Below are 57,671 nucleotides of genomic sequence, written 5' to 3'. Positions count from 1 at the left end.
GTGAGGAAGTCGGTCCACGAGCCGGTGTTCTTCGGCGGTGCCGCACCGCCCAGGTCGAGGGTGACGCCCTTGCCCGGGTTGGTGAGCACGCCGAGGCCGATGCCGATGCTCACCGCGATCAGCGCGGTGATGCCGAACCACATGAGGGTCTTGAGGGCGAGCCGGGCGGCGTTGGCGACACCGCGCAGGCTGACCACGCTGACCACGATGGCGGTGAAGACCAGTGGCGGCACGGCCAGCTTGAGCAGCTGGACGAAGAGGCTACCGACGGTGTGCAGGGTGCTGGTCAGCCAGCTCAGGTCGTTGGTGCGGGCCAGGAAGCCCAGCGCGACGCCGAGCACGAGGCCGAGCAGGATCTGCACGGAGAAGGGAATTTTGCGCAGGCTGAAGGGCATGGGGAGAGATCCAATTGTCCGGTCCGATCGGGGCAGGCGTAGAACGCGGCTAGCCCGGACAGATGCCACTGGCCTGCAGTCGGAGATCGACATACAGGCGGACAGTGAGGCCCCAGACGTTGGTCATCGTTCGCCGACGATACGCCGATTCCCGCTCATCGGAAGGACCAGGCGGCGTGAGGCTCCTTACAGAGGGCCAGGGCGGTGGCGGTGCTCAGGCCCCACAGCACCGCCAGGGCGAGGATCAGCCGCTCCAGCACCCCCACCACCGGGCCTCGGCCGATCACGAGCATCGCCAGCCCCACCGTGGCGCAGAGCGGCAGGGACAGCGCGGCGGCGACGCCGGCCAGTCGACGCACCGTCGGACCGGCCGGCCCGGAGACGGCAAGCGTGATCATGGCGAAGACCACCGCCGCGGTCGCCGCGATGCTCGCGCCGCCGTGCACCAGGTCGGCCGTCGTCGCGCGCTCGAACGGCGGCAGCGGGCAGCCATCGGAACAGGTCACCGCCCCGGAAACGGCGGTGAACACGGCCCCGGTGGCGAGCAGCGCCGGGGCCGCCGCCCACACCCCGGGGGGCAGTGCCGCGCCGATCAGCAGCAACGCGCCGGCGAGGGCCAGGATCCCGATCCGGTACGTCGCGGCATGGGCGCTGCCGGCGATGCCCGCCTCGCTGACGTACCCGGTGAGCCCGGGACCGGGACCGGTGACCACGGCGAGCGTCACCGCCGCCGCGCCGGCCAGGGTGCAGCCGGCCGCGGCGGACCCGGCGACCCGGCGGGCGACGTCGCCGCGCGCCCTCGGCACGGTCGGAGCGGCCGGCCGACCCGGCTCAGCCACGCCCGTGCGGCGTGCGCCAGCCGGACTCGTCCGGCCCGAGTGGCACGATGCCGCTGGGGTTGATCTCCCGGTGCGTGCCGTAGTAGTGCCGCTTGATGTGGTCGAAGTCCACCGTCTCGCCGAAACCCGGCGTCTGGAACAGGTCCCGGGCGTACGCCCAGAGCACCGGGATCTCGGTCAGCTTGTTGCGGTTGCACTTGAAGTGCCCGTGGTACGCGGCGTCGAAGCGGACCAACGTGGTGAACAGCCGTACGTCGGCCTCGGTGATCGCGTCACCCATCAGGTAGCGCTGCCCGGCCAACCGCTCGGAGAGCGCGTCCAGCCGGGCGAAGAGCGCCCGGAACGCCTCGTCGTACGCCTCCTGGGAGGTGGCGAACCCGCACCGGTAGACGCCGTTGTTCACGTCGGTGTGGATCTCCGCCATCAGCGCGTCCATCTCGGGGCGCAACTCGACCGGGTACAGATCCGGCGCGTCGGGCGCGTGCAGCGACCGCCACTCGGTGGAGAAATCGAGGGTGAGCTGCGGATAGTCGTTGGTAACCACCCGGCCGGTCAGGGTGTCGACGAGCGCCGGCACGGTCACCCGGCCGGTGTAGTCCGGGTCGGTGGCCAGGTACGCCTCGGAGAGGAAACTCACGCCGAGGACCGGGTCGAAGCCGTCCGGGTCGAGGGCGAACGCCCAGCCCCGCTCGTCCCGGATCGGGTCGACGGTGCCCAGCGAGATCGCGTCGTCCAGCCCGAGCAGGCCACGCACGATCCTCGCCCGGTGCGCCCACGGGCAGGCGCGGCACCAGATCAGCCGGTAGCGGCCGGCCTCCAGGGGCCAGCGGTCCTGCTCGTCCGGGCCGCCGCCGGGTGGGGAGGTCGAGTCGGCGGTGACCCGACCGGTGAACCTGTTCGGCTGGCGGACGAACGCGCCACCGCCGCTGGTCTCTGCGCTGAACTGGGCCCGGGCCATGCCGTCAACCTATCCGCTGCCGGCGCGGATATCCTGGCGGCCGGCAGCCCTCGCGACCCGGTGGGCGTGCCCCACCCCCGCCGTCTGCACCCCCTAAGGACTCGCGATGACCGTGGCATACCTGGTGGCCGGTGTCCGCACCCCGATCGGCCGGTACGCGGGCGCGCTGGCCGGCGTCCGCCCCGACGACCTGGCCGCGCACGTGATCCGTGAGCTGGTCGCCCGCCACCCGTCGGTGGACTGGGCCCGGGTGGACGACGTCGTGCTCGGCTGCGCCAACCAGGCCGGCGAGGACAACCGCAACGTGGCCCGGATGGCGGCGCTGCTGGCCGGCCTCCCCGAGGAGGTGCCGGGCAGCACGGTCAACCGGCTCTGCGGCTCCGGCCTGGACGCGCTCGCCACCGCCGCCCGATCCATCGTCGCCGGGGACGCGGAGCTGGTGGTCGCCGGCGGGGTGGAGAGCATGAGCCGGGCGCCGTTCGTCATGCCGAAGGCGACGTCGGCGTACTCCCGTTCGGCCGAGGTGTACGACACCACCCTCGGCTGGCGGTTGGTGAACCCGTTGATGCGCGACGGGTGGGGGGTCGACTCGATGCCGGAGACGGCGGAGAACGTGGCCGCCGAGTACGGCATCAGCCGGGCCGAGCAGGACGCCTTCGCGTACCGCTCGCAGCAGCGCGCGGCCAAGGCGCAGGCCGACGGCCGCTTCGCCGAGGAGATCGTGGCGGTGTCCGTGCCGGCCGGTCGACGGGAGACCCGACTGGTCGAGGTCGACGAGCACCCCCGGGAGACCTCTCTGGAGAAGTTGGCCGCGCTGCCCACCCCGTTCCGCGACGGCGGCACGGTGACCGCCGGCAACTCCTCGGGCGTCAACGACGGCGCGGTCGCGCTGCTGGTGGCCAGCGAGGCGGCGGTCTCCCGGTACGGCTTGACCCCGCTGGCCCGGATCGTGGGCGCGGCGGCGGCCGGTGTGCCGCCCCGGATCATGGGGATCGGCCCGGTGCCGGCCACCCGCAAGCTGCTCGACCGCGTCGGCGTCGAGGTGAACGCGGTGGACGTGGTGGAGCTGAACGAGGCGTTCGCCGCGCAGTCCGTGGCGGTGCTGCGCGAGCTGGGGCTGCCCGTGGACGCCGACCACGTCAACCCGAACGGTGGGGCCATCGCGCTCGGGCACCCGCTCGGTGCCAGCGGCGCGCGGCTGGCGTTGACCGCCGCCCTGGAACTGCGCCGTCGCGGAGGGCGCCGGGCCCTGGCCACCATGTGCATCGGCGTTGGTCAAGGCATCTCGCTGTTGCTGGAGTCAGCCGCCTAGAGTGGTCCACACCACACGACCCGCGGGGTCGACCGGTGCCCACGCGTGCCCGCGGCACGCCCCGACGCCGGTGCTGTCCCGCGCCGCGGCGACGAACTGGGGAGCACGCTGATGCCGGACGGACTGCCGACCGAGATCGATCTGACCAGGCCGAGCGCGGCCCGGGTGTACGACTACTTTCTGGGTGGGGCGCACAACTTCGAGATCGACCGGAAGCTGGCCGAGCAGATCGCCAGCATGACCCCGAATCTCGCCGCCACCATGCGTTCCGGCCGGGACTTCCTGCGCCGGGCCGTCCGGGTGCTGCTCGACGCCGGCATCGACCAGTTCCTCGACATCGGCTCCGGAATTCCCACCGTGGGCAACGTGCACGAGGTGGCGCAGGGGGTGAACCCCAAGGCCCGCGTGGTGTACGTCGACATCGACCCGGTGGCCGTCGCGCACAGCCGTGAGCTGCTCGCCGGCAACGAGCTGACCGGGGTCATCCACGCCGACCTGCGTGAGCCGGAGCGGATCCTGGCCGAGACCCGACAGCTCGGGCTGATCGACTTCACTCGGCCGATGGGCATCCTGCTGGCCGGGGTGGTGCACTTCATCCCGGACGCCGACCGACCCGAGGCGATCCTGGCCACCCTGCGGGACGTCGCCGCGCCGGGCAGCTTCCTGGTCATCTCGCACTCCACCTTCGAGGACCAGCCGCAGGAGATGCTGGACGCCCAGCGCCTCTCCGCCCGGACCGACACCGAGATCACCCTGCGTTCCCGCGCACAGGTCACCGGCTTCTTCGGCGACTGGACCGTACTGGAACCGGGCGTGGTGCACATGCCGCTCTGGCGTCCCGACTCACCGTCCGACGTGGACGATCGGCCGGAGCGGTTCGGCGCCTTCGGGGGCGTCGCCCGGTACGACCAGCCCGCCGGCTGATCCCGTGGCCGCCGTCCCGGACCCCGCCGGGGTCGCCGCCGGCCGGGCCGACCCCCAGGGGTACGCCGCCGACTGGGCCCGCGAGGTGCGCCGCCTCGGTTTCGTGCCGCTGAGCCTGGCGGAGACCGAGCGGCTGCTGCTGGTGCACACGATCCGGCTGGCCCAGGCGGTACGGGCGGAGCCGTTCACCGTCCGCCCGGCCGAGGAGGTCGGGCGGGCCCTGGTGGAGGCGCACCTCACCGAGCCGCAGGCCCTGGAGTGGACGCTGCACGCGCTCGGTGCCACCTTCGGGCGGCGGGTCCTGGGCGACGGCGACCGGCCGGCGGACCTCGCCGACCGGATCGCGGCGGTGCAGGGCGGCCTGGCCGCCGGGTTCGCCCGCGCGCTGCGCGACCGCACCTTCACTCAGCAGGAGCGGATCGCCCGGTCGGCCTGGCAGGCGCGCGACGAGGTCGAGCAGGCGCTGCGCGAGAGCGAGGCGCGGTTCCGGGCGGTGTTCACCGGTGCCGCGATCGGGATTGGGATCGCCGGTGTGGACGGCCGGATCATCGACGTCAACCAGGCCTTCGCCGACATGCTGGGCTACTCGATCGAGGAGTTGCGCGAGATCAACGTCGCGGCGCTGTTCCACGCCGACGACGCCGCCGGGATGTGGGAGCTCTACCAGGAGCTGATCGAGGGCAAGCACGAGGCGGCCCGGGTGGAGAAGCGCTACCACCGCAAGGACGGCAGCGTGGTCTGGACGGACCTGGCTGTCTCGCTGATCCGGCACGAGGGCCGGCCGCGATTCACGGTCGCGATGATCGAGGACATCACCGAGCGGTACGAGCTCCAGCAGCGGCTGCGCTTCCAGGCGCTGCACGACCCGCTGACCGGGCTGCCCAACCGGACGTTGTTCTTCGAGACGTTGGGACGGGTGCTCGACACCGCGGGCGTCGGGCAGCGGGTCGGGGTGTGTTTCCTCGACCTGGACGGCTTCAAGGCGATAAACGACAGTCTCGGCCACGACCTCGGTGACCGGCTGCTCGTGATGATCGGCCGGAGGCTGGCCGCGTGCGTGGCCGACCACGGCCACCTGGTCGCCCGGATGGGCGGCGACGAGTTCGTGATCCTCGTCGACGGAGGGGACGACACCGACGACGTGGTCGCCGTCGCGGAGGCCGCGCTGGCGGCCGTCGCGGCCCCGGTCCACGTCGGTGAGCACCAGCTGGCCGTCTCGGCCAGTGTGGGCATCGTGCAGTGCCCCGCCTCGGAGACCACCGCGTCGGAGCTGATGAAGGCCGCGGACACCACGCTCTACTGGGCCAAGGCGGCGGGCCGGGGCCGGTGGGCGGTCTACGACCCCGAGCGCGGCGCCCGGGACATCGCCCGCTCGGCGCTTGTCGCCGGGCTGCCCGCCGCACTGGACCGGGGCGAGTTCGTGCTGCACTACCAGCCGATCGTGTCGCTGCTGGAGGGCACCATGCTCGCGGTGGAGGCGTTGGTCCGTTGGGAGCACCCGGAGCTGGGCCTGATCGGGCCGGACCGGTTCATCGGCCTGGCCGAGGAGACCGGCCTGATCGTCCGGCTCGGCGAGTGGGTGCTGCGGCAGGCCTGCGCGGACGCCGAACGGTGGTGGCGGGAGTTCCCGGACGCCCGGCTGGTGGTCAGCGTCAACCTGGCCGCGCGGCAGGCCGACGAACCGGCCATCGTGGACACCGTCGCCGACGCGTTGCAGACCAGCGGGCTGCCCGCCGAGCTGCTCCAACTGGAGCTGACCGAGAGCGCCGTGATGGGCAGCGCCGGTGAACCCCTGCGCAGCCTGCACCGGCTCGCCGCGCTCGGCGTCCGGCTGGCCGTGGACGACTTCGGCACCGGGTACTCCAACCTGGCGTACCTGCGCCGGTTGCCGATCCACTGCCTGAAGCTCGCCGGCCCGTTCGTCGAGGGCATCCGCGCGGACGGGGCCGACGTGGCCGCCGACCACCGCGACGAACGGATCGTCGACGCGTTGGTCCGGTTGGCGCACGCGTTGGAGCTGTGGGTCACGGCCGAGGCGGTGGAGACCGGCGTGCAGGCGGAACGGCTGCGGGCGCTGCGCTGCGACACCGGGCAGGGCCGCTACTTCGGCTCGCCGGCCCCGGCCGATGCCATCACCGCCCGGCTGCACAACGGCGGAGCGCTGGCGTGAACGAGCGCGGCGGCGAGGTGGCGGTGTGAGCGAGCACGGCGGCGAGGTAGCGGCGTGAGCGAGCACGGCGAGCGAACCGGTAGGCGGGGCGCGAAGCGGAGTGCTGGCGTGAGTGGGGGACCGTTCCGGTCCGGATGGTGGCGACGGAGGGTGGCGGCGTGGACCTGACGGACTCGCAGCCGGCGGTGACCGTGGTGGCCGGGCTGGCCATCCTGGCCGGGTTGGCCGGTGTGGTGGTGCCCGGTCTGCCGGCGCTGCCGCTGTGCTGGGGCGGCGTGCTGGTCTGGGCGGTCTTCGGCGGCGCCGGCCCGGGTGGCTGGGCGGTATTCGCCGCGGCCACCCTGGTCGCCGCGGGTGGCACCGTGATCAAGTACGCGTGGCCGGGCCGGAACCTGAAGCGCACCGGTGTGCCGACGTCCACGCTGCTCGCCGGGGGAGTGCTCGGCATCATCGGGTTCTTCGTGGTGCCGGTCGTCGGGCTGGTGCTCGGCTTCGTGGCCGGGGTGTGGGCGGCGGAACGCCTCCGGCTGGGCAGCAACCAGCTGGCCTGGCCGTCCACCGTGCAGGCCCTCAAGGCCGCCGGCCTGTCGATGCTCGTGGAATTCCTGGCCGGCCTGCTGGTCGCAGCCCTCTGGGTAACCGGTCTCCTCCTAACCTGACCCACGCCCCTTTCCGTCTCCGTGTTCCGGCCCCGGCCCTTCCCCGCGATCTTGCACTTGCTGCGCCGGCATATGGGGCATCCCGCCGATATCGACGACCGAAACTGCAAGATCGGCGCGGTGGGGGCGGGGGAGGCGAGGGGGAGTGGGGCGCGGGGCACTTTTTGGGTACGGCGGATTGCCCGTACGTGAGAGAGAGGCGTGCCCCGCGCCACCGTGGTCGGGCGGTCCGAGCGCCCGGGTGGGCCCTGATCGGGCCTGGTCACCGGTCCAGGATGCGGGCCGGGACGGCCGGACGGCAACGCAATTAGCCCGACGGCGGTGAGATTCCCACCGACTACGTATTGACCGCCTTGATCGGCCGGGACGACACTTTGCCCACTCGCACGCGGAACCACCTCAGGGAGGTGTGCAGTGGCCACGACGCCCGTGCCGACCGCCGAGCAACCAATGGACGAGGATGCCCGACGGCTCGCTGAACTCGGCTACAAACAGGAGTTGCGCCGCAAGTGGAGTGGCTTCTCCAACTTCGCCATCTCCTTCTCGATCATCTCGATCCTGGCCGGCTGCTTCACCACCTTCGGTCAGGCGTGGAACAACGGCGGGCCGGTCGCCATCTCCTGGGGCTGGCCGCTGATCTCGCTGTTCATCCTGATCATCGGTTTCTGCATGGCGGAGTTGGTGTCGGCGTACCCGACCGCGGGCGGGATCTACTGGTGGGCGGCCACCATGGGCCGCCCGGTGCACGGCTGGTTCACCGGCTGGCTGAACCTGATCGGTCTGGTGGCGGTCACCGCCTCGGTCGACTACGGCTGCGCGACGTTCCTCAACCTCACCCTGTCGGCGCTCTTCGACGGTTGGGCCGGGACGCTGCGGCAGGCGTTCATGCTCTTCGTGATCATCCTGGTGCTGCACGGGCTGATCAACATCTTCGGGCACCGGATCATCGACGTACTCCAGAACGTCTCGGTCTGGTGGCACGTGGCCGGCGCGGCCGTGGTGGTGGCCATCCTGGTCTTCGTGCCCGACAACCACCAGAGCTTCCAGTTCGTGTTCACCGAGCGGTTCAACAACTCCGGCTTCGGGAACGGGGACATCGGCGGGCTGACGTTCTGGTTCTACGTGCTGCCGCTGGGTTTCCTGCTGACCCAGTACACGATCACCGGCTTCGACGCCTGCGCGCACGTCTCCGAGGAGACCCGGGGCGCCTCACAGGCCGCGGCCCGCGGACTCTGGCAGTCGATCTTCTATTCGGCGGTCGGCGGCTGGATCCTGCTGCTGGCGTTCCTCTTCGCGGCCACCGACGTCGAGGCGGTCAACGCCGCGGGCGGCTTCTCCGGCGCCATCTTCGAGTCGGCGCTGACCCCGGTCTTCTTCAAGATCGTCATCATCATCTCCACCATCGGGCAGTTCTTCTGCGGCATGAGCTGCGTGACCTCGATGAGCCGGATGGCGTACGCGTTCAGCCGGGACCGGGCCGTACCCGGATGGCGGTTGTGGTCGAGGGTCGACCGCAACGGCACCCCGGTCAACGCGATCATCGGCGCCACCCTGGCCGGTCTGGTGCTGACCCTGCCGGCGCTCTACGAGAGCTCCGCCGGTATCCCGATCGCCTTCTACGCGGTCGTCTCCGTCGCGGTGCTCGGGCTCTATCTGTCGTTCCTCATCCCGATCGCGCTCCGGCTGCGGATGGGCGACCGGTTCGTTCCCGGGCCGTGGACGCTGGGCCGCAAGTACAAGCTGTTCGGCTGGGTCGCGGTGATCGAGATCGCGATCATCGCCGTCTACTTCGTGCTGCCGATCGTGCCCGCCGGGGTGCCCGGCAACGACGGGTTCACCTGGTCGGCGGTGAACTACGCGCCGCTCGCCGTCGGCGGGGTGCTGCTGGTGGTCGCCGTCTGGTGGTACGCCTCGGCCCGAAAGTGGTTCACCGGCCCGGTCCGTACCGTCGAGGAACCCGCGGTGGCGGCAGACCCGGCGCCGGCCGACGGCCCGGCCTGACCCGCGCCCGGCGGGACGGGCGGTGCTGCCGTCCCGCCGGGTTTGCCGCACCTGCCGCCGGGGGCATTGACGGTGATCCGGTTTGCCAGTAGACCTTGGTGATGGAGGCCCGCGAATGAGGAAAGCTCCGCTCACGCTGGAACAACTGCGGGTCGCCATCAACGATGGCGAGATCGACACGGTGGTGCTGGCCCTCGTCGACATGCAGGGCCGCTTGCAGGGCAAGCGGTTCCACGCGCCCTACTTCCTCGACCAGGTGGTGGCCAACGGCAGCGAGGGCTGCAACTACCTGCTCGCCGTGGACGTCGACATGAACACCGTCGACGGGTACGCGATGTCGAGTTGGGAACGCGGCTACGGCGACTTCGCGATGGTGCCGGACTTCGCCACCCTGCGCCGGGTGCCCTGGCAGCCCGGCTCCGCCCTCCTGCTGGCCGACCTGACCTGGCTCGACGGCTCGGGTGACGTGGTCGCCTCGCCCCGGCAGATCCTGCGCCGGCAACTGGACCGGCTGGCCGAGCACGGGCTGACCGCGTACGCCGGCACCGAGCTGGAGTTCGTGCTGTTCCGCGACTCGTACGAGGACGCCTGGCAGCGTGGCTACCGCGACCTGACCCCGGCCAACCAGTACAACGTCGACTACTCGTTGCTCGGCACCGCCCGGGTGGAGCCGCTGCTGCGCCGCATCCGCACCGAGATGGCCGGCGCCGGGCTCACCCCGGAGAGCGCCAAGGGCGAGTGCAACCTCGGCCAACACGAGATCGCCTTCCGGTACGACGAGGCGGTGGCCTGCGCGGACCACCACGTGATCTACAAGAACGGCGCCAAGGAGATCGCCGCCCAGGAGGGGATGGCGATCACCTTCATGGCCAAGCCGAACGAGCGGGAGGGCAACTCCTGCCACATCCACTTCTCGCTACGGGACTCGTCCGGCTCGTCGGCGATGCTCGGCGACGGGCCGGCGCACCTGTCGCAGACCGGCCAGCGGGTGCTCGCCGGGCTGCTGGCCACCATGCGCGAGTTCAGCCTGCTCTTCGCCCCGAACATCAACTCCTACAAGCGCTACCAGCCGGGGTCGTTCGCCCCGACCGCGCTGCGCTGGGGCGTCGACAACCGCACCTGCGCGCTGCGGGTGGTCGGGCACGGACAGGGCATGCGGGTGGAGAACCGGGTGCCCGGCGCCGACGTCAACCCGTACCTGGCGATCGCCGGGCTCGTCGCCGGGGCGCTGCACGGCATCGACGGTGAGTTGGAGTTGGGCGCCGAGTGCACCGGCAACGCGTACGACGACCCGGAGGCCGAGCGGGTCCCCGGCACCCTGCGCGACGCCCTGGCCCTGTGGGAGGGCTCGACGGTGGCCCGGGAGGCGTTCGGCCCCGAGGTGGTGGCCCACTACGCCAACCAGGCGAGGGTCGAGTTGGCGGCCTTCGACGCGGCGGTGACGGACTGGGAGTTGACCCGTGGCTTCGAACGCCTCTGACCACGGCGCCTGCCGCAGCGACTCTCGCGATCTTGCACTTTGTGTCGGTGATTCGTGGCGATTCACGGCTCTTGTCGGAGCAGTAACTGCAAGATCGCGCAAGGGGGTGAGGGTGTGACGGTCTTGGTGGATCCGGCTCACGGGGTGGGGTTTCGGGAGGTTGCTGCGGCCTCTGTGGACGAGGTTGACGCGGCCATCTCGCGTGCGGCTGCCGCGTTCGAGACGTGGCGTCGGGTGGGGGCGGGGGATCGGGCTCGGTTGTTGCGACGGTTCGCCGCCGTCGTCGATGCCCATCTCGACGAGTTGGCCGCGCTGGAGGTGCGCAACTCCGGTCACACCATCGGCAACGCCCGGTGGGAGGCGGGCAACGTCCGCGACGTCCTGGACTACTACGCCGGCGCGCCCGAGCGGCTGACCGGGCGGCAGATCCCGGTGCCCGGCGGGTTGGACGTCACCTTCCACGAGCCACTCGGTGTGGTCGGCGTGATCGTGCCCTGGAACTTCCCGATGCCCATCGCCGCCTGGGGGTTCGTTCCGGCGCTCGCCGCCGGCAACACCGTGGTGCTCAAGCCCGCCGAGTTGACCCCGCTCACCGCGCTGCGCCTGGCCGAGCTGGCCCGCGAGGCGGGCCTGCCCGACGGCGTCTTCACCGTCATCCCGGGCCAGGGCTCGGTGGTGGGGGAGCGGTTCGTGAGCCACCCGGCCGTTCGCAAGATCTGCTTCACCGGCTCCACCGAGGTCGGCACCCGGATCATGGCCGGCTGCGCCGCCCAGGTGAAGCGACTCACCCTGGAGTTGGGCGGCAAGAGCGCGAACATCGTGTTCGCCGACGCGGACCTGGAACGCGCCGCCGCGACCGCGCCGGGCGCGGTCTTCGACAACGCCGGCCAGGACTGCTGCGCACGGTCGCGGATCCTCATCCAGCGTTCGGTGTACGACCGGTTCCTGGAGCTGCTCGAACCGGCGGTACGCGCGGTACGCGTCGAGGACCCGTCCCGGGACACCGCCGAGATGGGTCCGCTGATCTCCGCCGCCCAACGGGATCGGGTCGCCGGTTACCTCGCCGGGGCGACTGTCGCCTTCACCGGCTCCTGCCCCGACGGCCCCGGGTTCTGGCACGCGCCCACTGTGCTGCTGGCCGACTCGCCGGCCGACCGGCACTGGCGGGAGGAGATCTTCGGCCCGGTCGTCTCGGTGCTGCCGTTCGACGACGAGGCGGACGCGGTCCGGCTCGCCAACGACACCGAGTACGGCCTCTCCGGCTCGATCTGGACCCGGGACGTCGGTCGGGCCCTGCGCCTGGCCCGTGCCGTCGACTCGGGCAACCTCAGCGTCAACTCGCACTCCTCGGTGCGCTACTGGACCCCGTTCGGTGGGATGAAGCGCTCCGGGCTCGGCCGTGAGCTGGGCCCGGACGCGCTGCACTCCTTCACCGACGTCAAGAACGTGTTCATCGCGACAGAGGAGTGACGCCAGTGCAGGGTCGGTTGCAGGACCGGGTGGCCGTGGTCACCGGAGCGGGCAGCGGCATCGGGTTGGCCACCGTGCGGCGGTTCGCCGCCGAGGGGGCCCGGGTGGTCTGCGTGGACATCGACGCGGCGGCCGGTACGAAGGCCGCCGAGGAGTGCGGCGGCGAGTTTGTGGCCGCCGACGTGGCCGACGAGTCGGCGGTACGCGACCTGTTCGACGGGGTGGCCGACCGGCACGGCCGGGTGGACATCGCCTTCAACAACGCCGGCATCTCTCCGCCGGACGACGACTCCATCCTGGACACCGGCCTGGACGCGTGGGAGCGGGTGTTGCGGGTCAACACCACGAGCGTCTACCTGTGCTGCAAGTACGCCATTCCGCACATGCGTCGACAGGGCAAGGGGTCGATCATCAACACCGCCTCGTTCGTGGCGTTGATGGGTGCGGCGACGTCGCAGATCGCGTACACCGCGAGCAAGGGCGGGGTGCTCGCGATGACCCGGGAGTTGGGAGTGCAGTTCGCCCGCGAGGGCATCCGGGTCAACGCGCTCTGCCCCGGCCCGGTGGCCACTCCGTTGCTGCTGGAGCTCTTCGCCGCCGACCCGGAGCGGGCCGCCCGTCGGCTGGTGCACGTGCCGATGGGTCGCTTCGGGCAACCGGAGGAGATCGCCGCCGCGGTGGCGTTCCTGGCCAGCGACGACGCCTCGTTCATGACCGCCGCGCAGTTCGTGGTCGACGGTGGGATCACGGGCGCCTACGTCACCCCGCTGTGAGCGCGAGGAGTGAGCCGGGTTTGCGAGCCCCGCAGTCGCGAACCGTGCCAGCCCTGAGGAGGCCCCTGATCGGGGTCAGCGCGTACGTCGAACCGGCCGACTGGGCCGTCTGGCGGGGGGTGCGGGCGGTGCTGGTGCCGGAGGCGTACTCGCTCGCGGTGACGGCCGCGGGCGGCCGGGCGGTGGTCCTGCCGCCGGACGACGTGGACGCGGACGTGGTGGCCGTCCTCGACGGGTTGTTGTTGGCCGGTGGCGCGGACGTCGGCCCGGCTCGGTACGGCCAGCCGCCCGACCCGCGTACCGAGGACCGGCCGGACCGGGACGCGGGTGAGCTGGCCCTGTTGGCCGCCGCGCTCGCCGCCGGGCTGCCGGTGCTGGGCGTGTGTCGGGGGATGCAGCTGCTCGCGGTCGCGTACGGCGGCACGCTGCACCAGCACCTGCCCGACGTGGTGGGTCACGAGGCGCACCGCCCGGCGCCCGCCGTCTACGGGGCCCACGCGGTGCGGTTCGCGCCGGGGAGCTTGGCCGCCTCGGTGTTGGAGGGGGTCGACCAGGTCAACTCGTACCACCACCAGGCGGTAGCCGATCCGGGCCGGCTCACGGTGACCGGCTGGGCGGAAGACGGTGTGGTCGAGGCGGTCGAGGACCAGACCCGACCGTTCGTGCTCGGGGTGCAGTGGCATCCGGAGAACGAGGCGGATCCCCGCCCGATCACCGCCCTGGTGCGGGCGGCTGACCGGAGGGTGTGACTGAGATCGCCCCCGCCCGTCGACGAGACCGATGGGAGGATCGGCGCATGGGCAAGGTGTATCCGGAGATCGACGGTCGGCTGCGTGACTTCATCGTGGCCCAGCCGCTCTTCTTCGTGGCGACCGCCCCGTCCGGGGTCGAGGGGCACGTCAACGTGTCGCCGAAGGGCATGCGGGGCACGTTCGTGATCCTCGGCCCGCACCGGGTGGCCTACCTCGACTATCACGGCAGTGGGGCGGAGACCATCGCCCACCTGCGGGACAACGGCCGGATCACGCTGATGTTCTGCGCCTTCGACGGCCCGCCGAAGATCGTCCGGTTGCACGGTCGGGGCAGCAGCGTCGCGGTGACCGAGGAGGCCTTCGCCGACCGGCTGGCCGAGTTTCCGGCACCGCCGGACGTGCACGCCGTCCGGGCGGTCATCACGGTCGAGGTGGAGCGGGTCAGTGACTCCTGCGGATATGCGGTGCCACTGATGGACTTCCGGGCCGAACGCGATCTGTTACTCACCTCACACTCCCGCCGTAGCGCCGATGATCTGGTCGCCTACCGGGCCACCAAGAACGCGGCGAGCATCGACGGACTGCCGGTCTTCTGACTCGTCAAAGCGTTCCGGCCACCGCCGTTGCGACGCCGCCGTCCACCCGCACTGTCCGGTGCCTGACGGCTCAGGCGTACGTAACCAGCGTCCATCGCTGGTAATGCGTTACGTTGCTGGTCCGCTTGGGTACAAGTCGGAGCACGGCGGGTGAAGATCAACGGTCGAGGGGTACGGCCGGAGCGGGAGGCTGCATGAGCTCGGCCCAGGGGGGCGCGGACATCGGGCATGCCGCCCTGTCCGGCCGTGAGACCCCACCGATGCTGGCGGCCGCGTTCGCGGCCGGCGGCGAGATGGGCGAGCGGCTCGCCTCCTTCGACTGGTCCTCCGGCCCGCTGGGTGAGCCCGGTCAGTGGCCCCCGGCGCTCTCCAACGCGGTCGGGATGATGCTCGCCTCCAGCTCGCCGATCGTCATGTTCTGGGGCGACGAGCAGTTCGCCTTCTACAACGACGCCTACCGGCCGACCATCGGTGCCAAACACCCGGACGTGATCGGCCAGCCGGCCCGCTCGTACTGGGCTGAGACCTGGGCGGTACTCGGCCCGCTGCTCGACAGCGTCCGGAGCACCGGACGCTCGTACCGGGGCGAGGACCACCCCTTTCTGCTGGACCGTTACGGCTTCGTCGAGCAGACCTACTTCAACGTCTCGTACGACCCGATCCGAGGTGACGACGGCTCGGTCAGCGGCGTCTACTGCATCGTCAGCGAGACCACCGGGCGGGTGCTCGGCGAGCGCCGGCTGCGGGCGCTGTCCGAACTGGGTGCCGAGCTGACCGACATCGGCAGCGCCGCGGAACTGGGCCGGACCGCCGCCGAGGTGCTCGGCCGGCACCGGGCGGACGTCCCGTTCGCCCTGATCTACCTGGCTGACGACAGCGACCAGCTCACCCTGGCCGGCTGCGCCGGCACCACCCCGCCCACCATCGACGTCCCGTCGGAGCTGCTGGCCCGGTTGACCGCCGATGGCGCGCCCGTCACGGTCGAGGTGGCCGCTCGGCTCGACGTCCTGCCGGTCGACGCCGCCGACCAGGCCCTCGTGCTGCCGCTCACGGCGACCAACCAGACGGTCGGCGCGCTGGTCGTCGGCGTGGCCCGCCAGTTGCCGCTCGGCGACGACTACCGCGACTTCCTCGGCCTGGTCGCCGCCCAGATCTCCCGGGCGGTCGGCACCCAGCGGGCGTACGAGCAGGAACGGGCCCGCGCCGCCGAGCTTGCCGCGTTGGACCGGGCGAAGACCAACTTCTTCGCCAACGTCAGCCACGAGTTCCGCACCCCGCTGACCCTGGTGCTCGGCCCGCTGGAGGACATGCTGGCCGACCCGGAGCTGCCGGCCAGCGAAACCGACCGGCTCACCATGATGCACCGCAACGCGCTGCGTCTGCTCAAGCTGGTCAACACCGTGCTGGACTTCTCCCGACTGGAGTCCGGCCGGCTCGCCGCCCGCTACCAGCCCACCGACCTCGCCGGTTACACCGCCCGGCTGGCCAGCACCTTCCGCTCGGCCACCGCTCGGGCCGGGTTGCGACTGGTGGTGGACTGTCCGCCGCTGCCGATGCCGGTCTTCGTCGACCGGGACATGTGGGAGAAGATCGTTCTCAACCTGGTGTCGAACGCGGTCAAGTTCACCTTCGACGGCGAGATCCGGGTGCGGATCCGGGCCGTGGAGGGCGCGGCCCGGCTGGAGGTGACGGACACCGGCGTCGGCATCGTGCCGGACGAGCTGCCACACGTCTTCGAACGGTTCCACCGGGTGCCCGGGGTGCGGGCACGCACCCACGAAGGCACCGGCATCGGGCTCGCGCTGGTCCGGGAGCTGGTCGAGATGCACGGCGGTGCGGTCGGGTTGACCAGCCAGGTCGACGAGGGCAGCACCTTCACGGTGACCGTCCCGTTCGGTTCGGCGCACCTGCCGGCGGACCGGGTGGCGGCGTTCGACCCGCTGCCCGTGGGTGAGCCCGAGCAGGCCCGTCTCTTCGTGGCGGAGACCGCGCTGTGGGCCGGTGTCGCGCCGACGTCCGAGTTCGACCGTCAGCCGGCGAAGGGCACCTCGGCCGGCCGGATCCTTGTCGTCGACGACAACGCCGACCTGCAGGAGCACGTCAGTCGGCTTCTCTCCCCGACCTGGGACGTGGTCACCGCGAACGACGGGCTCGATGCCCTGCCGCTGGCCCGCGAGGGCGGGTTCGACCTGGTGCTCAGCGACGTGATGATGCCCCGGCTGGACGGGTTCGGGCTGGTGAGCGCACTGCGCGCGGACCCGCGTACCCGGCATGTGCCGATCGTGCTGCTCTCCGCCCGCGCCGGCTCCGCGGAGGCCGTCGCCGGTCTCGCCGTCGGCGCCGACGACTACCTCACCAAGCCGTTCTCCGCGCAGGAGCTGATCGCCCGGGTGCGGGCCAACGTGGAGCTGGGCCAGCTGCGCGGGCAGATCATCCGCCGGCTCCGGGCGCTGGCCGACGCGGCGGTGGCGGTGAACACCGCCCGGTCGACCGCCGACGTGCTCCAGGTCGCCGCCCGGCACGCGTTGAGCCTCGCCGAGGCGGCACGGGTGGTGGTCACCGCTGCCGAGGCGCGCTTCGAGGCGGACGGCGGCGGCACCACCGCCGCCGACCCGTCCTTCGTGGCCGAGTTGACCGGCACCACCGGCAAGCAGCTCGGTGACCTGCAGGTCTGGCGGGCCGATGGCGACGAGGCGCAGGCCGACGACGCCGCGCTGACCCAACTGGCCCGGCTCGTCGGGGTGCGACTGGAGAACGCCCAGCTCTACGAAGCCGAACACCGCATTGCCACCACCCTGCAGCACAGCCTGCTGCCCCGGTCGCTGCCCCAACTGCCCGGCGCGGTGGTGGCCAGCCGCTACCTGCCCGGCAGCGCCGACGTCGAGGTCGGCGGCGACTGGTACGACGCGATCGCGCTGAACGGCGACGAGCTGGTGCTGGTCATCGGCGACGTGGTCGGTAAGGGCGTCCGGGCCGCCGCGGCGATGGGGCAGCTGCGCAACGCGCTGCGCGCGTACGTGCTGGAGGGCTTCGACCCGGGTGAGTCGCTGACCCGGCTCAACCGGCTGGTCGGCTCCACCGAGGGCCGCTCCTTCGCGACGGTGGTCTGCCTGCTGTTCAACCCCCGCACCGGTCGGCTGCGGTACGCGAGCGCCGGTCACCCGTCCCCACTGTTGATCACCGGAGGCGACGTGGCGTTCCTGCACGACCGAGCGCTCGGTCCACCGGTCGGCGCTCTCCCCGGCGCGACGTACGAGTCGGTCGAGGGCGAGCTGGCGGCCAGCAGTCGACTGCTGCTCTACACCGACGGGCTGATCGAGGACCGTCAGCTCGGCATCGATGCCTCACTGGCCCAGCTCCGCATCGACGCGGCCACCCCGAGTGAGCACGTGGTCGACCTGATCGACGCGGTCGTCGAGCGGGTCACCGGCCGACCGCGCCGTGACGACGTGGCGGTCCTCGCCCTGGAGGCGGCGGAGCTGAACCGCTTCACGCTGCGGCTACCGGCCGACCCGACCCGGCTCAGCGTGCTGCGAAAGCGGCTGGAGGACTTCCTGGTCGCGCACTCGGTCGGCGAGACCGACCTGTTCGACCTGACCGTCGCCGTCTCCGAGGCCGCCGCCAACGCCATCGAGCACCCGATCCACCCCGCCGAGGCCATGATCAGTGTGGAGGTGGCCATCGAGGGTCGGACGGTGACCGCCACGGTGCGCGACAGCGGGCAGTGGCGGGAGTCGACCGGCTCCGGCTTCCGGGGCCGCGGCCTGGCCCTGATCAAGGCCCTGGGTGACCTGTCGGTACGGCGTACCGATGAGGGCACCGAGGTGACGCTGCGCCGGCAGTTGCAGGACTGACCGCGCGCCCGGCGGGCGCCGGCAGGCCTTGAGGGCCTGGCCTCCGCTGGACTCGACGCCGGCCCTAGGCCGGGTCGAGCCAGCTCTGCCCGCCGAGGCCGGAGATCTCCAGCACGCGACGGACCTGCCGGGACGGACGGACGGTGAGCGTGCCCGGAAACTGCTGGGCGAGCCGGACCAGGGCGTGGATGGCGGCCGAGTCGAAGAAGGTGACCAAGCTCAGGTCGAGTGTGATCTTCCTGGCGGGCTCGCGCAGCGCCGTCTGGAGCATCGTGTCCGCGGTCGCCATGTCGACCTCGCCGGCCACCACGACGTGGAGGTGGTCACCGTCGATCTCAGCGCTGGCGGAGAAGACGGGCGGTGCTCCCCCTTGATCCACGCAGACACCATGGCACAGCCACCCTGGCAGGGCAACAACCTCCACCGGACGGCCGTGGCGCGGGTCACCAGCGGTCCCGGCGATAGGCTTGCGGCATGACCGTCCGTCCGCCGCTGACACCAGGCACGCTCACCCCGATGCGACCGGTGCCATCCCAGATCGCCCGACCGGAGTACGTGGGCAAGAAGCGCCCACAGGAGTGGCGTGGCTCGCACGTGCAGACGCCGGAGACCATCGAGAAGATGCGGATCGCCAGCCGGCTCGCCGCCCAGGCGACCCAGCTCGCCGGCGAGCACTGCAAGCCCGGCGTGACCACCGACGAGATCGACAAGGTGGTGCACGAGTTCCTCTGCGACCACGGGGCGTACCCGTCGACGCTGGGCTACAAGGGCTTCCCGAAGTCCTGCTGCACCAGCCTCAACGAGGTCATCTGCCACGGCATCCCGGACTCCACGGTCCTGCAGGACGGCGACATCATCAACGTCGACGTGACCGCGTACATCGGTGGGGTGCACGGTGACACCGACGCCACCTTCTGCGTCGGCGAGGTCAGCGAGGAGGCCCGGCTGCTGGTCGAGCGGACCCACGAGGCGATGATGCGCGGCATCCGCGCCGTCGCGCCGGGTCGCCAGATCAACGTGGTGGGCCGCGTCATCGAGTCGTACGCCAAGCGGTTCGGCTACGGCGTGGTCCGCGACTTCACCGGCCACGGCATCGGCGAGGCCTTCCACAGCGGCCTCTACGTGCCGCACTACGACAGCCCGCGCCCCACGGACATCATGGAGCCGGGCATGACGTTCACCATCGAGCCGATGATCACCCTCGGCACCTACCAGTACGACATGTGGGACGACGGGTGGACCGTGGTCACCAAGGACCGGAAGTGGACGGCGCAGTTCGAGCACACCATCGTGGTGACCGACGACGGCCACGAGATCCTGACCCTTCCGTGAGCGCGAGGAACGCAGCGAAGCGAAGTCCCGCAGTCGCGAACGAAGGGCAAGCGCCGTGAGCGCGAGGAACGCAGCGAAGCGGAGTCCCGCAGTCGCGAACGAAGGGCAGGCGCCGTGACCGACACCCCAGCGGCGCTGCGCGAGGCGCACCACGCGGACGTCTCCGGCGGCTGGCTACGCCCGGCCGTCTTCGGCGCGATGGACGGCCTGGTCACCAACATCGCCCTGATCGCCGGCGTCGGCGGGGGCGGGGTGTCGGCGCGCAGCATCGTGCTCACCGGCAGCGCCGGCCTGGTGGCCGGGGCGATCTCGATGGGGCTCGGCGAGTACACCAGCGTGCGCTCCGCCAACGAGCAGGTCGCCAACGAGGTGGCCAAGGAGCGACGGGAGCTGGAACGGCACCCCGAGGCCGAGGCCCGGGAGCTGGCCGACGCGTGGGTGGCCCGGGGCCTGCCCCGGGACCTCGCCACCCAGGTCGCCGAGGCGGTGCGGCGCGACCCGGAGGAGGCGCTGCGGGTGCACGTCCGCGAGGAGTTGGGCGTCGACCCCGACGACCAGCCCAGCCCGTGGGCCGCGGCGATCTCGTCGTTCCTGTTCTTCTCGGTCGGCGCGCTGGTCCCGCTGTTGCCGTACCTGCTCGGCGCCACCGAACTGTGGCTGGCGCTCGCCGTCGGCGGGCTCGGCCTGTTCGCCGCCGGTGCCGTGGTGGCCCGCTTCACCAACCGTCCCTGGTGGACCAGCGGGCTGCGCCAGCTGCTGCTGGGCGCCGCCGCGGCCGGCGCCACCTACCTGATCGGCTCGCTGATCGGCGTACCGGGCGGGCTGTGACGCACCTCAGGTGCTGAGCAGCTCGTCGATCGTGCCGTCGACCGCACGACCACGGGCGGCCAACTCCTCGGCCTGCCGGGCCAGCACCACACCCACCTCGGTCATGTCCGCCCCGGCCAACCCGGTGCGTCGCACCGCGTCCCCCGGGTCACGGAAGTAGGTGCGACTCAGCAGGCCCGTCACCGTGGCCGCCGCCAGCCGGGCCTCACCGAGCATCAGCAGAGCCTGATCGGTCTCGTACCACTCGGCGAGCCGGGCCGCCCGGGAGTGCGCCGCGCTGCCCCGGTACCACGCCTGCCGGGCCGCGGTGCTGAACTCCGCCGGCCGGGCCCGGGCCAACCGGCCCAGATGCTCGTCGCGCAAAGTCCGCAACCAGCCCGTCGGATCGTGCAACGCCTGCGTGGTGACGTACCGGTCGGCGGTCAGCGGCCATAGCGGGGAGAGCACCCGGGCCTGAGCCAGGTAGTCCTCGGCGGCGGCCACTGTCAGGTCGACGAGCACCCCGTCCACCCGCCGGGTCGCCGGGGGCGGCCCGGTCCCGGGTCGATAGGTGACCACCAGCATTCCCGCCTCGCGGTCCCCACCACCGTCGTCGTCCCCGTGCGCCAGGGGCCCGTGCACGGCGACCGCGAGCACCTCGGCCGGGAACCGCCGCCGGACCGCCTCGGCGACCCGCTCCGCGACCGTCCACCGTCGATCCTCGAGGCCCCGGTCGACACCGGCCCGCTCACTCACCGGACCAGCTCTGCTCGCGGCTGCGCGGCTCGCAACCCCGGCGCAACCCTGGCTCACTCCTCGCGCTCACGGGACCGCCTTTGCTCGCGGCTGCGGGGCTCGCAACCCCGGCTCACTCCTCGCGCTCACGGGACCGCCTTTGCTCGCGGCTGCGGGGCTCGCAACCCCGGCTCACTCCTCGCGCTCACGGGACCACCTCGCCTTGGCTACCGAGCGCCAGCCTAGCCAGCCGACGGCGGAGCGTCGGGCGCGCCGCGCCCGGTCGGGGCCAGCCGGAAGATGTGGATCTCCCGGCCGCCGGCCCGCTGCACGTACGTGCGGTACGCGGGCCACTCGGTGACCAGCAGCTCCCACAACCGGTCCCGTTCGGCGCCGGACGCCCGCTCGGCCCGCACCGCGACCCGCCGCCCCTTCACGTCCACCTCCGCGGCGGGATCGGCGAGCAGGTTCATCGCCCAACCGGGGTGCTGGGTCTGCCCCCAGTTGGAGCCGATCACCACGTACGCGTCGCGGTCGGGCACGAAGACCAGCGGATTGCTGCGGGGCTTACCGGAACGGCGGCCGGTCGTGGTGATCACCAGGGACGGGACCAGGCCCAGCGCGACCACCCGGCCACGGGTGAGGCGACCGACCACCCGGTCGGCGGGAACCAACAGACGCGCCGCCGCGCCGAACCAACGATGATGACCGAGCCGACGGGTGACTCTTCCCAGCACTGACACGCCGATCAGTCTGCCGGCTGCCCGGCCCGGCGGCACCCCCGCGCTGCCCGCGTTCGGCGGATCGGTCAGTCCAGCCGCCGTTCGATCGGCAACCGGGCCCGGGTGAACAGGCCCGCCCCGAGCATCGCCACCACCGGCACCAGCACCAGGACCCCGAGCGCGGGCCACGGCACCAGAAAGGGGTACGGATCGGGTACCGGCCAGGCGCTGGCGTACTGCCGGTTCACCGAGACCAGCACGATCGCGGCGGTGCCGAGGCCGGCCACGATGCCGAGCACCGAACCGAGACCGGCGATGACCCCGGCCTGGCAGATCGCCAGCCACCGGCGTACCGCCGGGGCCGCGCCAACGGCCGCGAGGGTGGTCAGCTCGGCGCGCCCCTCGGCGGCGGCGAGCGCGGTCGCGATCCCGGCCGCCCCCACCGTGATCAGTCCGGCAGCCGCCGCGAGCAGCAGGAGTAACGGTGAGTCGTCGCGTGGGCCGCCGCCGTTTTCCACCGTCAGCGAGAGCGTCCCGAAGGGCCGCAGGACGGCGGCGAACCGTGCCTGTTGCTCCTCGTCGGGCGGGGTCGTGGTGCCGATCACCCAGCCGGTCTGAGACCAGCTCAGGCCGAGTTGCCGGGCGGCGGCGGTGGACAGCAGTAGACGGGACTGACCGGTCGCCCGGGGCAGCGCGTACCCCGGAAGATCGTGGGCGGTGACCGGCACGTCCGGCCCGGCCTCCACCTCGGTGACCCGGACCGTCACCAGGCCGTCGTGCAGGTAGCGCGGGTCGGTCACCACCACGCCACCGGCGCGCAGCACGGCCGTGGCCGCGGCGGTCGTCGCCGGGTCCACGCCGGTGAGCAGGGGAAGTGCGGTCCCGTCGTCGACTCCGGGTTCCACGTAGCCGCCGAAGTAGTCCGCCTCCCGGATCTGGCAGCGGGGATCGGCGCGGGCCTGCTGGCGCTGCGCCGCGGGAAGGTGAACGCCGGGCTGCCAGGGGCAGGCCCGGTTCAGCGGGAGTACCGGCGCGATGTCGCAGTAGCCGGTGCGCCCCGCCCCGCAGCTCGGTGTCCGCACCGGGGCGACAGCGCCGACCCCGAGTTGGTTCCGGGCCGCGTCGGTGATCTGGGCCAGTGTGGGCTGCCGGGTCGAGTCGTTCGGGTTGACCAGTACGTGGCCGACCGGCAGCGCCGGCCGGTAGGCGCGCGCGTCGCGGGCGCCGTCACTGGCCAGGTATCCGCCGAGGGCCACACTGCTGGCGACGGCGGCCATCACGGCGCAGATGGCCGGTGCCGCGGCGGCCCGGTTGCGGCTGGCGTCGCGCAGCGCGATCCGTGGTGCCAGCGGCAACACCCGGCCAAGTCGGGCCAGCGCCCCGAGCAGCGTGGGCGTGCAGCACACCAGGCCCAACTCACCGAGGATCAACCCGGTGAGGATCACCGCCGGGGAGGTCCGGGTGGCCCCGAACGCCGCCAGCCCGGCCCCGCCGACCACCAGCGCCAGCCCGAGGGCCAACCACCGGCCCCGGGACGCCGCGGGGGTGCGTCGCCCGGCCAGCCCGGCGCTGACGTCCTGCCGGGCGGCGGTCCAGGCCGGTGTCAGCGCGGCGAGCACCCCGGCCAGCACCGCGACGCCACCGAGCAGGACCAGCGCGGTCGGCCAGCAGCGGTAGCCGCCGAAGCGGGCGCTGAAGACGTACTGCTCCATCAGCGGGCGACCGGCGAACGCCGCGCCGACGCCGACCAGCAGGCCGGCGGCGGCCCCCAACACACCCAGCACCACACCGTCGGCCAGCACGACCCGGCGGAGCTGGGCGGCGTCCCCGCCCGCCACCGCGACCAACGCCAGGTCCCGCCGCCGCCGACGGACACCGACGGCGAAGGCCGGCCCGACCAGCAGGACGACCTCCAGCAGCCCGAGGCCGGCGATGAGGACACCGGTGCTCAGGTCGTTGGCGCCGTCCCGCGTGATCGACCCGAACCACGTCCGGTTCGTCGCGGTCCCGGAGCCGCTCGGGTGTCGGCTGGTGACCACCACCCCCCGGTCGTTGAGTCGGGACACCAGCGCGGCGTCCACCGCTCCGGGCAGGTCCGCCAGCCAGACGCTGTCCGGCTCCGGACCGCTCGCCGGCGCGGCCCCCGGGTGCAGCGCCACCACCGGCCCGAGATCGTCGGGAAACTCGACCACCCCCACCACGGTGTACGCCCTGCTCCCGTCAGCGGTGGCCACGGCGTGGCCGAGGCGCAGGTCGAGGCGGCGCAGCGCCGCCGGACTGACCGCGACCTCACCGGGTTGCTGCGGCGCTCGGCCGGCTCGGAACCGCACCAGCCCGCGGGCCAGCGGGTCGGTGAGGTCCAGCACCCGACCGTTCACGACCTCGTCGCGGCGCGGGCCGCGCAGCGTCAGCGGGACGCGCGGACGCAGCTCGGTGACCCGGCTGCCCGGCCCCAGCAGTGCGGTCAGCTGGGCCGCGGTGACCTTCCCGGGGAGCTCGCCGTCGCGGGTGTACCAGCCCTCACCCCACTCGTCCTGCCCCACCGGGGCGTTGGCGATCCACTGCAGCTGCGCGTCGGCCACGCCGAGCCGGCGGTCGACGCGTTCCGCCGGGGTCAGCTCGGCCATGTCGTAGCTCGTCGCCAGGAAGGCCAGCGCCGCGACCGGCATGGCGATCATCGCGAGCACCAGGGCGGTCCGCCGTCGGGACCGGCGTGACTCCCGCCGGGCGATCCGCAGCGCCGCCCGCCAGGAGCCGGTCAGCTCGGCGAACCGCCGTCGGCCGGCCGGGGCGGGCGACGTGACCGGCCGCGGCGTCGCCGTGTCGGCCCGAGCGGCGGCCCGCGTCAGGCGGCGGATGGTCACCGGTCGCTGCCGGACAGCAACTGCTCGACACTGCCCAACGGTGCCGTCGTGTCGACCAGCACGCCGTCGCGGAGGAACACCACCCGGTCGGCCCAGCCCGCGTGCCGCGCCTCGTGGGTGACAAGCACTCCGGCGGCACCCGCGTCGATCCGGCGGCGCAGCAGGTGCAGCACCGCCTCACCGGTCTGGGAGTCCAGCGCCCCGGTGGGCTCGTCGGCGAGGACCAGCCGGCGTTCGCCCACCAGCGCGCGGGCGATCGCCACCCGCTGCTGCTGCCCACCGGAGAGCTGGTCCGGGAAGCGGTCACCCAACGCGGGCAGGCCCACCTCGGTGAGCGCGGCCATGGCCAGTGCGCGGGCCCGACGTCCGCTGGTCCCGTCGAGTTCCAGGGGGAGCGCCACGTTCTCCAGTGCGCTCAGACTGCCCAACAGGTTGAGCTGCTGGAAGATGTAGCCGATCCGGCGGCGGCGCAGCTGGGCCAGCCCGCGGCGGTCCAACGCCCCCAGCGGTTGCCCCTCGACCCGGACCTCGCCGCCGGTCGGGCGGTCCAACCCACCGGCGAGAGCCAGCAGGGTCGACTTACCGGAGCCGGACGGCCCCATCACGGCGACCAACTCGCCTGGCCGTACGACCAGGCTGACGCCGCGTAGCGCGTGTACCGCCGCCGGCCCGGCGCCGTGGGTGCGGTGGACGGCGCGTAGGTCCAGCACCGCGTCGTCCGACCCGCTCACCGTCGCGCCTCCTCGCCGGCCCATCGAGCCGCGTCCCGCGCGTCGTCGTCACCGGATCGGGGAGCGGGAGGCGCCGGGCCGCTGGGTTGGTGCCGGACCAGACTGGTCTCGCAGTGGTCCAGCCAGCGCACCTCGGCCTCGGCCTGGAACACCATCGAGTCCAGCACCAGGCGCCAGGGGAGGTCCTCCGGCCGGTTGCTGCCGTACTTCAACCGGGTCAGCTCCTGCAGGGCCCGCATCGTCGCGCTGCGTTGGGCCTGCACCACCGACCGGACGTCGACCCCGGGGGTGGTCAGCGCCAGCGCCAGCTTGATCGCCAGCTCGTCGCGGGGTCGGTCGGTACGGCTGATCGGGGTGGCGAACCACAGCGCCAGGTCCGCCCGGCCGGCGTCGGTGATCTCGTACGGGCGCTGCCCGGCCTCGCTCTCCGGCAGCGGGCGCACCAGACCGTCCCGTTCCAGCCGGGACAGCGTGGTGTAGACCTGCCCGATGTTCAGCGGCCAGGTCGAGCCGGTCGACTCCTCGAACGCGGCGCGCAGCTGGTAGCCGTACATCTGGCCGCGTTCGAGCAGAGCGAGCAACCCGTGACGGATGGACATGGCAACGGAGTATGCATACCTGGTATGCGCACCGCAACCGCAGCGGACCGGTTCAGGCCGGTCGACCGGGAAACGCGACAGTCAGCGGGGTCAGCCCGGCGGTCTTGCGCCACCGGGTGGCCCGCACGGCGTACTCGACCAGGGCGGCCAGCGCCTGGTCCCGGTCGGCGCCGGTGGTGGACGCCAGGGCGGCCCGCCAGTGCGCGGCCGTGCGCTCCTCCACCTCGGCGGCGAGCCGCAGGGCGCTCGCCCGGTCGGTGACCGGGAACGGCAGGGCGTAGCCGGCGCGGTCCGGCGGGACGACGCCGCCGGCCGTGGTGAGCTGCACCACGAGCGCGTCACGTCGGCGTCGGTGCGCGGCCTCCGCCTGGCGTGCCGCGTCCCGCGCCGCTCCGGTGAGCCGGACGCCGATTCGTCCGTAGGCGTAGATGGCCGCGTACTCGGCGGACAGGGCGGCGGCGAGCGCCTCCCCGGCGGACGGCTGCCTCACTTCAGTGCCTCCTGGTGGGTGGCCCGGGCGGCGACGATCGAGCCGAGCAGTGCCGCCCGCTCGGCGGGGGCCGCGGCGCAGGCGGCGGTGGCGGACTGCTGGGCGGTCTTCTCCAGCGCCCGCAGGGCGGCGCGCGCGCCGTTCGGGTCGGCCGCCGGGGCGGCGGTCGGGGCGGCGGAGGCCGCCGACGGCACGGTCACGCCGATGACCCGGGCCAGCTCGGTGGCGTGCGCGGTGTGCGTCTCGGCGATCGGGTTGAGCCGGTCGGCGAGCTCGGGATGGGCGGTCACGCTCGCCCGGTACGCGGCGGCCAGCGCGAGCGACTCGTCCATCGTCGGCCGCAGCGGGTCGGGCGTTGGGTCCGGTTGGTCGTCGCGGTCGAAAAGATCACAGCCGGTCAGTGGCGTCACGGTGCCACCGAGCACCAGCAGCGCCCCGGCGCTCAGGAGCTTTCGCCGGGAATGTCCGGATGCTTGGTCGCGCTGTGTCCTTCTGCCGATCCCCACCGGCCAAGTCAACACCATGCGCGGCGCTCCGGGGGTCATCGGCGTCGGTGCGCCGCCCGGTCCGCCGCCGGGCAGGCGCGTTACGCTCTGCGCAACCACCGGCGTGTCCACTCCGGTGGCGTGCCGGCATGGCGGGACGACCGGTCACCGTCGACCAGGGAGAGGGTGCGGAGATGACGCAGCGTGGCCGTGCCACCAGGCCGACGGGTCGACCCCGCGGTGCCGCGGGTCCCCGCGGCGGTGACCTCGCCGCGCGGCGGGACCGACTGCGGGCCGTGATCGAACCGGTGGTCAACGGCGCCGGTTACGACCTGGAGGACCTGTCGGTTTCCCGGGCCGGCCGCCGGCACGTGGTGCGGGTGATGGTGGACACCGACGGCGGGATCGACCTGGACGCCGTCGCGGACGTCTCCCGCGCGGTCTCGGCCGCGCTGGACGCCGCGGAGGAGACCGGCGGCGACATCGTCGCCGGCGAGTACCAGCTGGAAGTCAGCTCGCCCGGCGTCGACCGGCCCCTCACCCTGCCCCGCCACTGGCGGCGCAACGTGGGCCGACTGGTCAAGGTCACCGTCCGGGGCGCGACCGCGCTGCCCGGCCAGCGGGGTGAGCAGCCCGCCGGTGACCGTCAGCTGACCGGCCGGGTGGTCGCTGCCGACGACGAGGGCGTGCACCTGGAGACCGACGACGGCCGCGCCGCCTTGGCGTACGCCCAGCTGGGCCCCGGCCGCGTGCAGGTCGAGTTCACCCGGCTCGCCGAGCTCGGTGAGCCGGACGACGAGTTCGACGACGCGGATGATTCCGACGAGATCGACGATTCAGACGACATCGACGACGAAGATGATGTGGAGGACGAGGAGAGGTGAACATCGACCTCGCGGCGCTGCGCGCACTCGAGCGCGAGCGGGAGATCCCGTTCGACACGATTCTCGCGGCGATCGAGACCGCGTTGCTGACCGCCTACCGGCACACCGACGGTGCCGAACCGCACGCCCGGGTGGAGATCGACCGTAAGTCGGGCGCCGCCCTGGTGTACGCGCAGGAGATGGACGACGACGGCAGCCTGGTGCGGGAGTGGGACGACACCCCGCACGACTTCGGCCGGATCGCCGCCATGACGGCCAAGCAGGTGATCCTCCAGCGGTTGCGGGAGGCTACCGACGAGGTGCACTTCGGTGAGTACGTGGGCCGCGAGGGTGACCTCGTGACCGGCGTGGTGCAGGCGCACGAGACGCGCACCGAGAAGGGCATCGTCAGCGTCGACCTGGGCAAGCTGGAGGGCGTGCTGCCGCAGTCCGAGCAGGTGCCCGGCGAGCGGTACGCGCACGGCGAGCGGGTCCGCTGCGTCGTGGTGCACGTGGCCAAGGGCATGCGCGGGCCGCAGATCACCCTGTCCCGGTCGCACCCGGCTCTGGTCAAGAAGCTGTTCGCCCTGGAGGTGCCAGAGATCGCCGACGGCACCGTGGAGATCGGCGCGATCGCCCGTGAGGCGGGCCATCGCACGAAGATCGCCGTCCGCTCCACCACCCCCGGGGTGAACGCCAAGGGCGCCTGCATCGGCCCGATGGGTCAGCGGGTGCGTGCCGTGATGAGCGAGCTGCACGGTGAGAAGATCGACATCATCGACTGGTCGGACGACCCGGCCACCTTCGTCGGTAACGCTTTGTCGCCGGCCAAGGCGCTGCGGGTCGAGGTGGTCGACCTGGCCGGTCGGGCCGCCCGGGTGACCGTTCCCGACTTCCAGCTCTCGCTGGCGATCGGTCGGGAGGGGCAGAATGCCCGACTCGCGGCCCGATTGACCGGTTGGCGGATCGATATTCGCTCCGATGCGGAGCAGACCGCGCCGGCGGCGCGTGGGGTAACTGATCACGTGCGGGAGCCGGGCGGCGCGATCTCGGGGAGCTAGGGGTAGACTTCCTCCAGTGGTACGACGCGCGCAGCCGGAGCGCACCTGTGTGGGTTGCCGGCAACGTGCGCCGGCCAGCGAATTGCTGCGGATCGTCGCGGTCAGAAACGAGGCTGGTCACAGCCTCCGGCCTGATCCGCTCCGCAGGCTGCCGGGTCGGGGAGCGAACATGCACCCGGATCCGGCCTGCTTCGCGCTGGCGGTGCGGCGCCGCGCCTTCGGGCGTGCGCTGCGCAGCACCGAGGTCCTCGACCACGGTGCGCTGGCGGAGCACGTCGATGCGCCAACCACTACGTCCGGTCAGCCCGACCGGGCGAGGGTCGCTAGCAGGGTAGGACGACCGACATGAGCACACGATGAAGTCCCTGAAATGACCAGGCTTCAAGTGCACGAGTGAGGTCGCTGCGGGTGCTGCCCGCACGACCTCGGAGTGAGGAGTGCAGTGGCAGGCAAGGCCCGCGTACACGAGCTTGCAAAAGAGCTCGGGGTCGAGAGTAAGACCGTTCTCGCCAAGTTGAAGGAAATGGGCGAGTTCGTGAAGTCCGCGTCCAGCACCGTCGAGGCGCCCGTCGCCCGGCGGCTGCGTAACGCATTCGTCGCGTCCGCCGGAGCCCCGGCTCCGGCCGCCCCGTCGGCGCCCGCGTCGACGCCGGCTTCGAACCCGACCCCGACGCCAACCCCGACCCCGGGCGCGCCCCGGGTCTCGGCCAAGCCGATGCCGCCTCGGCGGCCGGCCGCGCCGGCACCCGGTCCGAAGCCCAAGGGTCCGGTGCCCGGTGCGCCGCAGTCGGCGACCCCGGTCGCCAAGCCGGCGAGTGCCCACGACATCGAGGTGGCGGCCGCGGAGGCGCGTGCCGCCGCGCTGAAGGCTGAGCAGGAGGCCGCGGTCAAGGCCGCGCAGGCCGCCCGCCAGCAGCAGCGGGACAACCCCGTCCGCCGGGAGCCCCCGGCAGAGGGCGGTAACCGCCCCGGCCCTCGGCCGGGTCCCGCGGCGATGCCGCCCCGTCCCGGTTCGCCGGCAGCTCGTCCGAGCACGCCGGCTCCCGGTCCGGGTGCCCGGCCGGGCGGTCGTCCGCCGGCGCGCGGTGCCGGTAACAACCCGTTCGGGATCCAGGGTGGCCAGCAGCAGCGGCCCCCGGCCGCCGGTGCGGGTGGCCCTCGGCCGAACAGCCCGGCGGGCATGCCGCCGCGGCCGAGCCCGAACTCCATGCCGCCGCGGCCCAGCCCGGCGTCCATGCCGAGCCAGCGTCCGGCTGCCGGTCGCCCCGGTCCCGGTGGCGCTGGTCGTCCCGGTGGCGGCGCAGGCCGTCCCGGCGGCGGCGGTGGCGGTGGCTTCCGTGGCGGTCCCGGCGGTGGCGCCGGTGGCGGCGGCGGTTACCGCGGCGGCCCTGGTGGCGGCGCGGGTGCCGGCGGTGGCGGTGGCTACCGTGGCGGTCCCGGCGGCGGTGCGGGTGCTCCCGGTGGCGGTTTCCGTCCGGGTGGTCCGGCCGGTGGCGGCGGTCGTCCGGGTGCGGGCGGTCGTGGCCGTGGCGGCGGCGCCGCGGGTGCCTTCGGGCGTCCGGGTGGTCGGCCGACGCGCGGTCGCAAGTCCAAGAAGCAGCGCAGACAGGAGTTCGACAACCTGTCGGCTCCGACCATGAGCTCGGGTGCTCCCCGGGGTCAGGGTCAGATCGTCAGGCTCTCCCGTGGCGCCTCGCTGTCCGACTTCGCGGACAAGATCAACGCCAACCCGGGTTCGCTGGTCCAGGAGATGTTCAACCTGGGCGAGATGGTCACCGCGACCCAGTCCTGTTCTGACGACACCCTGCACCTGCTGGGTGAGCACCTGGGCTTCGACATCCAGATCGTCAGCCCGGAGGACGAGGACCGCGAGCTGCTCGCGCAGTTCAACATCGACCTCGACGCGGAGGTGGCCGAGGAGCGTCTGGTCAGCCGTGCGCCGGTGGTGACCGTCATGGGTCACGTCGACCACGGTAAGACCAAGCTGCTCGACGCCATCCGTAAGGCGAACGTCGTGGCCGGTGAGGCGGGTGGCATCACCCAGCACATCGGTGCCTACCAGGTCCACGTCCCGCACGAGGGCGAGGACCGGGCGGTCACCTTCATCGACACCCCGGGTCACGAGGCGTTCACCGCCATGCGTGCTCGTGGTGCCCAGGTCACGGACATCGTGATCCTGGTCGTCGCGGCCGACGACGGTGTGATGCCGCAGACGATCGAGGCGTTGAACCACGCCAAGGCGGCCGATGTGCCGATCGTGGTCGCGGTCAACAAGGTCGACAAGCCGGACGCCAACCCGGACAAGGTCCGCCAGCAGCTGACCGAGTACGGCCTGGTCGCCGAGGAGTACGGCGGCGAGACCATGTTCGTCAACGTGGCCGCCAAGCCGGGCATCGGCATCGAGGAACTGCTCGAGGCCGTCCTGCTGACCGCCGACGCGTCGCTGGAGCTGACCGCTCCGATCGACGGGCCGGCGCAGGGTGTGGCCATCGAGGCACACCTGGACAAGGGCCGCGGTGCGGTGGCGACGGTGCTGGTGCAGAAGGGCACCCTGCGGGCGGGCGACTCGATCGTCGCCGGTGGGGCGCACGGCCGGGTCCGGGCCATGCTCGACGAGAACGGCAACCAGCTCACCGAGGCTGGGCCGGCGCGTCCGGTCATGGTGCTGGGTCTGACCGCGCCGCCCGGCGCGGGAGACACGTTCCTGGCCGCGGCGGACGACCGCACGGTGCGGCAGATCGCCGAGCAGCGGCAGGCACGGCGGCGGGCGGCGTCCTTCGCCAACTCCCGTGGTCGGGCCACCCTCGAGACGCTCATGGAGCAGCTCAAGGAGGGCGAGAAGACCTCGCTCAACCTCATCCTCAAGGGCGATGTCTCCGGTTCGGTGGAGGCCCTGGAGGACGCGCTGTTCAACCTCGACATCCCCGAGGAGGTCCAGCTCAAGGTCCTCGACCGGGGCGTCGGCGCGATCACCGAGAGCAACGTCATGCTCGCGAGCGCCTCGTCCGAGCCGGTCACGATCATCGGCTTCAACGTGCGGGCCTCGAACAAGGTCCGTGAGATGGCCGACCGCGAGGGCGTGGAGATCCGGTACTACACCGTCATCTACCAGGCCATCGAGGAGATCGAGGCAGCGCTCAAGGGCCTGCTCAAGCCGGAGTACGAGGAGGCCGAGCTGGGCACCGCGGAGATCCGCGATGTCTTCCGCTCGTCCAAGATCGGCAACATCTCCGGTTGCATCGTCCGGTCGGGCATCATCCGACGCAACGCGAAGGCTCGCCTGCTTCGGGACGGGGCGGTCGTGGCGGACAACCTCACGATCACCTCGCTCAAGCGGTTCAAGGACGACGCCACCGAGGTCCGCGAGGGCTTCGAGTGCGGTCTGACCCTGGGTGGTTACAACAACGTCCAGGTCGGCGACGTCATCGAGACCTTCGAGATGCGGGAGAAGGTTCGCGCCTGATCCGGCAGTGACACGCTGATCAAGGGGTTTACGCCGACTGGCGTAAACCCCTTGATCATGCGGGGCGGGTTGGCGGTATCGTCCGGGGCGATGTTCACCGGAACCGCGGTCTTCGACCTGCTGCTGCCGGGCGACTCCAGGTCGCTCAAAGCCAAGAGATCATATGTACGGCCGATCGTGGCGGCGTTGCGCCGCTTCGAGGTGTCGGCCGCCGAGGTGGGTGCGCTCGACCTGCATGGTCGAGCGCAACTCGCGGTGGCCGTGGTGGCCGCCGAGACGGCGCACGTCCGCGAGGTGCTCGACTCCTGTGAGCGCCTGGTGGCCGGTCGCCCCGAGGTCGAGTTGCTGTCGGTCCGGCGCCGGCTCTACGGCGTGGACGACGACTGAGCACGGTGCCGGCTGGTGCCGGGCGACCGGAGCGGCCCCGAAGGTAATGTTCGAGATGTTGGCCGGTCGGCCGGCGGCCTCCGGGCCGCCGGCTCGACCGGAAGCAGGACGCCGTGGAGGTGGCGAGATGTCTGATCCGGCCAAGGTACGCCGGCACGCGGAACGGGTGCGTGAGCTGGTCGCGTCGGTGGTGCGGAGCCAGATCAAGGACCCGCGGCTCGGGATGATCACTATCACCGACGCCCGGATTACCGCTGACCTGCGTGACGCGACGGTCTTCTACACCGTGCTCGGTGACTCGGTGGCCCAGGCGGACACCGCGGCGGCGCTGGAGAGCGCCAAGGGGCTGCTGCGCAGCACTGTCGGCAAGGCCCTCGGGCTGCGCCACTCGCCGACCCTCACGTTCGTCCTCGACGACGTGCAGGATCAGGTCAAGCACATCGACGACCTGCTCGCCGCCGCCCGCAACGCCGACGCCGAGGTGCAGCGGCTCGCCGCCCAGGCGAAGTACGCGGGCGAGGCCCAGCCGTACCGGGTGGACGACGAGGACGACGAGACGGACGAGGCCGACGAGGCCACCGACGTCAAGGAGACCCCGCGGGGTGGGGAATCGCGGTGACCAGCACCGCCAGCGCCCCGCTCGCCGGGGCAACCGGGCTCGGCCCCGCCGAGGCGGACTGGGCCGCCGCCGAGGCGTTGGTGCGGGCTCTCCCGCCGACCGCCCGTACGCTGCTGATCTGCCACATCAACCCGGACGGCGACGCGCTGGGCAGCATGCTCGGCTTCGGTCTGGGCCTGCGGCAGTTCGGCGTACGCGACGTGCAGGCGACCTTTCCCGGGCCGCCGGAGGTGCCGGAGCCGTTCCGGGGGCTGCCCGGGCTGGACCTGCTGGTCCCGGCGGACGCCGCCGACCCGGCGCCCGATCTGGTGATCTGCTTCGACGCGGCCAGCGAGTCCCGCCTCGGCGAGTTGGCGGGGCGGCTGTCGTCGGCGGGTGCGGCGCTGGTGCTCGACCACCACGCCTCCAACCCCGGTTTCGGCACGGTCAACCTGGTCGACCCGGGTGCGGCGGCCACCTCGGTGGTGGCCGAACAGCTGCTGGCCCGGCTCGGGGTGGTGGTGGATCCGGCCATCGCCGAGTGCCTCTACGTGGCGCTGACCACGGATACCGGCTCGTTCCGGTTCGAGGCGACCACTCCGGCGGTGCACCAGATGGCCGCCCGCTTGCTGGCGACCGGCATCTCGCCCGGTGACATCTCCCGGCGGGTCTTCGACACCCGACCCTTCGGCGCGGTCCGCCTCTTCGGTGAGGTGCTCGGCCGGGCCCGGCTGGAGCCGGCCGCCGCCGGGGGCCGGGGGCTGGTCTGGACCTTCGCCACGCTGGACGACCTGGCCCGGCACGACCAGCGGCCGTACGTGCTGGAGGCGCTGATCGACTCGGTGCGCTGCACCGCCGAGGCGGATGTGAGCTGTGTGGTGAAGCAGACCAGGCCCGCCGAGTGGGCCGTGTCGATGCGCAGCAAGGGTGCGGTGGACGTCAGTCGGGTCGCGGTCGCGCTGGGCGGTGGCGGGCACACGTTCGCGGCCGGGTTCACCGGTCGGGGCACCGTCGAGCAGGTGGTCGAGTCGATCCGCGGTCAGCTGGACGCCGCGCTGACCGCCTGACGTCGCCCTTCGACCGCTATCGATCGGTCGGTCCGGAAGATCAGGGTCAGCTCCGGGGAGTGTTGGTCTTCCCGCGTTCCGTGATACCGGGAAGAATTGCGGGATGGAGCAGCCGCACGACCTCACCGTGGAGGCCCCCCGCGCCTGGGACCGGCCCGCCGTCTCCGTTCCCGTCCTCGTCTGCCTGTCGCTCGTCGGCGGCCGGTTCGCGTCCTTCTCCACCGAGGCGAATCTGTTCACTCTCGGCACCGGTGGGGTGCTGATCTGGCTCGGTCTGAGCAACCGGGTGCCCCGCCGGCCGGCACCGCGCCGGCTGGGGGCGGGGGCGGCCTGGTGGGCGGTGCCGGTGGTGGTCTTCGGGGTCTTCGAGGGCGCGACCTTCGTGCTGGCCGCCGGCGATGACTTCCCCACCTTCTCCCGGTTGGCCGATCCTCTCCTGGAGGACCACCTGACCCGGTCGGCGGTCTGGTTCGCCTGGTTGGCCGCGTTCTGGGGGCTGGTGCGGCGATGATGCGAGCGCTCGCGATCGGCGGCTTCCTGGCCGCGCTGGTCCTCTTCGCGGTGGTCGAGTGGATGGCCCGGCGGGAGGGGTCCCGGATCCCCACCCTGGGCGAGGTCTGCGCGTACGTGATGCGCTACGAGGTCGGCCCGGTGCCGGTGGGCCGGATCGGTCTGTTCGGGTTCTGGTGGTGGCTGGGCTGGCACTTCCTGGCTCGCTGAGCCGGGTTGGCGACTGTCCAAATGGCGGGAACCGTAAGCAGTATGTGGACCTGAACGATAACTTGGGAGAAGGCCGGTGCCGCCTGGCGGTGCAGGTCATGGGCGGTGGTGCCACACCCCGTGCTGCCTCCCTCCAGGGTCGGATCGACCCGGGCTCACGCTGCCCAGTCGGCTGCTCCGGTAATCCCGGACCGCCGTGGGGCGCTCAGCACGACCGCCCGTGAGGGTCGCCGCGTGCCGGCGACTCGCGCCCTGGGAAGAGGAGCGCCACCATGCCGAACAAGCCCAAGCCCGAGACCACCACCGACGACGCCCGCGAGCAGGCCCGCCGCGCGCTGCAGACGTCGATGGACACCCGGCAGTGATCCGACCCGTCCGGCGGTAGGCGCAGCGCGGGGCCGCGAGGACCCCCGCGTGCCACCCGCCGACGGGTAAGCGGTCTGCGGGATTGCGATCCTTACCGCAGCCGTGCCAGGATCGGCGGCGATGAGCCAGACCGCCGCCACCGCCCACCGACCCGCCTCGCCTCGGCGGATCGCCGGCCTCGCCCTGCCGGCCCTCGTGGTGCTCGCCGCCGAGCCGCTCTACGTGCTTGTCGACACCGCCGTGGTCGGTCACCTCGGTCGGGTGCCGCTCGCCGCGCTCGCCGTCGGCGGCACGGTGATGACGCTCACCGCCTGGGTGGGCACCGTGGTCGCCTACGGCACCACCGGGCGCGCGGCCCGCCGCTTCGGCGCGGGTGACCGTGCTGCCGCGGTCGCCGAGGGCGTCCAGTCGTCCTGGTTGGCGTTCGGTGTCGGTCTGCTGATCGCAATCGGCATGCAGGTGGGCGGCGGCGCGCTCGCGCGTACCCTCGCCGGTGGTGGTGGCGACGTGGCCGACGCCGCCGCGCAGTGGCTGCGGATCGCGGCCCTCGGCGCTCCTGGTCTGCTGCTCGCCGCCGCCGGCAACGGCTGGCTGCGCGGCGTACAGGACACTCGTCGCCCGTTGTTCTTCGTGCTCGGTCCCAACCTGCTCTCCGCGCTGCTCTGCCCGCTGCTGGTCTACCCCGGTGGGCTGGGTCTGGTCGGCTCGGCGGTGGCGAACGTCGTCGCGCAGACGCTCTGCGGGGTGCTCTTCGCCGCGGCCCTGGTCGGCGAGCGGGTGTCGCTGCGGCCCCAGCCCCGCGTGATCCGCCAGCAACTCGTGCTCAGCCGGGACCTGCTGATCCGTGGGCTGGCGTTCCAGGCCAGCTTCCTGTCCGCGACCGCCGTCGCCGCCCGCTTCGGCGCCGCCGCCGTCGGCGCCCACCAGATCGCCCTGCAACTCTGGTTCTTCACCGCGCTGGTGCTCGACGCCCTCGCCATCGCCGCGCAGTCCCTGGTCGGTGCGGCGCTCGGCGCCGGCGACGACGCGGGGGCGCGGGCGCTCGCCCGCCGGATCGGGCTGCTCGGCGGCGTCTGCGGCGTGGGCTTCGCGCTGCTCGTCGCCGCCGGCGCCGGCGTCGTGCCGTCGTGGTTCAGCTCCGACACGGGGGTACGCGAGCAGGCCATGGTGGCCTGGCCGTGGTTCGTCGTCATGCTGCCGCTGGCCGGGGTGGTGTTCGCCCTCGACGGCGTGCTGATCGGCGCCGGCGACGTGCGCTACCTGCGCAACCTCACCATCGTGGCCGCGCTCGGCGGCTTTCTGCCGGCCATCTGGCTGGCGTACGCGCTCGATCTCGGGCTGGGCGGCATCTGGGCCGGGCTCACCCTGTTCGTGGTGATCCGGCTGGTCGCCCTGCTGCTGCGACTGCGCAACGGCAGCTGGGCGGTGACCGGCGCGGTCCGCTGACCCGATCGGCGGGCCCGCCGGTCGTCCGGATCACGCGGGGGCGTGCCCACGCACTCTCGGGTCCCGGCCATCTGGCAGGCTTGGCCGACGTGAGCACCGATGGTCTGATCGTGGTCGACAAGCCCGGCGGCATGACGTCGCACGACGTGGTGGCACGCATCCGCCGACTGGCGAAGACCCGACGGGTCGGGCACGGCGGCACCCTCGACCCGATGGCGACCGGCGTGCTGGTGATCGGTGTCGGCCGGGCCACCCGGCTGCTGACCTACGTGATCGGCGCGGGCAAGAGCTACGCCGGCACCATCCGGCTCGGCCAGACCACCGTCACCGACGACGCCGAGGGCGACGTGACCGCCACCGTGCCGGCCGGGCAGGTCACCGACGACGCGATCCGAGCCGCGCTGGCCGGGCTGAGCGGCGAGGTCGACCAGGTGCCGAGCGCGGTCAGCGCCATCAAGATCGACGGGCAGCGGGCGTACAAGCGGGTCCGCGACGGCGAGAGCGTCGAGCTGCCGGCGCGGCGGGTCACCATCTCCCGGTTGGAGGTGCTGGCGATCCGCCGCACCGAGCCGGACGTGGTGGACGTGGACGTGGACGTGACCTGCTCCTCCGGCACGTACATCCGGGCCATCGCCCGGGACGCGGGCCTCGCGCTCGGCGTCGGCGGGCACCTCACGGCGCTGCGGCGCACCGCGGTGGGTGGTTTCACCCTGGCCGAGGCGGCGACCCTCGACGAGTTGGAGCAGCGCGCCCCGGACGTGGTGAACCTGCCACTGGACGCGGCGGCCGACCGGTTCTTCGCGCGCCGGGAGGCCACCCCCGACGAGGCCCGGGTGCTCGCCCACGGCGGGCCACTGGACCCGGCCGGCCTCACCGGGCCGTACGCCGTCTTCGGGCCGGCCGGCGGCCTGATCGCTATCGTCAGCGAGCGGGACGGGCGGGCTCGGGCGGAGATCGTGCTCGCCCCGGCCTGACAGCGGGCGCAGGTCCGCCGGCCCGCAGCCGGCGGTGTCGACCCGCCGGCGGCGGGACAGCAGAGAGGAACGGCATGCAGCGGTGGCGGGGCTACGACGCGGCGCCCGGCGGGTGGGGACGCTCGGTGGTCACCATCGGCGTCTTCGACGGCGTGCACAAGGGGCACCAGGCGACGATCGGGCACGCCGTGTCCCGGGCCCGCGAGTTGGGCGTGCAGTCGGTGGTGGTCACCTTCGACCCGCACCCGGCCGAGGTGGTCCGCCCCGGTTCGCACCCGGCGGTGCTCACCGAGCCAGCCCGTAAGGCCGAACTGATCGAGGCGCTCGGCGTGGACGTGCTCTGCGTGGTGCCGTTCACCCCGGAGTTCTCCCGGGTGCCGGCCGAACAGTTCGTGCACGACGTCCTGGTGGAGCACCTGCACGCGGCGTTGGTGGTGGTCGGCAGCAACTTCCGCTTCGGGCACCGGGCCGCCGGCGACGTGGCGTTGCTGGAACGGCTGGGTCAGACGTTCGGCTTCGGCGTGGAGGGCGGCCCGCTGGTCGCCGAGGCCGGCACCGTCTTCTCCTCCACGTACATCCGGTCCTGCGTCGACGCGGGCGACGTGGGCGCGGCGGCCGCCGCGCTGGGCCGCCCACACCGGGTGGAGGGCGTCGTGGTCCGCGGCGACCAGCGGGGCCGGGAGTTGGGCTTCCCCACCGCCAACCTGCTCTGCCACCGGTACGCGGCGGTGCCCGCCGACGGCGTGTACGCGGCCCGGCTGATCCGTCGCGGTCAGCACGAGCCGCTGTTGGCGGCGGTGTCCGTGGGCACCAACCCGACCTTCTCCGGCCGGGAGCGGCGGGTGGAGGCGTACGCGCTGGACTTCTCCGGCGACCTGTACGGCGAGCGGCTGGCCCTGGACTTCGTGGCGCACCTGCGTGGTCAGATCCGGTACGACTCGATCGAGCCGTTGATCGCCCAGATGAATCAGGACGTCGAGCGCACCCGGCGCGTACTGGCCTGATCGTGGTGGGGTGACGGGCCGCCACCGAGGCCCTTCGCCGGGTGTTACCGGCGAGTGCTGGTAGTCTTGCCGGGACGTCGGGTGACCGGCGTGGGGCCTCGCGTGCCTGCTCGACGCCGCGGGTGCGAGGTACCGGTCCGTTCCCGGTCCATCGGGACGACGGACACCCACTTGATCAACCCATCGAAACAGGGAGAACATGGCGCTCGATCAGGAAGCCAAGGCCAGCATCCGCGCGGAGTACGCGACCGCCGAGGGCGACACCGGTTCGCCGGAGGTCCAGGTAGCGGTCCTCACCAAGCGGATCGCCGAGCTGACCGAGCACCTGAAGGTGCACAAGCACGACCACCACAGCCGCCGTGGGCTGCTGCTGCTGGTCGGCCGGCGCCGTCGGTTGCTCAACTACGTCCAGAAGAAGGACATTGCCCGCTACCGGTCGCTCATCGAGCGGCTCGGTCTGCGCCGGTGACGTGACGGGGGAGTGGCCGTACGGCCGCTCCCCCGTACCGCGTCCCACCTGAGGAAACACGGGCCGCGCGACCACCCGAGAGGGAGCCGGTCAGCGTACCGGTCTCCGGTAGTGGCCCCCGGGAACCCGGCATCATGCCGGCCACCCGGGCGCTTCGATCGAAGACCGGCCGGCTGAGCAGCTCCCCGATGTCGTGGGCCCACGACGCGAAGGAGCACGACAGCACATGACCGAGACCAAACTCGGCACCGAATCCCGCACCGCCGTGATCGACAACGGGTCCTTCGGCACCCGCGAGATCACCTTCTCCACCGGTCGGCTGGCTCGCCAGGCCGCCGGTTCCGTCATCGCCCAGCTGGGCGAGACGGTAGTTCTCTCCGCCACGACCGCCGGTAAGCACCCGAAGGAGCAGTTCGACTTCTTCCCGCTGACCGTCGACGTCGAGGAGCGGATGTACGCCGCGGGTCGCATTCCCGGCTCGTTCTTCCGCCGTGAGGGTCGGCCCAGCGAGGACGCGATCCTCACCTGCCGGCTGATCGACCGGCCGCTGCGCCCGTCCTTCGTCAAGGGCCTGCGCAACGAGGTCCAGGTCGTTGAGACCATCCTCGCGCTCGACCCGCAGCACCCGTACGACGTCGTGGCGATCAACGCCGCCTCGATGTCGACCAAGCTCTCCGGCCTGCCGTTCTCCGGCCCGATCGGTGCGACCCGTGTCGCCCACATCGACGGCCAGTGGGTCGCCTTCCCGACCCTGGAGGAGCTGGCTCGCGCCACCTTCGACATGGTCGTGGCCGGCCGCACGCTCGAAGACGGCGACGTCGCGATCATGATGGTCGAGGCCGAGGCCACCCCGAACGCCGTCGCCCTGATCTCGGCCGGTGCCACCGCCCCGACCGAGGAGGTCGTCGCCAGCGGCCTGGAGGCCGCGAAGCCGGCGATCCGTGAGCTGTGCCGCGCGCAGAGCGAGCTGGCCGAGGTCGCCGCCAAGCCGGTCACCGAGTTCCCGGTCTTCCTGGACTACCAGGACGACGTGTACGACGCCGTCGCCGAGCTGGCTCGCGGCGACGTGGCCGAGGCGATCACCATCGCCGGCAAGGCCGACCGCGAGGAGGCCCTGGACCGGGTCAAGGCCCGGGTCGCCGAGGAGCTGGGCGTTCGGTTCGAGGGTCGGGAGAAGGAGCTCAGTGCTGCCTTCCGGTCGCTGACCAAGTCCGAGGTGCGCAACCGCGTGCTGCGCGAGCAGGTCCGCATGGACGGGCGTGGCCCGCGCGACATCCGGGCGCTGACCGCCGAGGTCGGCGTGCTGCCCCGGGTGCACGGTTCGGCGCTGTTCGAGCGGGGCGAGACCCAGATCCTGGGCGTCACCACGCTGAACATGCTCCGCATGGAGCAGATGGTGGACACGCTGTCCCCCGAGAACCGCAAGCGCTACATGCACAACTACAACTTCCCGCCGTACTCGACCGGTGAGACCGGCCGGGTCGGCTCGCCGAAGCGTCGCGAGATCGGCCACGGCGCGCTCGCCGAGCGGGCACTGATCCCGGTGCTGCCGTCGCGCGAGGAGTTCCCGTACGCCATCCGGCAGGTGTCGGAGGCGCTCGGCTCCAACGGCTCCACCTCGATGGGTTCGGTCTGCGCCTCGACGCTGGGCCTGCTCTCCGCGGGTGTCCCGCTGAAGGCGCCGGTCGCCGGCATCGCCATGGGCCTCATCTCCGACGAGGTGGACGGCAAGACCCAGTACGTGACGCTTACCGACATCCTCGGTGCCGAGGACGCGTTCGGTGACATGGACTTCAAGGTGGCCGGCACCCCGGAGTTCGTCACCGCGCTCCAGCTCGACACCAAGCTCAACGGCATCCCGTCGGACGTGCTGGCCGCCGCGTTGCAGCAGGCCAACGAGGCCCGGCAGGTCATCCTCGGGGTGATGAAGGCGGCGATCGAGGCTCCGGCCGAGATGTCCGACTACGCGCCGCGGGTAACCACCGTCAAGATCCCGGTCGACAAGATCGGCATGGTGATCGGCCCGAAGGGGCAGACCATCAACGCGATCCAGGACGAGACCGGCGCCGAGATCTCCATCGAGGACGACGGCACGATCTACGTCGGCGCCACCAACGGCCCGTCGGCCCAGGCGGCCGTCGACCGGATCAACGGCATCGCCAACCCGACGCTGCCGAAGCAGGGCGAGCGGTTCCTCGGCACGGTGGTCAAGACCGCCGCGTTCGGCGCGTTCATCTCGCTCCTGCCGGGCCGTGACGGCCTGCTGCACATCTCCAAGGTGGGCGACGGCAAGCGGGTCGAGCGCGTTGAGGACTTCCTCAACGTCGGTGACCGGGTCGAGGTCGAGATCGCGGACATCGACGCCCGGGGCAAGATCTACCTCGACAAGGTCCGCCCGGAGGGCACCGAGGCTCCGGCCGCCGGTGAGGCCGCCGCAGGTGACCGGCCGGCTGGTCGGGACCGGGGCGACCGGGCTCCGCGTGACCGCGGCGACCGTGAGCGTGGCGGCGACCGTGGCGGGCGTGGCCCGGAGCGCGGCGGCGAGGGCGGCAACGGCGGCGGCGGCGGCGAGGGTGGCGAGGGCGGCGAGCGTCCGCGTCGTCGGACCCGGCACAGCTGACCGTCGTACACAGCATCACCCACCCCTCGTCGAACCGGGAGCAAGTCGTGAGTCGGGCCATCAGTGCGCCGTTTCCACCGGATCGACGGGGGGTGGCCCCGTCTAGGGACACCGGGGCGGGCCGCTCCGGCGGCACCGCCCGCGCGGTGACCCGGACGCTCAGCGACGACCCGCTGGGCGGCACGGTACGACGTACCGTGCTGCCCAGCGGCCTGCGCGTCCTCACCGAGGCGATTCCGGCGATGCGCAGCGTCTCGTTCGGCATCTGGGTGGCGGTCGGCTCGCGCGACGAGACCGGCCCGCAGGCCGGTGCCGCGCACTTCCTCGAGCACCTGCTCTTCAAGGGCACCCACAAGCGCACCGCACTGGAGATCTCCTCGCAGATCGAGGCGGTGGGTGGCGAGACGAACGCCTTCACCACGAAGGAATACACCTGCTACTACGCCCGCGTGCTGGACGAGGACCTGCCGCTGGCGATCGACGTGATGTGCGATCTGGTCGCCGACTCGCTGTTGGAGCCGGCCGACGTCGAGACCGAGCGTGGCGTGATCCTGGAGGAGATCGCCATGCACGACGACGAGCCGGGTGACGAGGTGCACGACCTCTTCGTCCAGGCCGTCTACGGCGATCACCCGCTGGGTCGGCTGATCTCCGGCACCGCGGAGACCGTCACGCCGATGACCCGCAAGCAGATCCAGAGCTTCTACCGGGGCCGCTACACCGCGCCGCAGATCGTCATCGCCGCCGCCGGCAACCTCGACCACGCCGCGGTGGTCAAGCTGGTCCGTCAGGCGGTGCGCGGCACCCCACTGGACAGCGACCCGGCCAGCCCGGCGCCGCACCGCGCGGCGACCCCGGCGGTACGCACCAAGCCGGCGACCACAGTGGTGGAGCCGAAGGAGACCGAGCAGGCGCACGTCATCATCGGCTGCCCCGGCATCGACCGGCTCGACGATCGACGGTTCGCCCTCGGGGTGCTCAACAACGTGCTCGGCGGCGGCATGTCCAGCCGCCTGTTCCAGGAGATCCGCGAGCAGCGCGGCCTCGCGTACTCGGTCTACTCCTACGCCAGCCAGTACGCCGACACCGGCCTGTTCGCCGTCTACGCGGGCTGTGCGCCGGGCAAGGTGGACGAGGTGCTGGCCCTGACCCGCGCCGAGCTGGCCCGGGTGGCCGCCGAAGGGTTGACCGAGGCCGAGGTGGCCCGGGGCAAGGGGATGAGCAAGGGCTCCTTCGTGCTCGGCCTGGAGGACACCGGTTCCCGGATGAGCCGGCTGGCCAAGGGTGAGCTGCTCTACGGCGACCTGATGCCGGTCGACGAGCTGCTCCGCCGGGTCGACGAGGTCACCGTGGAGGACGTGAACGTTCTCGCCGCCGAGCTGCTCAGCCGCCCGATGTCGCTGGCCGTGGTGGGCCCGTTCGGCGCCGGCGACTTCGCGGTCTGACCCGCTCGACGGGCCGCCGCCCGTGTCGACTCATCGACGTCGTTGCTCGCCTTCGATAGGCTGCGACGCGTCGAGACGAGCTGCGGGGGCTGGCGTGGACGTACGAATCGTGGTGTCTGGTGAGGACCACCTGGCCGCACTCGAGTCACTTCAGGAGTGGCTCGTCGACAACGGCGAACTCCGCGGCCGGGTCACCGGGCACGAGTCTCCGCCGCCGCCCGGCGCCCTGGGCCCGGTGCTCGACTCGCTCCTGTTGGCGCTGGCCCCGGGCACCGTGGCGACGGCCCTGGCCACCACGCTGATCTCCTGGATCCGGCACCGCGGTGGCGCCGTACGTGTCGAGATCGAACTGCCTGACGGTCGGCGGGTGAAGCTCGAAGCGGACCGGGTCCGCGAGCTGACCGATGCCCAGGTGCGCGCCCATGTGGTCGACCTGGTAGCCGTGCTGACGTCCGACGCGGAGGTCCCGGTGCCTTCGGACCCCGCCACGGTCCCGGTGGGCACCGACGCGGTCGCGCCCCCGGCCAGCCGGGCCGGCGTCGACGGGCCGCCCGTGACGCATGGGTGATCTCACCGGCCGGGGCGTACAGGTCCTGGTGATCGGCACCGAAACCCACCAGGGGGACGGGCTGCCCTCGGTGCCGGTGGTGGGTCGTACCTTCACCGCGTTGGTTGAGCGCCTGCGCACGCGGTGCGGGGTGCCGGCAGGGCAACTTCGTGCGGTGCACGACCCACCGGACGCGGTCACCATCGCCCGGGAAGTCACCACGGCCGCGCAGCAGGCCACCACCATCCTGCTGATCTACTTCGTCGGCCACGGTTTGCGGGGGCCCGGCGGCGAGCTGTACCTGGCGGCCAGCGGCACCGACCGACTCACCCCCGGTCTGGCCGCGCACCAGGCGTACCCGGTCTCGGACCTGCGCGAGGCACTGACGGCGTGCCAGGCGCCGTCCGTGGTCGTCGTGCTGGACTGTTGCTTCTCCGGGCGGGCCCACCTGGACCCGCCAGTCGCCGATCCGCTCGCCGGGCTTCCCCCGGTGCACGGTGTCTACCTCCTGAGTTCCGCCGAGCAACTCGCTTCGGCCGACCCGGAGCGCGAGCACACCGCCTTCACCGGTGAGCTGATCGGGTTCCTCGACCAGGGCGACCCGTCCGCCGGACCGCAGCTGACCCTTGACGACGCGTACCACCATCTCTTCGACGTGCTGCGGGCGCGGGGCGAACCGCTGCCCCGGCGTCAGGAGGCCGGGCACTCCGGTCGGCTCGTCCTCGCCCACAATCCGGCGTACCGCCCGGTCACCGACCCCGATGGCGTTCCCGTCGCACAGTCCAGCGGGCCGAGTCCCTACCGGAGCCTGGATTCGTTCCGGGAGAGCGACGTGGACGTGTTCTTCGGGCGGGAGTCGGCGACTGCCGTGCTGGTCGACGCGGCGGCGCGGCGGCTGACCGACCCGGGCACGCTGCTGGTGCTCGGGCCGTCGGGCAGCGGCAAGACGTCACTGCTGCACGCGGGTCTGCTGGCCCGCGTACGGCGGGACGGGCTGGCCACCGACGACGGTGAGTCGCCGGTGTGGCCGGTGATCCTGCCGGTCCTGACGCCGGGCGCCCGGCCGCTCGCGGCGCTTGCCCGAGCCCTCGGTGACGATCACCCGGATGCGGGTGGCTCGTTGGCGGAGCGGCCGGAGGCCGCCGTCGAACTGATCGAGGCCACGGCGCAGCGACGGACGGTGCTGCTCCTCGTCGACCAACTGGAGGAGTTGTTCACCCTCGACGTCGGCGACGAGGCCCGGGCGGCCTTCGTCGGCTGCCTCGCGGCGCTGGCCGCGCCGCGCCCCGACGGCACCCCCCACGCCGTCGTGGTGGCCGTCCTGCGGGCCGACTTCTACGGTGTGGCCAGCGAGGATCCGGCTTTCGCCGGGCTGCTGGCCGGTGCGCGGGTGGTGGTCGGGCCGCTGACGGGCACCGAGCTGCGCCGGGCGATCGACGGCCCGGCCGCCCAGACCGGTCTGGAGATCGGCGACGGCCTGGCCGAACTGGTGCTGCACGAGCTGGGCGCCGGTCGGCCCCGGGGCCCCGAGCCGGGCGCGCTGCCGTTGCTGTCCCACGTGCTCTGGGAAACGTGGCGGCGGCGCACCGGCAACCGGTTGAGCGTCGCCGGCTACCGGGACAGCGGCGGGCTCAACGGGGCGATTGCCAAGACCGCGGAGGACACGTACGACGGACTTGACGCGCCGCAACAGGCTGCCGCCCGCACGCTGCTGTTGCGTCTGACCCGGGTGGGGGAGGGCGGCACGGACACGGCCCGGCCGGTGCCGCGTACCGAACTGCTGCACGGGCTGGGCGCTGCCGGCCCGCTGGTGCTGGAGCGGCTCGCCGCTCGCCGGTTGGTCGGCATCGACCCGGAGGGCGTGGTCCGGGTCAGCCACGAGACGCTCCTGCACGCCTGGCCCCGACTGCGGTCGTGGGTCAACGAGGATCGGGCCCGGTTGGTGGCCCGGCAGCAGCTCTCCGACGCCGCCCAGGTGTGGCAGACCGGCGGACGGGACCGGGGAGACCTCCTGTCCGGGGCGCGGCTGACGGTCACCCGCAGATTCCTTCCCGAGGACGAGGCCGACCGGCTGAGCCCGGTGGAGCGGTCCTTTCTGGCGCGAAGCCTGCGCCTGCGGCGGTTGCGGCGCGCCGCGGTCGGGGTGATCGCCGTCCTGGTGCTGCTCCTGGGCTCGGGGGCGCTGGTGGCGGTGCAGCAGCGAGCCCGGGCGGAGCGGCTGGACGCGCAGATCGCCTCCCGCCGACTGGCCGCCCAGGCGAACGCGATGCGGTCGAGCAGGCCGGAGACGGCGCTCGCCCTGAGCCTGACCGCGTACCGCACCGCTGTCACGCCGGAGGCCCGGCAGGCGTTGTACGCCTCCTACGCCGAGCCTCGTCCGGAGCTGCTGACCGGCCACGAGAAGCACGTCTTCAACCTGGCCTACACGCCGGACGGTCGTACGCTGGTCAGCTCGTCCCACGACTGGAGCATCCGGCTGTGGGACGTCGCGGATCCCCGGCATCCCGCCCCGAAGGGCGTCATCCAGCGTTCGGGCAGCACAGCCATCGGGCTGACCCCCGACGGCCGGCTGGTGGTCGGCGGGTCACCAGAGAGACTGAGCCTGTGGGACATCACCGATCCGGCCCGACCGGTCGAGGTGGCCAGCGTCCCCACCCCGCGGTCTCCCACCTACTCGGTGGCGGTCGCGCCGGACGGCCACACGGTGGCTACCGGCGGCGACAACGGAACGCTCCGGCTCTGGGACATTCGGGATCCGACCCGACCGACAGTGATCGGCAGCCGCACGATTGGTGCGTCCGGGCTCCGCGGGGTGGCGTTCAGCCCCGATGGCCGGACCCTGGCCGTCGCCCACCTGATCGCCGACGGCAGGGAGCGGGGCAGCACGGTGTCCCTGTGGGACGTCCGTGATCCTCGACGGCTCACGCAGTTGGTCGAGTTGCCGGTGCTGACGGCCGACGCGGTCGCCTTCAGCCCGGTGGGCACGGTGCTGGCCGCCGGTGGCGCCCAGGGAGTGGTCAACGCGTGGGACGTGGCCGATCCCCGCCATCCCCGTTCGCTTCAGGACCAGACGCTCGGCAACCCTGCGCACGACGGCTCGATCTTCTCGCTCTCCTTCCGGTCCGACGGCACGGTGTTCGCCACCGCAAGCACCACCGGCGAGGTGAACCTGTGGCGGATCGATCGCGGCAGCGCCAGCGGCTCCGTCAACCGGTGGGCGACCCTGCCGGGTGTCGATCCCAGCGGGTCGGTGGCCTTTCGACCGGATGGGCGCGGCCTCGCCAACGGCACCGACGGTGGCGCGATCCGGGTCTGGTCACCCACCGCACCGGTGCTCACCGGCGACCTCAACCCGCTGGGGGCTCCGGTGCCGGGCAGAGCATTCGGGTTCGCGGGTCGATACGTGCTCACCAACGTCGAGCCTGACGGGCCGGCGGGGGCACGACTCTGGGACGTGGGGGTCCGGCCACCCGCACTGGCCGGCCAACTGCCCAAGGGTTGGAACGCGGCCCTGTTCCTGCCCGACGACCGGACGGTGATCAGCCGAAACGCGGACGGCAGCGGCTTCCGACTCTGGGACGTCACCGACCCGCACCGACCGATACCCGCCGCCGACCTGCCCCGGCCAACCCTCACCAGCGGTGAGTTCACGCTGGTTGCCAGCCCGGACGGCCACCACCTCGCCGCGGGTGACAGCAACGGCCGGACGATCCGGTTGCTGGATGTCCGCGACCCGCGGGCACCGGTCGAGGCCGCCCACTTCGACAACACCGAGGTCGCCCAGCACCTGTGGTTCCTCGACGATGGTGTGCTGGCGGTGTGGGGCGCCAAGGACATCCAGCTGTGGGACGTGCGCGACAGGCCCCATCCGGTGCCGGCCGGTGTGCTGAACGATGCCGCCGGTGCGGGCGGTCTGCTCTACGAACGTCGCAGGAAGGTGGCGTTCGTCGACGACCGCGACACGAACAACCAGGCGGTCAGCCGGCTGTGGGACCTGGGCGACCCGTACCACCCCGACCGCCGGGACGGCACCATCCCTCTGGACGATGCCGACGCCGGCCTCATGGTCACCGACCCGAACACGGTGGTCGTCGACACGGAGACCGGCACCGTGCAGACCTGGGACATCACCGACCTCGACCACCCGGTCGTCGGGCCGGCCCTCGCCAGCGATGTCGGTCTGCGCGAACTGGACATCAGCCCGGACCGGAAGACCCTCGTCGGCACCTCCACCTCCAGCTACACCGGTAGCGACTTCGAAGTCTGGCGACGCGAGGACCCGGACGGCCTGTTCAGCCGGTTCGCGGTGGTGCCCGGCGACTTCGCGGAGTTCACCCCGGACGGTCGGTCGGTGCTGGGACAACTGCCGGACGTGGGACCGCACAGCGTCTTCACCCGGGACGGTGGGGTCGCCCTGTGGGACCTGGACCCGGACAGGATCCAACGGGAGCTGTGCGAGTCGCCACCCACCACGCTGTCCGCCGTCGAGTGGCGGCGGTATTTCCCCGGCCTGTCGTGGCGGTCCCCGTGCCCCTGATCGGGCCCTCCTCGTCGTGCCCGGGACGGGTGACCCGACGGGTGCCCGACGAGCCGGCCCGGGGATGGGGCACGTCCTGATTGGGATAGGTTGTGCCCGTGACTGACGAGCAGGAGAAGACCCCGGCCCAGCAGCTGCGGGTCGGCGTGCTGGGTGCCCGCGGCCGGATGGGCATCGAGGTCTGCAAGGCGGTCGACGCCGCCGACGATCTCGAACTGGCGGCGGCGATCGACCAGGGCGACAGCCGCTCCGCGGTCTCCGGTGCGGAGGTGGTCGTCGACTTCACCACGCCCGACGTCGTCATGGACAACCTCCAGTGGTGCATCGAGCAGGGCATCAGCGCGGTGGTCGGCACGACGGGCTTCACCGAGCAGCGGCTGGAGCAGGTGCGCGGCTGGCTGGCCGACAAGCCCGAGGTGGGCGTGGTCATCGCCCCCAACTTCGGGATCGGCGCGGTGCTGATGATGCAGTTCGCCGCACGCGCCGCCCGACACTTCGAGTCCGTCGAGATCATCGAGCAGCACCACCCGCGCAAGCTGGACGCCCCGAGCGGCACCGCCACCCACACCGCCCGGCAGATCGCCCGGGCCCGGGCCGAGGCCGGCCTCGGCCCGGTGCCGGACGCCACCAAGGACGAGGTGCCGGGTGCGCGCGGTGCCGAGATCGACGGGGTACGCGTGCACGCGGTGCGCGCCACCGGCCTGGTCGCCCACCAGGAGGTGCTCTTCGGCGGCACCGGCGAGACGTTGACCATCCGGCACGACTCGTACGACCGGGTGTCGTTCATGCCGGGTGTGCTGCTGGCCGTCCGCGCGGTGCGCAACCGCCCCGGCCTCACCGTCGGCCTGGACGCCCTGCTCGACTGACGGTCCGTTCCCCTGCCACCCGGCCAAATGTTGGTCGTCAGCAGCAGATCTTGGACAGTTTCCGTTCAGCGCTAACGGAAACTGTCCAAGATCTGGGCCCCCAGCTCGGGTAGCATCCGGCGGATGATCAATGGCGGGCACCTGGACCGGGCCGGGCGGCGGGTGACGCTGCGGCAGGTCGACGACGACAACTGGCGGGCGGTGGCCGACGTCGCCCCGCGCGACGACCAGCGCCGGTTCGTGGCCGCGCTGGGGGCCCGTTACCTGCTGCTCAGCACGCGCTCCGAGGTGTGGAACTCGCTCGCGGTGTACGCCGACGAGACCGTCGTCGGCCACGTCATGTGGGGCGTGGACGACGACGGTTCGCACTGGATCGGCGGAATGCTTATCGATGCCGCCGAGCAGGGCCGGGGCGTCGGCCGGGCCACCGTGCAGACGCTGGCCCCCTGGCTGGCGGCGCGCGACGGCAGCCCTCCGGTCCGCCTCTCGTACCACCCCGACAACACCCCGGCCGCAGCCCTCTACACCTCCCTGGGCTTCCACCCCACCGGCGCGGTCGACGACGACGAGGTAATCGCCGAACGAACCCCCTGAGCCCCGCGATCTTGCACTTTCTGTAGCGACATAACGAACATTCGACCCATCTGGACAGCCGAAACTGCAAGATCGCCGGGGCGTCCGGCCTGGCCTCTGTCGATCATGGAGTTGTGGTGCCCCGCATAAGGGGCGTATATGGAGCTACCGCCCACCACAACTTCATGATCGACGGGCGAGGCGAGGCGGGGCGGGGCGGGGCGGGGCGGGGCGGGGCGGGGTTGGGGATTAGCGGGGGAGGGGTTGGGTTGTGGGGCGGCGTTGGGTGGGGAGGGTTGGGGTTGGGGTTGGGGTCAGTGGGGTGGGGAGGCCGGTTACGGTGGCTTCGCCGGTGCGGTCGACCGTGACGTGCACCGGGGTGCCGGCCACGCGGAGGTTGTCGACCGCTACGGCACCCAACTCTGCTCCCGCCAGGGGCGCCAGTCGGACCGTGCCGCCCGGTACGTCCGGGTAGAGACCCGTGGCGGCCTGGAGCAGCAGCACCGCGCCCGCCGCGGCCCACGCCTGCGGCCGGCACGAGGCCGGGTACGGCACCGGGCGGTTCACCGCTGCCCGGTCGTCGCCGCCGTACAGCTCCGGCATCCGGTAGTCGAACGCCTCGGCGGCGCTGAGCAGTCCGTCGGCCAGGCCGAGCGCGGCCTCGCGGTGCCCGGCGCGGGCCAGCCCACCGAGCACGATCGCGGTGTCGTGGGTCCAGATCGAGCCACAGTGGTACGACAGCGGGCTGAAGCCGGCGTCGTCGGTGGACATGGTCCGTAGCCCGAACCCGGCGGCCATGCTGTCGGTGGTGAGCAGGTGCGCGACCTGGGCCTCCTCGTCGCGGTCGAGCAGGCCGGTGCCGAGCAGGTGGCCGATGTTGCTGGTCAGCGAGTCGACCGGGCGCTTGTCGCGGTCGAGGGCCAGCGCGGGTTGCGGTCCGTGGCGACCGTCGACCCAGAAGCTCTTGCGGAACCGGCCGACCAGCGCGGCGGCGTGCTCGCGCCAGCGGTCGGCGCCCGGTCGGCCGAAGGCGTCCAGCAGGGCGGCGCCGTTCACGGCGGCCTCGTGCGCGTACCCCTGCACCTCGGCCAGCACGATCGGCGCGGTGGCCAGGGTGCCGTCGCGGAATCGGACCGCGTCACCGGAGTCCTTCCAACCCTGGTTGGACAGCCCGTGCCCGGTAGTGTCGACGTACTCGACCAGGCCGTCACCGTCCGGGTCGGCGTGTTCGCCGAGCCAGCGCAGCGCCGCCTCCAGGTGCGGCAGCAGGGGTTCGATCTGCTCGGCCGGCATTCCCCACCGCCACGCGTCGTGCAGCAGGTTGACCCAGAGCATGGTGGCGTCGACGGTGCCGTAGTACGCCGGTGGAAGGCGCAGGCCGTTGTCGGGCAGGGCGAACGCGTGGCGGCGCAGCTCGTGCAGGATCTTGCCGGGGGCCTCGCCGGTCGTCGGGTCGATCCGGGTGCCCTGCCGGCGGGCGAGCACCCGCAGGGTGCCGGCGGCCAGGTCGGTGCCGAGCGGCAGCATCATCCGGGCGGCCCAGAGGCTGTCCCGGCCGAACAGGGTGAGGAACCAGGGCACCCCCGCGCCGAGGAACACGTCGCCGGGTGCGCCGGTTTCGGCCAGTCGGAGGCCGCGCAGGTCGTCCAGGCCGCGGTCGAGCAGTCGGACCAGCCGTCGGTCGTCGGCGGTCACCTCGGGTCGGGACCACTCGGGCTCGCCGGCCGGGCCGACGACGACGGCGCGCGGGTCGTCGACTGTCAACTGCCAACGCAGCACGGTCTCGCCGCCGGGGGGCAGGTCGACCGGCCAGACCAGCCGCGGCGCGGTTGCTTGCTCGCCCTCGGCGCGTACGTCGGCGCCGGGCGCGGTGACGGTGACGGTGATCCCGGTGCCCGACCAGGTGAGCGTGCCCGGCTGGCCGGTCCTGGCCGCCAGCGCGTCGGTGGCGCCACCGGACTTGACGACCTCGATGGGTGCCAGGTCGCAGCCGAGGTCGACGGTGACGCTGGCCCGTACGCCGACAGTGGCGGTGGAGACGATCCGCAGCTCCTCGGTGAGGCCGTTGCGGGTGGCCCGGCGGACCCGGTCGACGCGGACGGTGGGGTCGGGCGTGGGGTCACCGAGCCAGCGGGCCAGGCTCACGAACTGTGCGCCGTGCGGGCCGTCGTCGGTGTGGGTCAGCCCTTCCAACTCCCGCTCGTCGACCCGCAGCTCGGCGCGGGAGAGCACCCGGGCATCGGCGTGGAAGACGCCCTGGACGCCGGTCGGGCTGATCTGCCCGGTCGCGTCCCCCAGCGCGCTGGTCGGGGCGAAGAGCACCCCGACCAACTCGTGCAGGAGGGGTTGCAGCTGGCGTTCGATCACGGTGTGGCTCCAGATCCTCGGGGTGCGGGGCGGACGTCTTGACAACGCGCCCCTGGCGGTGCAAAGTGCGAAACATTCCAGAAACTTGAACGATCCAATCCTGCCTTATCCAAATTGGATCGTTCAAGATGGCGAGAGGGATTAAGTGGCCGAAAAGGTGACCATCGCGACGGTGGCCCGGCACGCCCGAGTCAGCCGGCAGACGGTGTCCAACGTGCTCAACAGCCCGCACATCGTGCGGCAGGAGACCCGTCAGCGGGTCGAGGACGCGATCAACGCGCTCGGCTACCGGGCCAACCAGGCCGCCCGACAGATGCGCACCGGCCGGTCCCGCCTCATCGCCGCCCGGATCGACCCGACCCGCGACGGCATCAACGGCTCCGTGCTCGACCGCTTCCTGCACGGCCTCACCGAGACCGCCGACGCCGCCGGCTACCGGGTGCTGCTCTACACCGCCACCGACGACGACCGGGAGATCGCCACCTACGGTGACCTGCTCGGCACCTACGAGTTGGACGCGTTCGTGCTGGTGGGCACCAAGTACGGCGACCCGCGTACCGAATGGCTCGCCGACCGGGACGTACCGTTCGTGACCTTCGGTCGCCCGTGGGACGCGCTCGACGCCCACCCCTGGGTGGACGTGGACGGCGCCGCCGGCACCGCCCAGGCCACCCGGCGTCTGCTGGACACCGGCCACCGCCGGATCGCCTTCATCGGCTGGCCGGTCGGCTCCGGCGTCGGCGACGACCGGCGTGCGGGCTGGCGCGACGCGCTGCACGCGGCCGGCGTCGACCCGACCGGGCTGCACCGGGAGACCGAGGACGGCATCGCCGAGGGCGAACGCCTGATGCGTGACCTGCTCGCCACCGACGCGCCGAGCGCCGTGGTCTGCGCCAGCGACTCGCTCGCCCTCGGCGCACTCCAGGCGATCCGCGGCGTCGACCCGCCCGTGTCGGTGATCGGCTTCGACGACACGCCGGTGGCCGCAGCGGTCGGGCTGACAAGCGTCAGCCAACCGCTCGGCGAGGCCGCCGCCCGCTGCGTGGACCTGCTCACCGGGGTCCTCGACGGCGACCACGAGACCCCCACCCCCGTGCTGCTCCAGCCCTCGTTGGCACTGCGGCACACCGCGTAGTCCCACCCCCCACCAGGAGAAACCCATGGCACCCCGAACAATCACCCGGGCAGCGGTGGCCGGCCTCACCGCCGTCGCCCTCCTCGGCTCCGCCGCCTGCGGCAGCGGCTTCGACGACTCCTCCGGCGACACCGCCCAGTCCAGCGGCCCGGCCAGCCTGCAGATCCTGATCGGCTCGTCCGGCGAGGCCGAGACCAAGGCCGTGCAGGACGCCGCCGCGAAGTGGGCCGGCAGCTCCGGCAACAGCGCGACGGTCACCCCGGCACAGGACCTCACCCAGCAACTCGGCCAGGCCCTCGCCGGCGGCACCCCGCCGGACGTCTTCTACGTGGACGCCGCCCAGTTCGCCAACTACGCCAGCGTCGGCGCCCTTGAGCCGTACGGCGACAAGGTCAGCAACTCGGGCGACTTCTACGAGAGCCTGCGCACCACCTTCACGTACGACGGCAAGCTCTACTGCGCGCCCAAGGACTTCTCGACCCTGGCCCTGCAGATCAACACCGACATGTGGACCAGGGCCGGGCTGACCGACGCCGACGTGCCGACGACCTGGGAGCAGCTCACCGCCACCGCCCAGAAGATCAAGGCCAAGGGGCAGGTTCCGCTGGCCCTCGGTGACACCCGGGACCGGATCGGCGCCTTCATGGTGCAGAACGGCGGCTGGCTGGTGAGCAAGGATGGCAAGCAGCCCACCGCCGACACCCCGGAGAACCTCGCCGCCCTCCAGTACGTCAAGACCATGCTCAGCACCGGTCTGGCCAAGTACCCGAAGCAGCTCGACGCCGGCTGGTCCGGTGAGGCGTTCGGCAAGGGCAAGGCGGTGATGACCATCGAGGGCAACTGGATCAAGGGTGCCCTGCAGAACGACTTCCCGAACGTGAAGTACAAGGTCGTGGCGCTGCCGGCCGGCCCCAAGGGGCAGGGCACGCTCTCCTTCACCCAGTGCTGGGGCATCGCCGCGAAGAGCAAGTACAAGGATCAGGCGATCAAGTTCGTCGAGGCGATGACCAGCGGCGAGCAGCAGATGACCTTCGCGAAGGCGTTCGGTGTCATGCCGTCCCGCCAGTCGGCGCGCGACCAGTACACCGCCGCCTTCCCGGCGGACAAGGTGTTCATCGACGGCGTCGCGTACGCCCAGGGCCCGGTGAACGCCCCGAAGATGGACAGCGTCCTCAAGGACCTCGACACCGGTCTGCAGGGGCTGGCCAACGGCGACCCGAAGACCGTGTTGCAGAACTTCGACAAGAACGCCAAGGCGGCGCTCGGCGGCAGCTGAGGTGATGGCGGGGGCCCCGGCGACCACCGGGGCCCCCGCCGCACGTCGGCCGGAGAGAGGAGGGGAGGGAAGATGGCAACCGAGACACTGACCGCCGTGGCGACCGCCCGCGGGGCCGGCCCCCGTCGAGGCCGGGGCGGCATCCGGAGCAACGAGAACCTCGCCGGCTGGCTCTTCGTCGCGCCGGTGATCGTCATTCTGGGGCTGTTCCTGCTGCTGCCGATCCTGATGGCGCTCTGGGTCAGCCTGACCGACTGGAACGGCCAGGGCAGCCCGTTCACCGGCGACGTCCCGTTCGTCGGCGCGCACAACTACACCCAGTTGTTCACCGAGGACGGGCTGGCCCGCCGCGACTTCATGACCAGCATCCGCAACAACATCTACTACGTGGCGATCGTGGTGCCGGCGCAGACCGTGCTCGCGCTCGGACTGGCGTTGGTCGTCAACAACCGGATGCTCAAGGGCAAGAGCTTCTTCCGCAGCGCCTTCTACTTCCCCTCGGTGACCAGCTCCGTCGCGATCAGCGTGGTGTTCCTGTTCCTCTTCGCCAACTCCGGCGCCGTCAACGCGCTGCTCGGCGTCGTCGGGATCGACGGCCCGGAGTGGTTCGCCGACTCCCGGGGCGTGCTGCACCTGCTGTTCGGCGCGGTCGGCGTCGACTCGCCACCGGCGGCACTGGCCGACGGCGGCCCGTTCGGGCTGAGCTGGTGGGACTGGCTGGCCGGCCCGAGCGTGGCGATGGTCTCGATCATCACGCTGGTCGTCTGGACCACCTCCGGCACCTTCATGCTGATGTTCCTGGCCGGGCTGCAGAACGTGCCGGTCAGCCTGGACGAGGCGAGCACCCTCGACGGCGCGTCCCGGTGGCAGCGCTTCCGGTACGTCACCCTGCCGATGATCAGGCCCACCACCTTCCTGGTGCTCACCCTCGGCATGATCGGCTCCTGGCAGGTCTTCGACCAGGTGTACGTGATGAGCCAGGGCGACCCGGCCAAGACCACGCTCACCCCGGCGTACCTGTCGTACCGGACCGCCTTCCGGGACTTCGACTACGGCTCGGGCGCGGCGATCTCGTTCGTCCTGTTCCTGATCATCATCGTGCTCACCCTGATCCAGCGCCGGGCGCTGGCCGAGCGCGACACCGACCGGCCGCGCCGCGGCCGGTGGCGTCGGCGCGTACCGGAAAGGTCCTGAGATGGCCGTGCTCACCGACCGCCCGGCGGCGGTGCCCGAGCGGCGGCACCAGCGCGCGGCCCGCACCCTGGCCACCCGTTTCCTGGGGTACGCCACGCTTGTCTTCTTCGGGTTGGTGTTCCTCTACCCGTTCGTCATCCAGCTCGGCAACGCGCTCAAGACCGAACCCGACGCGGCGGCGAACCCGCTGTCACCGTTTCCGGACCCGCTCACGCTGGCCGGCTTCGAACGGATCTTCGCCGGCACCAACTTCCCCCTGTGGCTGGGCAACTCGCTGCTGGTGACGGTGCTGGTCACCATCGGCCGGGTCTTCTTCGACTCGCTCGCCGGGTACGCGCTGGCCCGGCTGCGGTTCCGGGGTCGGGGCGGCCTCTTCGCCGCCGTCATCGCGGTGATGGCGGTGCCCGGAGTGGTACTGCTGATCCCGAAGTTCCTGGTGCTCAACCAGCTCGGCCTCTACAACAGCTACGCCGGGCTGGTGGTGCCGCTGCTGGCCGACGCGGCGGGCGTGTTCATCATGAAGCAGTTCTTCGAGTCGATCCCGTTGAGTGTCGAGGAGGCCGCCCGGATCGACGGGGCGAGCATCTTCCGTACCTTCTGGTCGGTGGTGCTGCCGATGGCGAAACCGGCGCTGATCACCCTCACCATCCTGTCGTTCCAGGGCTCCTGGAACGAGTTCCCGCACAGCCTGGTGTCGGTGCAGGACCCGGACCTGTTCACCCTGCCGCGCGGGTTGGCCGACCTGGTCAGCGGCTCGCTCGGCAAGGGCACCCAGTACCCGCTCAAGCTGGGCGCCGCGCTGCTGGCCACTATCCCGGTGGCGATCATCTTCGTGGTGTTCCAGCGGTACTTCGTCCGCGACGCGAACGACGGCTCGGACAAGGGTTGACCGGCCCGGTGTGGCGGCCCGGCTGGGGCCGCCACACCGGTTCACTCGGCCGGTACCTTCTCGGTCGGCACGCCCACGTGCAGGCGCACCTGCGGCACCAACATGTCGTCGACGTCCAGCGCGCGGGCCGCGCCGTCGGGCTCCCACCCGGTGCTGGTGAGGAACTTGCGGGTCGCCTCGTCACCGTCGAAGGCCCAGGCCACCGCCCGACTCATCCCGTCCTCCCGCCACAGGTCGACGGCGGCGGCGAGCAGCCGACTCCCGTGCCCGCGCCGACCCCAGCGCGGCTCCACCAACAGATCGGTCACCGCGGCCACGTCCGGGCCGAGCGCGTCGGCCGGCTCACCCGGGGCCAACGCCTCGCCGTCGGCCGGGCCGGAGGCGGCGAACCCCACCAGATACGATTGCTCGGCCTGTTCGACGGCGACCAGCACCCGGTGCGCGCCCGAGGGCGGCTCCAGCACCGCGGCGCTCCACCGCCGGGCGAGGAACGCCTCGTCCAGGTTGTCGAGCACATGCCGAGGCAGGATCCGGCGGTACGCGACCCGCCAGGTCGCGAGCTGGATGCGTGCGATCTCGCCGGCGTCCTCGGGACGCGCCGGGCGGACGTACCCGAGAGCCATGGGACGGAAGCCTACGCAGGGCGAGGGAGACGACGGTGGCGCAGGGTGCCAACAGGACGACCGCGCAGGTCGTCGGGGTGGTGGTGCTCGCCGCGGCGGTCACCGGGTTCCTCGCCGTCGCGGCCGTCCGGCACGGTTTCTTCGACCTGAAGGTCTACTACGGCGCGCTGACCTGGTGGGTGCACGACGGCGGCGAGATCTACGACTACCTCAAGCCGGGCACCCAGTACGGC

50 protein-coding genes (2 of these 50 cut by a window edge) are annotated in these 57,671 nt (G+C 72.2%); 37 read left to right on the top strand and 13 right to left on the bottom strand.

Annotated features, from left to right (window positions below; genetic code table 11):
• The 3 genes from ACFYL6_RS23180 to ACFYL6_RS23170 all read right to left on the bottom strand — a co-directional run.
• A protein-coding gene (locus ACFYL6_RS23180; protein ID WP_387174128.1) for a dicarboxylate/amino acid:cation symporter crosses the window boundary here: on the bottom strand, nt 1-383 show its 5' portion. It extends 910 nt beyond the left edge of the window; only the first 383 of its 1,293 coding nucleotides appear in the window; the start codon lies at nt 381-383; the stop codon falls past the left edge of the window.
• 167 nt (nt 384-550) lie between these two features.
• Nucleotides 551-1,234 carry a DUF998 domain-containing protein gene (locus ACFYL6_RS23175; protein ID WP_387174092.1) on the bottom strand — a complete coding sequence of 228 codons (684 nt, stop codon included), beginning with the start codon at nt 1,232-1,234 and terminating at the stop codon, nt 551-553.
• Nucleotides 1,227-2,192 carry a glutathione S-transferase family protein gene (locus tag ACFYL6_RS23170; RefSeq protein WP_387174090.1) on the bottom strand — a complete coding sequence of 322 codons (966 nt, stop codon included), beginning with the start codon at nt 2,190-2,192 and terminating at the stop codon, nt 1,227-1,229. Before ACFYL6_RS23170 ends, ACFYL6_RS23175 begins: the two co-directional genes overlap by 8 nt.
• A 106-nt stretch (nt 2,193-2,298) precedes the next feature.
• Between ACFYL6_RS23170 and pcaF the strand changes: the two genes are divergently transcribed.
• The 11 genes from pcaF (at nt 2,299) to ACFYL6_RS23115 (ending at nt 18,183) form a co-directional block, all read left to right on the top strand.
• A complete protein-coding gene (gene pcaF, locus ACFYL6_RS23165; protein ID WP_387174088.1) occupies nt 2,299-3,504 on the top strand; it encodes a 3-oxoadipyl-CoA thiolase in 1,206 nt (401 codons plus the stop codon).
• A gap of 111 nt (nt 3,505-3,615) precedes the next feature.
• The gene (locus ACFYL6_RS23160; protein ID WP_387174086.1) at nt 3,616-4,428 is read left to right on the top strand and encodes an SAM-dependent methyltransferase; all 813 of its coding nucleotides are present in this window, start codon (nt 3,616-3,618) and stop codon (nt 4,426-4,428) included.
• A gap of 4 nt (nt 4,429-4,432) precedes the next feature.
• A complete protein-coding gene (locus tag ACFYL6_RS23155) occupies nt 4,433-6,598 on the top strand; it encodes a putative bifunctional diguanylate cyclase/phosphodiesterase (RefSeq protein WP_387174084.1) in 2,166 nt (721 codons plus the stop codon).
• Between the two features lie 158 nt (nt 6,599-6,756).
• Nucleotides 6,757-7,257 (top strand): DUF456 domain-containing protein, encoded by a 501-nt coding sequence (locus ACFYL6_RS23150; protein ID WP_387174082.1) that lies wholly within the window; start codon nt 6,757-6,759, stop codon nt 7,255-7,257.
• A gap of 414 nt (nt 7,258-7,671) precedes the next feature.
• The gene (locus ACFYL6_RS23145) at nt 7,672-9,258 is read left to right on the top strand and encodes an amino acid permease (RefSeq protein ID WP_387174080.1); all 1,587 of its coding nucleotides are present in this window, start codon (nt 7,672-7,674) and stop codon (nt 9,256-9,258) included.
• Nucleotides 9,259-9,373: 115 nt separating this feature from the next.
• Nucleotides 9,374-10,738: a glutamine synthetase family protein gene (locus ACFYL6_RS23140; protein WP_387174078.1), complete on the top strand. Its 1,365-nt coding sequence runs from the start codon at nt 9,374-9,376 to the stop codon at nt 10,736-10,738.
• Between the two features lie 123 nt (nt 10,739-10,861).
• Nucleotides 10,862-12,208, top strand: coding sequence for an aldehyde dehydrogenase family protein (locus tag ACFYL6_RS23135; RefSeq protein ID WP_387174126.1), 1,347 nt, complete (start codon nt 10,862-10,864; stop codon nt 12,206-12,208).
• 5 nt (nt 12,209-12,213) lie between these two features.
• Entirely contained in the window at nt 12,214-12,981 is a 768-nt protein-coding gene (locus ACFYL6_RS23130; RefSeq protein WP_387174076.1) for a 3-oxoacyl-ACP reductase, read from the top strand.
• Nucleotides 12,982-13,034: 53 nt separating this feature from the next.
• Nucleotides 13,035-13,730 (top strand): gamma-glutamyl-gamma-aminobutyrate hydrolase family protein, encoded by a 696-nt coding sequence (locus ACFYL6_RS23125; RefSeq protein ID WP_387174124.1) that lies wholly within the window; start codon nt 13,035-13,037, stop codon nt 13,728-13,730.
• A 47-nt stretch (nt 13,731-13,777) separates the two neighbouring features.
• A complete protein-coding gene (locus tag ACFYL6_RS23120) occupies nt 13,778-14,329 on the top strand; it encodes a pyridoxamine 5'-phosphate oxidase family protein (RefSeq protein WP_387174074.1) in 552 nt (183 codons plus the stop codon).
• A 194-nt stretch (nt 14,330-14,523) separates the two neighbouring features.
• Nucleotides 14,524-18,183 carry a SpoIIE family protein phosphatase gene (locus ACFYL6_RS23115; RefSeq protein ID WP_387174072.1) on the top strand — a complete coding sequence of 1,220 codons (3,660 nt, stop codon included), beginning with the start codon at nt 14,524-14,526 and terminating at the stop codon, nt 18,181-18,183.
• A gap of 64 nt (nt 18,184-18,247) precedes the next feature.
• Here ACFYL6_RS23115 and ACFYL6_RS23110 read toward each other — a convergent pair whose 3' ends face one another.
• A complete protein-coding gene (locus ACFYL6_RS23110; RefSeq protein ID WP_387174070.1) occupies nt 18,248-18,562 on the bottom strand; it encodes an STAS domain-containing protein in 315 nt (104 codons plus the stop codon).
• A 95-nt stretch (nt 18,563-18,657) separates the two neighbouring features.
• On the opposite strand from ACFYL6_RS23110, the gene map reads away from it, so the two are divergent.
• Both map and ACFYL6_RS23100 read left to right on the top strand, forming a co-directional pair.
• The gene (map, locus tag ACFYL6_RS23105; protein WP_387174068.1) at nt 18,658-19,515 is read left to right on the top strand and encodes a type I methionyl aminopeptidase; all 858 of its coding nucleotides are present in this window, start codon (nt 18,658-18,660) and stop codon (nt 19,513-19,515) included.
• Nucleotides 19,516-19,629: 114 nt separating this feature from the next.
• Nucleotides 19,630-20,343 (top strand): VIT1/CCC1 transporter family protein, encoded by a 714-nt coding sequence (locus ACFYL6_RS23100; RefSeq protein WP_387174066.1) that lies wholly within the window; start codon nt 19,630-19,632, stop codon nt 20,341-20,343.
• Nucleotides 20,344-20,349: 6 nt separating this feature from the next.
• Here ACFYL6_RS23100 and ACFYL6_RS23095 read toward each other — a convergent pair whose 3' ends face one another.
• The 7 genes from ACFYL6_RS23095 to ACFYL6_RS23065 all read right to left on the bottom strand — a co-directional run bounded on the left by ACFYL6_RS23095 (nt 20,350) and on the right by ACFYL6_RS23065 (nt 26,987).
• The gene (locus ACFYL6_RS23095; RefSeq protein WP_387174064.1) at nt 20,350-21,078 is read right to left on the bottom strand and encodes a nucleotidyltransferase domain-containing protein; all 729 of its coding nucleotides are present in this window, start codon (nt 21,076-21,078) and stop codon (nt 20,350-20,352) included.
• A gap of 221 nt (nt 21,079-21,299) precedes the next feature.
• On the bottom strand, nt 21,300-21,800 hold the full coding sequence (locus tag ACFYL6_RS23090; protein ID WP_387174062.1) for a nitroreductase/quinone reductase family protein: 501 nt from the start codon (nt 21,798-21,800) through the stop codon (nt 21,300-21,302).
• Between the two features lie 65 nt (nt 21,801-21,865).
• Nucleotides 21,866-24,643 (bottom strand): FtsX-like permease family protein, encoded by a 2,778-nt coding sequence (locus tag ACFYL6_RS23085; RefSeq protein WP_387174060.1) that lies wholly within the window; start codon nt 24,641-24,643, stop codon nt 21,866-21,868.
• Entirely contained in the window at nt 24,640-25,398 is a 759-nt protein-coding gene (locus ACFYL6_RS23080) for an ABC transporter ATP-binding protein (protein ID WP_387174058.1), read from the bottom strand. The genes ACFYL6_RS23085 and ACFYL6_RS23080 overlap by 4 nt, the downstream gene beginning before the upstream one ends.
• Nucleotides 25,371-25,973 (bottom strand): PadR family transcriptional regulator, encoded by a 603-nt coding sequence (locus tag ACFYL6_RS23075; protein ID WP_238662051.1) that lies wholly within the window; start codon nt 25,971-25,973, stop codon nt 25,371-25,373. The genes ACFYL6_RS23080 and ACFYL6_RS23075 overlap by 28 nt, the downstream gene beginning before the upstream one ends.
• Before the next feature lie 52 nt (nt 25,974-26,025).
• Nucleotides 26,026-26,463, bottom strand: a complete 438-nt coding sequence (locus ACFYL6_RS23070) for a ferritin-like domain-containing protein (RefSeq protein ID WP_387174056.1) — start codon at nt 26,461-26,463, stop codon at nt 26,026-26,028.
• Complete coding sequence (locus ACFYL6_RS23065) at nt 26,460-26,987, bottom strand: hypothetical protein (RefSeq protein WP_387174054.1); 528 nt, start codon at nt 26,985-26,987, stop codon at nt 26,460-26,462. Before ACFYL6_RS23065 ends, ACFYL6_RS23070 begins: the two co-directional genes overlap by 4 nt.
• A gap of 155 nt (nt 26,988-27,142) precedes the next feature.
• Here ACFYL6_RS23065 and rimP point away from each other — a divergent pair, with 155 nt between their 5' ends.
• From rimP to ACFYL6_RS22970, 19 genes are all read left to right on the top strand, one after another.
• Nucleotides 27,143-27,832, top strand: coding sequence for a ribosome maturation factor RimP (rimP, locus tag ACFYL6_RS23060; protein ID WP_387174122.1), 690 nt, complete (start codon nt 27,143-27,145; stop codon nt 27,830-27,832).
• Nucleotides 27,829-28,872 (top strand): transcription termination factor NusA, encoded by a 1,044-nt coding sequence (nusA, locus tag ACFYL6_RS23055; RefSeq protein ID WP_387174052.1) that lies wholly within the window; start codon nt 27,829-27,831, stop codon nt 28,870-28,872. Before rimP ends, nusA begins: the two co-directional genes overlap by 4 nt.
• A 16-nt stretch (nt 28,873-28,888) precedes the next feature.
• On the top strand, nt 28,889-29,221 hold the full coding sequence (locus ACFYL6_RS23050) for a YlxR family protein (RefSeq protein ID WP_387174050.1): 333 nt from the start codon (nt 28,889-28,891) through the stop codon (nt 29,219-29,221).
• 93 nt (nt 29,222-29,314) lie between these two features.
• Nucleotides 29,315-32,335: a translation initiation factor IF-2 gene (infB, locus tag ACFYL6_RS23045; protein WP_387174048.1), complete on the top strand. Its 3,021-nt coding sequence runs from the start codon at nt 29,315-29,317 to the stop codon at nt 32,333-32,335.
• Between the two features lie 90 nt (nt 32,336-32,425).
• A complete protein-coding gene (locus ACFYL6_RS23040) occupies nt 32,426-32,722 on the top strand; it encodes a DUF503 domain-containing protein (protein WP_030489481.1) in 297 nt (98 codons plus the stop codon).
• Nucleotides 32,723-32,849: 127 nt separating this feature from the next.
• On the top strand, nt 32,850-33,341 hold the full coding sequence (gene rbfA / locus ACFYL6_RS23035; protein WP_387174046.1) for a 30S ribosome-binding factor RbfA: 492 nt from the start codon (nt 32,850-32,852) through the stop codon (nt 33,339-33,341).
• On the top strand, nt 33,338-34,387 hold the full coding sequence (locus ACFYL6_RS23030; RefSeq protein ID WP_387174044.1) for a bifunctional oligoribonuclease/PAP phosphatase NrnA: 1,050 nt from the start codon (nt 33,338-33,340) through the stop codon (nt 34,385-34,387). The genes rbfA and ACFYL6_RS23030 overlap by 4 nt, the downstream gene beginning before the upstream one ends.
• Nucleotides 34,388-34,490: 103 nt before the next feature.
• Nucleotides 34,491-34,898 (top strand): hypothetical protein, encoded by a 408-nt coding sequence (locus tag ACFYL6_RS23025; protein ID WP_030489478.1) that lies wholly within the window; start codon nt 34,491-34,493, stop codon nt 34,896-34,898.
• On the top strand, nt 34,898-35,107 hold the full coding sequence (locus tag ACFYL6_RS23020; RefSeq protein ID WP_238686867.1) for a DUF6186 family protein: 210 nt from the start codon (nt 34,898-34,900) through the stop codon (nt 35,105-35,107). The genes ACFYL6_RS23025 and ACFYL6_RS23020 overlap by 1 nt, the downstream gene beginning before the upstream one ends.
• Nucleotides 35,108-35,593: 486 nt before the next feature.
• Nucleotides 35,594-36,919: an MATE family efflux transporter gene (locus ACFYL6_RS23015; RefSeq protein WP_387174042.1), complete on the top strand. Its 1,326-nt coding sequence runs from the start codon at nt 35,594-35,596 to the stop codon at nt 36,917-36,919.
• A gap of 89 nt (nt 36,920-37,008) precedes the next feature.
• Nucleotides 37,009-37,893 (top strand): tRNA pseudouridine(55) synthase TruB, encoded by an 885-nt coding sequence (truB, locus tag ACFYL6_RS23010; protein ID WP_387174040.1) that lies wholly within the window; start codon nt 37,009-37,011, stop codon nt 37,891-37,893.
• Between the two features lie 74 nt (nt 37,894-37,967).
• Nucleotides 37,968-38,897 carry a bifunctional riboflavin kinase/FAD synthetase gene (locus ACFYL6_RS23005; protein WP_387174038.1) on the top strand — a complete coding sequence of 310 codons (930 nt, stop codon included), beginning with the start codon at nt 37,968-37,970 and terminating at the stop codon, nt 38,895-38,897.
• Between the two features lie 199 nt (nt 38,898-39,096).
• Nucleotides 39,097-39,366 carry a 30S ribosomal protein S15 gene (gene rpsO, locus ACFYL6_RS23000; protein ID WP_030337594.1) on the top strand — a complete coding sequence of 90 codons (270 nt, stop codon included), beginning with the start codon at nt 39,097-39,099 and terminating at the stop codon, nt 39,364-39,366.
• Between the two features lie 226 nt (nt 39,367-39,592).
• On the top strand, nt 39,593-41,986 hold the full coding sequence (locus ACFYL6_RS22995) for a polyribonucleotide nucleotidyltransferase (RefSeq protein ID WP_387174036.1): 2,394 nt from the start codon (nt 39,593-39,595) through the stop codon (nt 41,984-41,986).
• A 47-nt stretch (nt 41,987-42,033) separates the two neighbouring features.
• A complete protein-coding gene (locus tag ACFYL6_RS22990; protein ID WP_387174034.1) occupies nt 42,034-43,431 on the top strand; it encodes a M16 family metallopeptidase in 1,398 nt (465 codons plus the stop codon).
• Nucleotides 43,432-43,525: 94 nt separating this feature from the next.
• On the top strand, nt 43,526-43,999 hold the full coding sequence (locus ACFYL6_RS22985) for a hypothetical protein (RefSeq protein WP_387174032.1): 474 nt from the start codon (nt 43,526-43,528) through the stop codon (nt 43,997-43,999).
• The gene (locus ACFYL6_RS22980; protein ID WP_387174030.1) at nt 43,992-48,515 is read left to right on the top strand and encodes a hypothetical protein; all 4,524 of its coding nucleotides are present in this window, start codon (nt 43,992-43,994) and stop codon (nt 48,513-48,515) included. The genes ACFYL6_RS22985 and ACFYL6_RS22980 overlap by 8 nt, the downstream gene beginning before the upstream one ends.
• A 98-nt stretch (nt 48,516-48,613) precedes the next feature.
• Complete coding sequence (gene dapB, locus ACFYL6_RS22975; protein ID WP_355420472.1) at nt 48,614-49,381, top strand: 4-hydroxy-tetrahydrodipicolinate reductase; 768 nt, start codon at nt 48,614-48,616, stop codon at nt 49,379-49,381.
• 123 nt (nt 49,382-49,504) lie between these two features.
• Nucleotides 49,505-49,975, top strand: a complete 471-nt coding sequence (locus ACFYL6_RS22970; protein WP_387174027.1) for a GNAT family N-acetyltransferase — start codon at nt 49,505-49,507, stop codon at nt 49,973-49,975.
• Between the two features lie 228 nt (nt 49,976-50,203).
• Here the strand turns inward: ACFYL6_RS22970 and ACFYL6_RS22965 are convergent, their stop codons facing one another.
• Nucleotides 50,204-52,321, bottom strand: a complete 2,118-nt coding sequence (locus ACFYL6_RS22965) for a glycogen debranching N-terminal domain-containing protein (RefSeq protein ID WP_387174025.1) — start codon at nt 52,319-52,321, stop codon at nt 50,204-50,206.
• A 145-nt stretch (nt 52,322-52,466) separates the two neighbouring features.
• Here ACFYL6_RS22965 and ACFYL6_RS22960 point away from each other — a divergent pair, with 145 nt between their 5' ends.
• From ACFYL6_RS22960 to ACFYL6_RS22945, 4 genes are all read left to right on the top strand, one after another.
• On the top strand, nt 52,467-53,456 hold the full coding sequence (locus tag ACFYL6_RS22960; protein ID WP_387174023.1) for a LacI family DNA-binding transcriptional regulator: 990 nt from the start codon (nt 52,467-52,469) through the stop codon (nt 53,454-53,456).
• A 25-nt stretch (nt 53,457-53,481) separates the two neighbouring features.
• A complete protein-coding gene (locus ACFYL6_RS22955; protein WP_387174021.1) occupies nt 53,482-54,732 on the top strand; it encodes an extracellular solute-binding protein in 1,251 nt (416 codons plus the stop codon).
• A 72-nt stretch (nt 54,733-54,804) separates the two neighbouring features.
• Nucleotides 54,805-55,926 (top strand): carbohydrate ABC transporter permease, encoded by a 1,122-nt coding sequence (locus ACFYL6_RS22950; RefSeq protein ID WP_387174019.1) that lies wholly within the window; start codon nt 54,805-54,807, stop codon nt 55,924-55,926.
• Nucleotide 55,927: 1 nt separating this feature from the next.
• On the top strand, nt 55,928-56,815 hold the full coding sequence (locus ACFYL6_RS22945) for a carbohydrate ABC transporter permease (RefSeq protein WP_387174017.1): 888 nt from the start codon (nt 55,928-55,930) through the stop codon (nt 56,813-56,815).
• A gap of 41 nt (nt 56,816-56,856) precedes the next feature.
• On the opposite strand, the gene ACFYL6_RS22940 is transcribed toward ACFYL6_RS22945, so the two are convergent.
• Complete coding sequence (locus ACFYL6_RS22940; protein ID WP_112586581.1) at nt 56,857-57,438, bottom strand: GNAT family N-acetyltransferase; 582 nt, start codon at nt 57,436-57,438, stop codon at nt 56,857-56,859.
• 35 nt (nt 57,439-57,473) lie between these two features.
• Between ACFYL6_RS22940 and ACFYL6_RS22935 the strand changes: the two genes are divergently transcribed.
• Nucleotides 57,474-57,671 carry the 5' portion of a glycosyltransferase 87 family protein gene (locus ACFYL6_RS22935; protein ID WP_387174015.1) on the top strand. It continues 1,077 nt past the right edge of the window, so only the first 198 of its 1,275 coding nucleotides appear in the window; the start codon lies at nt 57,474-57,476; the stop codon falls past the right edge of the window.

The sequence above is a fragment of the Micromonospora sp. NPDC007208 genome, from assembly GCF_042869175.1.
Classification (GTDB): Bacteria; Actinomycetota; Actinomycetes; order Mycobacteriales; family Micromonosporaceae; genus Micromonospora; species Micromonospora foliorum.
This window is presented reverse-complemented; position numbering and strand designations above follow the sequence as displayed.

Coding starts and splice junctions, on each gene's coding strand:
- ACFYL6_RS23170 (WP_387174090.1), bottom strand. CDS start 2,192: ATGGCCCGGGCCCAGTTCAGCGCAGAGACCAGCGGCGGTGGCGCGTTC.
- pcaF (WP_387174088.1), top strand. CDS start 2,299: ATGACCGTGGCATACCTGGTGGCCGGTGTCCGCACCCCGATCGGCCGG.
- ACFYL6_RS23160 (WP_387174086.1), top strand. CDS start 3,616: ATGCCGGACGGACTGCCGACCGAGATCGATCTGACCAGGCCGAGCGCG.
- ACFYL6_RS23140 (WP_387174078.1), top strand. CDS start 9,374: ATGAGGAAAGCTCCGCTCACGCTGGAACAACTGCGGGTCGCCATCAAC.
- ACFYL6_RS23120 (WP_387174074.1), top strand. CDS start 13,778: ATGGGCAAGGTGTATCCGGAGATCGACGGTCGGCTGCGTGACTTCATC.
- ACFYL6_RS23115 (WP_387174072.1), top strand. CDS start 14,524: ATGAGCTCGGCCCAGGGGGGCGCGGACATCGGGCATGCCGCCCTGTCC.
- map (WP_387174068.1), top strand. CDS start 18,658: ATGACCGTCCGTCCGCCGCTGACACCAGGCACGCTCACCCCGATGCGA.
- ACFYL6_RS23080 (WP_387174058.1), bottom strand. CDS start 25,398: ATGGGCCGGCGAGGAGGCGCGACGGTGAGCGGGTCGGACGACGCGGTG.
- ACFYL6_RS23075 (WP_238662051.1), bottom strand. CDS start 25,973: ATGTCCATCCGTCACGGGTTGCTCGCTCTGCTCGAACGCGGCCAGATG.
- ACFYL6_RS23065 (WP_387174054.1), bottom strand. CDS start 26,987: ATGGTGTTGACTTGGCCGGTGGGGATCGGCAGAAGGACACAGCGCGAC.
- rimP (WP_387174122.1), top strand. CDS start 27,143: ATGACGCAGCGTGGCCGTGCCACCAGGCCGACGGGTCGACCCCGCGGT.
- ACFYL6_RS23040 (WP_030489481.1), top strand. CDS start 32,426: ATGTTCACCGGAACCGCGGTCTTCGACCTGCTGCTGCCGGGCGACTCC.
- rbfA (WP_387174046.1), top strand. CDS start 32,850: ATGTCTGATCCGGCCAAGGTACGCCGGCACGCGGAACGGGTGCGTGAG.
- ACFYL6_RS23025 (WP_030489478.1), top strand. CDS start 34,491: ATGGAGCAGCCGCACGACCTCACCGTGGAGGCCCCCCGCGCCTGGGAC.
- ACFYL6_RS23020 (WP_238686867.1), top strand. CDS start 34,898: ATGCGAGCGCTCGCGATCGGCGGCTTCCTGGCCGCGCTGGTCCTCTTC.
- ACFYL6_RS23015 (WP_387174042.1), top strand. CDS start 35,594: ATGAGCCAGACCGCCGCCACCGCCCACCGACCCGCCTCGCCTCGGCGG.
- ACFYL6_RS23005 (WP_387174038.1), top strand. CDS start 37,968: ATGCAGCGGTGGCGGGGCTACGACGCGGCGCCCGGCGGGTGGGGACGC.
- rpsO (WP_030337594.1), top strand. CDS start 39,097: ATGGCGCTCGATCAGGAAGCCAAGGCCAGCATCCGCGCGGAGTACGCG.
- ACFYL6_RS22995 (WP_387174036.1), top strand. CDS start 39,593: ATGACCGAGACCAAACTCGGCACCGAATCCCGCACCGCCGTGATCGAC.
- ACFYL6_RS22980 (WP_387174030.1), top strand. CDS start 43,992: ATGGGTGATCTCACCGGCCGGGGCGTACAGGTCCTGGTGATCGGCACC.
- ACFYL6_RS22970 (WP_387174027.1), top strand. CDS start 49,505: ATGATCAATGGCGGGCACCTGGACCGGGCCGGGCGGCGGGTGACGCTG.
- ACFYL6_RS22955 (WP_387174021.1), top strand. CDS start 53,482: ATGGCACCCCGAACAATCACCCGGGCAGCGGTGGCCGGCCTCACCGCC.
- ACFYL6_RS22950 (WP_387174019.1), top strand. CDS start 54,805: ATGGCAACCGAGACACTGACCGCCGTGGCGACCGCCCGCGGGGCCGGC.
- ACFYL6_RS22945 (WP_387174017.1), top strand. CDS start 55,928: ATGGCCGTGCTCACCGACCGCCCGGCGGCGGTGCCCGAGCGGCGGCAC.
- ACFYL6_RS22940 (WP_112586581.1), bottom strand. CDS start 57,438: ATGGCTCTCGGGTACGTCCGCCCGGCGCGTCCCGAGGACGCCGGCGAG.